We start from the raw sequence: 57671 nt of genomic DNA on the forward strand, positions 1-57671 counted from the left end.
TGAAAAAAAGAGGCTGAATTGGGGATAGACTTGGGGGGTACTAGCACAAATGTTGCTTTTTTTGATGATGAGTACGGTTGTCGGCGGAATCATTGGGGGTGGGACGAACCGCTTAGCGATCGCCATGTTATTTCGCCCTTATCACGCCGTACAGATCGGTTCGTGGCAGCTCCCGCTCACCCCGGGTCTCATCCCGAAACGGCGGCAAGAGTTAGCGTATCAATTAGGGCGAACGGTGCGGGAATACCTCATTAACGGTGAGGCGATTCGCCGCGTGACGGGAAGTGCAAACGCAAAGGAGCAGTTGACGAAGTGGCTCGCGCGGGAGTGGGAGGCTTGCAAGGCGCAGCACCGGGTGAAACAGTGGGTGCTCTCGCTACTAGAGCAGGAAGAAGCGTCGTTAGACTTAGAGCAGGAAATGTGCCTTGGCGATCTCGTCACGAGTGAATGGCGCTTAGAAATTGAACAGTTGGGCACGGAATGGGCTCTGCAGCTCAACCGGGCGCTCATTCGCTTTTTGACGAGTGAGGAAGGCTCGTTGGCGCTCCGGGGCATATACAGCGAATGGACGCGTTCGCGCGGCTGGGTCGGGAAAGTAACGAGTACGCTGTTCGACGAACGGCGCGCCGCCGAAAAAGGGCAAGAGTGGCTCGTACAGGCACTCGCTTCACCGCAGGGGCTTACGCTGACGCGCGCGTTACTCGCCCACGGAACAGAGGCGCTCTACGAATTGAAGGTGCGCGATGTCGTCGCTTGGTGGACGCGCCACACCGCCGCTCCCTCGGCTGTGCGTACGGAGACGATCCACCGGTTGTTGGAGAGGACGGTGCCTTACATCTTGCAAACGATCGGCGCGCGGGCTGAGGAGTTACTCGAGTTGTTGCAGCTCGATCGGTTAGTGCGCGAGCAAGTGGAGACGTTTAGTCTGCCAATGTTGGAAGAAATGATTGTGCAAGTGGCGCGGCGCGAACTGCGAATGATTACGTGGATCGGCGTGCTCATCGGTTCCTTCATCGGTCTGTTGCAAGGGGTGTTCGTCTCGTTATTCGGGTGAGCGCGCGTTGCATGTAGCGTGAAGTGTGGAGTGTGTAGTGTGTAGTGTGAAGTGTGCATGGGCCGTTAGCGCTATAGTAGTAATAGTCGTAGTAGCCGTGGGCGACAGTAGCCTCTAGGCACCAGAACCCTTATACTAGAGGGGAAGGAGTGATGGTATGGGAAACGTGTACGATAAGGCACACGCGCTCGCGCGAGAACTGCGCCAGGCGCCGGAGGTTGTCCAATTGCGGGAGATTAGTCAGCAGATCGAAACTAATCCGGAGCAAAAAAAGTTGTTACTGGCGTTTCAGCAACAACAGTTTGCCCTACAGGCGAAACAGATGCAAGGAGAGAGCCCGAGCGAAGAAGACGTAAACAAACTGAACGAACAGGTAGCAAAATTGCAGCAAGAGCCGTTGTTAGTGCAGTACTTAGAGCTGATGCAGCGCCTTAGCGTCATAACGGCCGACATTCAGCAAATTATGAGCGAGCCACTGCAAGACATTTTTCACTTCGCGGAAGGAGACATGCCGGAATGAACATGACTTGGCACGGGCAAAGTTGTTTTGAAATTGAGCACGAAGGGACGCGGCTCATTATCGACCCGTTCTTAACCGGCAATCCGCTGGCCAAAAAAGCGGCGAAAGACGTCAAGGTCGATTATATTTTACTGACGCACGGCCACAACGATCACGTCGGCGACACGGTAGCGATTGCGAAACAGAACGACGCGACGGTGATCGCCACGTTCGAACTGGCGACGTACATGGAATGGCAAGGTGTGAAAGCACACGGCATGCAACACGGTGGCAGCTACCGATTTGATTTTGGCCGCGTCAAGATGACGCTAGCGTTTCACGGTTCCGCTTACCAGCCGGACGGTGAAGAGACATTCATTTATACTGGACAGCCAGCGGGATTGTTGTTGTTCCTCGGCGACAAAACAATTTACCATGCGGGTGACACCGCACTGTTCGGCGATATGAAATTACTCGGCGAATTTGAAAACGTCGATTTGGCGATGCTGCCGATCGGCGACAACTTTACGATGGGGCCAGACGACGCCGTCATTGCGGCCGAATGGGTCGGGGCTAAAGCTGTCGTTCCGATGCACTACAACACGTTTCCGGTGATCGAACAAGACCCGCACGCCTTCGTGTGCAAGCTAGAGGCGAAAGGGATTAAAGGCTTTGTTCCGGAAAGCGGCGTCGCTTTTCGCTTTTAACTCGTGTGTATAGAGGTGGCGTACATTAACAACTTGTAAAGTCTCTGTAATCTTACTGTAACATTCCCCTGTTATGCTATAAGCACGATGAAAAACCCCCTTAATCAGCGATGTGGTCACGGAAACCACATCTTTTTTCTTTTTCAGGACCTTTTTTAACCTCGAAGCCCAGCTCCAAAACTCCATAACTCCAAAACTGAAAAATTTTATAAGTTCCGAAGTTACCAAGTTCTAAAGCCCTTAGCTTCGAGGCGCGGTGGCATGCTGCATCACCGACAAGCTGCGTACATAGACGCGGCTCTATTGCACGTTCGATGGCAGGTTAACGATTGTGTACGAGAGCTAGAACGTTAGTTTAAAGTGAGCGACAGCAATTCGTCGCCAACCTCTACGCGACCGCCTATCGCGACAACTTCGATCTCCGCGACTGCGTCCATATTCGTGACGACGAGTGGCGTAATAATCGACGGGACACGCGGTTTAATTTGCTCCCAGTCGACCGTCATTAACTGCTCCCCAGCCTTTACCGTGTCACCCGCCGCTACTGCACACTGAAAGCCCGTGCCTTCCAAGTTGACCGTATCGATGCCGAGGTGGAGTAACAGATCAATCCCTTTCGCTTGTAAGCCGATGGCGTGCAACGTTGGAGCTACTTGGACAATTTTCCCGGCTGCCGGTGCACAAACGGACGCCGACTGTGGGGCGAGTGCAATGCCGTCTCCTAACATTTTTGATGAAAAAACGTCGTCCGGCACGTCGGTTAACGGAACGATTTCTCCAGAAAACGGTGCGAGTAACGTCAGTTTCTTCTTGTTGAAATTGAATAGTTTGAGCATGTGAACCTTCCTTTGCGTTCATTTTTAATGGGAATATAAAACATAAAAACCGAGAAAAAATAACGTGATTTTTTCTCGGTTTATGCCTGATCGAATCAGTGACACACCTCAAAGTGACAAGGTATCCACTTTTGATTAACCTAAGAGTAATACAGCTGGGGACATTTGTCAATAATCGTACGAATGTGCGATAGGCTTGACGGTTACGCGCGCCATTTAGTAGACTACAGGTAGTGGTTGAATTAAAAATGCATACATGACTTATTCGTGTGTTACTGTTCGGCAGGCATCAACGGATGGGAGAAGGAATTAACTTCCTTCCCTTCGTTGGTGCCTTTTTAATTTCAACCACAAAAAACGATTGGGAGGTTATGACATTGTCTAAGGAACAACGGTTGGCGCAGCAAATTTTAGACGTGCTAGGTGGAAAAGATAATATTGCCTCTGTCAACCACTGTATGACGCGGCTCCGAGTGATGCTCCGTGACGAGAGCAAAATGGACAAACAAAAACTGTCGGCGATCAGCGGTGTTATGGGTGTCGTCGACTCGGCCGGCGAATGGCAGATCATTCTCGGACCGGGGATCGTAACGAAAGTTACACAAGAAATCGCGCGAGTCACAGGATTGACAGCGGGAGAAGTACAAGATTTACAAGCACAAATTAAAGATAAAAACCGCACCCCGTTTAAACTGTTTTTACGTAAGCTGGCAAACATTTTCGTACCGCTCATTCCGGCCATCGTCGCCAGCGGGGTCATTGCGGGAGTCAACAACATCGTCATCCAGTCGGGGGCGGATCCAGAGCACATCTTGATCAAGTTACTTAATGTGATCGGTTGGGGCGTCTTCGGTTACTTGGCGGTGTTTGTCGGGATTAACACGGCAAAAGTGTTCGGCGGTACGCCGGCATTAGGGGGCGCCGCCGGGATCTTATTAATTAACCCGGCCATTGAAGGGCTAGTCATTCAGTTGGGCTCACTGCAGATCGACCTCGTTCCCGGTCGCGGCGGTCTGATCGGGGCGATGTTAGCGGCGTGGTTTATCGCCGTTATCGAAAAAAGGATACGCAAGTATGTGCCAGCGGCGATCGACATTATCGTCACGCCGACACTCGCTTTACTCGTCACTGGTTTTGCGACGTATTTTGTCCTACAGCCGCTCGGCGGCTGGGCCTCTGACGGTATCACTTACGGCTTACAGTGGCTCATTGATCAAGGGGGGGCCCTATCCGGAGCGATCTTAGCAGGGACGTTCCTACCCCTCGTCATGACGGGCTTACACCATGGCTTAGCGCCCATCCACGCGCAATTTTTAGACAGCACGGGGATGAACCCGCTGTTGCCAATTTTGGCGATGGCCGGGGCCGGGCAAGTCGGCGCTGCGTTCGCCATCTACTTCAGAACGCGCAACGAAAAACTGCGCAACGTCGTTAAAGGGGCGCTTCCGGTAGGTATTTTAGGAATTGGGGAACCACTTATTTTCGGGGTGACATTGCCGCTCGGGCGGCCATTTATTACGGCTTGTATCGGGGCGAGCTTCGGCGGCGCCTATCAAGCAGTTATGGCGACGGCGACGAGTGGATTCGGCGTTTCCGGACTGCCGCTGACGTTTTTAATGAAGACGCCGGCAATGATTCCGCACTACTTGATCGGGATATTCCTCGCTTACTTAGGCGGATTTGTCGTGACGTACTTTTTCGGCTACAAGGAAGAGATGGCGACCAACTTTGCGCCAGACGCCGATATGCCTAGCTTGACGAAAACATCTTAAGGAGGCGTGCACTGTGGCTTTGCTCGGACAATCGCTTTATCCTTCTCTCGGCGTCGCCGAAGCGGCGCAGCATTTGCAACAAGCGCAGCGGCAAGGCTGCCGCCACCTGTTTACGTCGCTGCACTTGCCTGAGGCGAGTGCAGACGACTGGGCGTCTTTACAACAATTGTTAAAGCAGGCGGCCGCACAAGGGATGCGAGTGACGGCCGACGTTAGTCCGCTCGCCTTTGAACGGTTTGGAGCGACGCCGGACAATATCGAACCTTTGCTTGCGCTCGGCATTCACGCGCTCCGGCTCGATTACGGCTTTACATTGCAAGAGATGCAGGCGATCGCGCGTCACGACGGCGTCTCCCTCGTCATTAACGCGAGCACCGTCAGCGAAAAACAGCTCGCGGAATGGCAGGAGAACGGTCTGCCGTTAGCGAATGTAACAGCCATCCACAACTTTTATCCGCGTCCGGAGACAGGGTTGTCGCTCGACTTTTACCGTAAAAAAAGCCGCTTGTGCCGCGCCTACGGCTTGCGCGTCGGGTCCTTTCTCCCAGCGCACCGGGTGCCGCGCGGCCCTGTCTTTGCCGGCTTGCCGTCGGTCGAAGCGCATCGCTATACACCTACAGCGGTGGCTGTTGCCGAACTGCTAGCAGACGGCTTGACCGATATCGTCTACTTCGGCGATCCGGCGCCGGGAAAATCCGAATGGGAAGCGGCGGCACAAGTCGCCGCGGGCGTCATTCCGTTGCGGGTGGAGTGGTCGGCAGACGTGCCACCTGCGGCGCGCCAGTTAATGGAACAGACGCACGTGCAACGTAGTGACGTGTCCGGATGCGTCGTCCGTTCCGAGACGAGTCGCACCTATGCACAAGCTAACGGCTTGCAGATTAAACCGTTTCATGCCGCAGCGCGTCCTAAAGGCACGGTGACGATCGACAACGAAACGTACGGTCGCTACGCGGGCGAGCTGCAAATCGCGCGGACGGACTTACCCGCCGACTCACGCGTCAACGTGGTGGGGCGAGTCGTTGCAGCCGATCGTCCACTGCTTTCCTTCATTGGGCCAAACACGTCCTTCGTGTTTGCTACTGAAGGCGAAGGAGATGCGTAGGTGCAGAGGTGCCGTGGTTTGCTTGGGGAAATGCGAACAGTAATTGGAGGAAAGCACAATGACAGACAACAACTGTGCGTCTCTCACGACGGAACAAAGAAATAAAGGGTCGGAAAATTTGGACCGACTGTCCACTATTGAAATTTTACAGTGCATGAACGATGAAGATCAAACTGTCCCTGCCGTTGTTGGCAAGAACCTAGACGTCATTGCGCAAGCAGTCGACCTCATTAGTGCGCAAATGGCGCAAGGCGGGCGACTATTTTATGTCGGTGCCGGTACGAGTGGGCGTCTCGGCATTTTGGACGCCTCTGAATGTCCGCCGACATTTGGTACGGCACCGGAACTCGTACAAGGAATCATCGCTGGCGGCGACCACGCCATCCGCGAGGCGATCGAAGGGGCCGAAGACGATACCGAGCTTGGGCGGGATGACTTGGCACAGCGTCGGCTACAGCCGGAAGACGTCGTCGTCGGGATTGCCGCCAGTGGGCGTACACCTTACGTCATCGGTGCCCTCACGTATGCGAAAACGGTCGGGGCAAAGACGATTGCCCTCAGTTGTAACTCCCCGTCGCGCATCGGTGCACTGGCGGACATCGCTATCGAGATCCCCGTCGGGCCGGAAGTTCTCACCGGTTCGACCCGTTTAAAAGCGGGTACAGCACAAAAACTCGTGCTTAACATGCTTACGACGGCGACGATGGTGAAACTGGGCAAGGTGTATGGCAACTTAATGGTCGATGTGCAAGCGACGAACGAAAAGTTGCGTACGCGCTCGCTCAACATCATCCGCGACGTTACTGGAGTCGACAAGGAAACAGCGACACGTACGTATCGCGCAGCCAGTGGCAACGTAAAGGTTGCGATCGTCATGCTATTAGCGGACGTAAGCGAGGAAGTCGCTACCAAGAGTTTAGATGCGAACGGCGGTCGCATCCGCCAAGCCCTGGAACAGCTGGCGCAAAGACGGAACTAACTTGCAGACGGTTTGGGCGGCGGGTACAATAAATAGAGACAATACGCATAAGGTTTTTTTACAGCGCACGGTAATATGTGCGCTGTTCCGTTGTATATATAGAGGTAGTACGAGCGTATATGAGAGGGCATCGTTATAAGACAGGAATTTTGTTCGCTTCTATGGAGATGGCACGAATGTGTACGCCTTGGACAGACAGGTTCGGCGACGTTGTCTCTCCGGGAGTCAGAACGTGGAAGTGCGGCAAGTGGGCAACTGGAAAGTGAGGATGGTGTACCGCGATGCTCCGGTCGAAGAACAAACAATTTACCGTTATTAAAGCGTTTAACAACAACGTCGTATTAGTGAAAGGCGCTAGAGGGAAGGAAATTATTTTAATCGGCAAAGGGCTCGGCTTTAACGTAAAGAAGGGGACGCGCATTGCCCCAGACAACGACGGGATCGAAAAGACCTTTTCCTTGGACGACCCGGTAAAAAGGGAGAACTTTAACCAAATGGCCGCCCAAGTGGACGCGCACATTTTGTTAGTCGCGGAAAAAATTATCGCCATGGCCGAGGAAACGCTTGGGCCAGTGAACGAACATATTCACATCGCGTTACCCGACCATCTAAACTTTACGCTACAGCGGCTATCTAACAACTTGGAAATTCGCAACCCGTTTCGGTATCAAGTGCAGACGTTGTACAGCGATGAATACGCCGTCGCCGTCAAAGGGGCAGCATTGATCGAACAAGAACTTGGGGTAGCCATTCCAGACGATGAAATCGCCTTTATCGCGCTGCATTTACACTCAGCGCTATACGAAGAAAAACCTTGGAAGACACTCGAGTTTACCACCCTGATCCACGAGATGGTGCAACACGTGCGGGAACAGCCTGGATTTGATCTTCCGGAGACGGGTGTCAACTACGTCCGCCTCGTGACGCACTTGAGCGCGGCGCTCAAGCGTATTAGCGAAGGGGAGTCTGTGCACAATCCGCTACTCCAAAACATTCGTCGCGATTTTCCCGACGCATACCGCTTGGCCGAGGAGCTAGCCCGGATTGCACACGGCGAACTTCATTTGCTTTTTCCGGACGACGAGGTCGGATTTCTCGCCCTTCACTTGCAGCGCTTAAAACAGTGAGGCAGGTCGTGAGGCGGGGAACTGGTGGGGAGCAACGAAGGTTTGTCCAGCGAACGGGGACAAGCTCGATCGAAATGAAGAGACACTAGCCGTTAAATTGCGGGGTGTCTTTTTTTTGTAAGTAAAATCCACCTGTATTAGTCAAACTTGCAGGGCAAGTAAATAATGAAGCTCGTGGACAAACGAGGCTTACTACCTCATTGAGATGTACGCGGCTCCTCGTGTACAATGAGAGAGGATTTAGCGGACAGGTGGTCTAAAGGAAGGCAACTGGCCGTTCGCGCACGTTCGCGACTGATCGCGTACGAGCTACTCGACGTCAAAGAGACGTTCTTCCATTCTTGTTAAGATTGTTATTGGCGCCGTAAGGACGTTGTACCGTACGGCGTGAGATTGTCTGGACGTCGGGGTTAGTCGACTGATGGAGGGAATTATTTTTATGACGGAACGTTATTCGCGCTTAGCGCTTTTTTCTCCTATAGGTAAAAAAGGGGTCGAACAGTTACGGCAGTCGGCGGTGCTCATCGTCGGTGCTGGTGCACTCGGATGTCCGAATGCCGAAATGTTGACTCGCGCCGGCGTCGGACTGATTCGCTTAGTCGACCGCGATTACGTCGACTGGTCCAATTTACAGCGGCAGCCGTTGTTCGACGAACAGGATGCGCGCGACGTGCAGCCGAAGGCGGTCGCTGCCGCCAAGCGTTTGTCTGCCATCAACAGCGATGTGCGTATTGAACCGCTCGTTACCGACGTAACGGCGGAAAACGTATTCGCACTGTTGGATGGCATCGACGTCGTCATCGACGCGACGGACAATTTTGAAACACGCTATTTACTAAACGACGCCGCCTGCGAGCGACGTCTGCCGTGGCTTTACGGGGCGTGCGTCGGCGCGTACGGGGCGTCGCTGACGATCGTCCCCGGGGAAACGCCGTGTCTCGCCTGCGTGTTCGGGGAGGATATCCCTGCGCAGCGGGAAACGTGCGACACGACGGGGGTGATCGCGCCAGCGCCACAAATGGTGGCATCGTATCAAGCGGCAGAAGCGTTAAAGCTCCTGACGCACAATAAGAAGCAGTTGCGGCAGACGCTCGTCTCTTTTGACTTGTGGAAAAACGAAAACGTGGAAATCAAGGTCGGTAAAAAGCGGCGCGCTAATTGTCCGGTGTGTGGCAAATCGCCTGTCTATCCTTACTTAAGTGAGCAAAAAGGGACGAGCGCCGCTGTTTTATGCGGGCGCGATACGGTCCAAATTCGCCTGCGCAACGTACGCGGCTGGGATTTGGCGACAGTTGCGCAGGCGGCCAAGAGCATCGATCCGGAAGCAGTGGCCAACCCACATCTCGTTTCTTTCCGCGCTGACGGATGCCGGCTTGTCGTCTTTCGGGATGGGCGCGTCCTCGTGCACGGGACGAAGGATGCTGCCACCGCACGCAAGTTGTGTGCGAAGTATTTGGGGATGTGACATATGATGGCCCATCTATTTTTGTACTACACGCGTCGCTGGCACTCCCCTCCCCCCCTTGAGAATCACATGTTGTCGGTAGTTAGGATGGGGGGATGCTAAGATGGACGGATGCTAATTAGAAGGCGCACTAATTAGACCATCTGGCGCTAACTGGACATAACCGCGGAAAATGCCGGTGTTTTTTGTTTTGAACGGCGGTATAGACAATGCTTGCAAGCCCTTTAGTAACGCACTGTTCGCTTGCACAAGTTGTCTTTGTTGTACAACTTGTAGTTTGTGCGTGTCGTGGTGGTATGTGTAAGGCTTTAAAACGTTGCACCACCAATCGTACCCGAGTGTTTCTTGTTCTTCTCGCGCCAAAATCGCCGTTTTTATAGCGCTCGCTTCGGCGTGCGAGAGACGAACCCCTTCCGCCCATTGCTGCAGTAAACCATCCAGCTCGCTATGATCGGTTGCTGTCCATTGCTCCAACTCGCTACAATCGGCGGCTACTGACTGCTGGGGAGGCTCTGTAAAGTTGCCGTATTCGTCTTCTTGCCGACAAGGCGACGGTTGGACACAGTTGTCAAAAGTAAGCTTTCCCAGTAAGTGTTTGTTCACGATCGCACCTCCTTGCTACGTCGTTCTGTCTTCTTGCGCGAATCAGAATATTATCATTAAGAGGATTGGTTGAGAGAATCGGCGGAAGTCGTCTGTTGTCGGGCCAAACAGTTGTCAATGACGTTGAAAGCGTTATGTGTGAAGACGTTCGGCGGGAGAAGTTACGCGTTTTGGACATGTCTTGTACGTAAAACGAGAGGGGGATGACAGTGGAAATAGTAATTAAACCGTTGACAGAATGTACGTTTGCCGAGGCTGTACATATTTGGAACAGGAGTTTTGAAGGTTATGTCGTAAATATGACTAAGACTGCTGACAGTTTTACTGCCCGCCTCGGGTTAGAAGGATTGTCTCCAGAGCTGTCGCTCGTCGCATACGTAGGAGATACACCTGCGGGGATCGTATTGAACGGTGTAAAAACGGTGGGAGGAAAGAAAATCGCCTGGAACGGTGGGACGGGTGTCGCGACTGCCTTTAGGGGACAAGGAATTGGAAGGGCTTTAATGGAGGCAGCTATGGCCCTCTATCGTCGAGAAAAGGTAGGCATCGCTACGTTAGAAGTGTTTGCGACGAACGAAACGGCCGTATCTCTTTATAAGCGCATCGGCTACGAAATCGTCGATCGGTTATTGTTTTTAGAGCACCGCGGACGACTGGCTGCGGATTCCTTTCCGGTGACCGAAAACAGTAACTACCGAGCGATTGAAGGGTCGGCTCAGGCAGCGCGCACGTTACCGTTTTATCGATACGTTGTCCCGTGGCAAACGCAATCGGCCAATATTCGCGACGGTCAATCGCTCGTCGTGCAAACCGCAGCAGGCGAGGTGCTCGGCTACGCATTATACAAGCGCGTGTACGACGACGAGGGACAATTGACGTCCATCCTCTTATACCAATGTCAGTTGCGCGAAGATGTAGCTGAACCGGAAATAGTGATTAATGTAATGTTACGTAAGGTGTTTACTCCTTTTGAGAAGGCGTGTAAGCGGACGACATTCAATTTCTTAGCGGGCAACGAGGCGGTCGTCCGCCAACTAGAGGTTGCCGGTTTCACGTTAGCTGCGACACAATGGTTTATGGTAAAGCAAATGGACGCATGACGATCGGTGGCGTAAATAACGACGTAAATAATAAAGATGAGGTTGATTGTCGTGGAACAACTAAAGCAGACGTTAGAGCAACTTATGGAAAAAGCGGGCGGGATGTGGGCGCTTGTCGTCGACGATTTGGACCGGCAGACGCAGTGGGCCCACAATGAGGAAGAACTTTTTTATGCGGCTAGTGTAATCAAAATACCGATTATGGCTGCCGTTTTTGCCGCTGCCGCACGGGGTAATCTGCGGTTAAGCGACCGCGTCACGCTCATGCGAGAAGACATCGTCGGCGGAGCAGGCGTGTTGCAGCACATGACGCCCGGCATTCAGCTACCGATTGTCGATTTGCTCACCCTAATGATCATTCAGAGTGACAATACGGCGACGAATGTGTTGATTGACGCCGTAGGGAAACCGTTCATTCGAGAAACGATGCGCGAACTAGGGATGTCGCGCAGTGAATTTCACCACAAATTAATGATAGTGCCAGCGAAGACCAAAGGTTACAACGTGATCACCGCCGCGGACATGTCATGTCTGTTGGCTAGGCTGGCTCACGGGAAATTTTTGTCAAGACACGCGTGTGAGCAAATGATCGCAATCCTCAAGAAACAGCAATTTCGCGACTGTTTGCCGGCGCACTTGCCCGAGCACAACCCGCCATATATCAGCGTACTACCGACGTGGGAGTTGGCGCACAAGACGGGTTGGGTGACGGGCATTCGCCACGACGTCGGTATTTTTTACGTTGGTAATCGCTGTATGACTGTCGCCCTATTGTCGCGAGATGTCGACGATTTCGTTGCACGGCAGACGATGGCGGCGGTAGGTAGGCACATTTATGAGTATTTGCGCACATACTCGTAGTGGTGGTTGTCGTTGACACGCCGCTCTAGCCGAAATCGCCCCTAGTAAAGGGGCGAAGCTAGATTTACTCGCGTATGAAGCTAGATTTACTCGTGTATAACGTTATTCAGGCAGACGGCTAATTTATTCGCCTAAAATGCTTTGTTTGTGTGGTAATACGAGTGTCTTCTGTTTGTCTGTGGTAGGCGGCGTCTCTTCCGACAAGGACGTGCACTCGAGAAAGGCGAAGTGTGGACAAGTGCGGCAAAACTGTTTGTCGATCCACTCGGTCGCGTAATCGATCGCTTCATACGAGTGGTCAAAAAAATTGTTCGCGCCGATGGCATCGTACAACCTCGACTTTTTTATTACTTCTAAAGGCTGTTCCTGAATGCCGGAAATGATGACCAACCCGCTATGTTTTTTAAAGTGCTTGACGACACTTGCCAAGTAACTTTCTCCGGTCGCATCGAGAAAGGGGACGCGACTCATCCGCAAGATAAGCACTTTCGGTTTCAAGTTGATCGTTTCCATGACTCGTTTTTCGAACAGTTGGGCTACCCCGAAAAACAAAGGTCCTTCAACGGTGAAAATGCTAATTTGCGGGCAGGTACGCCCCAAGTCTTGTGGGTCGGAAACCATCTTGCGATGCTGCGACGTATGATCGGGCGCGATCGTCTGTACTTCTTGGACGTCACTCATATTTTTGACGAACAAAATAAAGGCGAGCACGAAGCCGACTTGTACAGCGAGCGTAAGGTTCGTGAACACTGTGAGCAAAAAGGTCGTCACGAGCACGAGCCGGTCGCCGCGCGTCGTTTTCAGGACGTGCATAAATTCTTGCCGTCCACTCATGTTCCACGCGACGAGCATGAGGACGGGTGCCATACTCGCTAACGGAATGTGGGCGGCGTAAGGTGCTAAGAGCAACACGATGACGAGCACGACGACACTGTGAATGACGCCGGAGAAAGCAGTGACAGCGCCGGACTTAATGTTTGTTGCCGTGCGGGCAATGGCTCCCGTCGCCGGAATGCCCCCGAAGAGCGGGACGGCCATGTTAGCCAGTCCTTGTCCAATCAGTTCCCGGTTACTGTTGTGTTTTGTGTTCGTCATGCCGTCGGCGACGACACAAGATAGTAGTGACTCAATTGCCCCGAGGGCGGCAATAATTAACGCCGGTTGGAACATTTGTTGTATGCGCTCCCAAGTGATTTCCGGCAACTGGGGAACGGGTAGGTTGTTCGGGATCCCGCCGAACTGTGAACCAATCGTCGCCACTTTACCGTTGAAGAACAGCACCGCGACGAGTGTCGAGACGACGAGGGCGACCAAGGATCCCGGTATTTTCGGAAACAGGCGCGGTGTCAATAAGATGACGGCGAAGGAAATGAGGGCGACGATTAACGCGTATGGGTTAAATGCCGCGACGTTTGCGGCAATTTCCCGCATGTTGTCGATGAATAATTCGTGTTTTTTCAAATTTTCCAATCCCAAAAAATTGCCGATCTGCCCGGCAAAAATGATGACCGCGATCCCAGAAGTAAAGCCGATCGTCACCGAGCGCGGAATAAATTTAATGTACGATCCGAGTCGAAACAGACCCATTAACAGTAAGAAAACTCCAGCCATCAATCCGGCGATAAGCAAGTTTTCATAGCCGTACTGCATCGTAATACCGAGCAAGATCGGGATAAAAGCACCCGTCGGTCCGGCAATTTGAAACCTTGAGCCGCCGAATAGCGACACGAGCACACCTGCGACGATCGTCGTATAGAGCCCGTATTCCGGTTTTACGCCAACAGCTATGGCAAACGCCATCCCGAGCGGAATGGCGATAATGCCGACGACTGCGCCGGCAATAAGGTCTTTTTTTAACGACGACCAACTGTAACCTTTAAGTGAAGCTAAGGAAGACGTATCCCGCATTGATCCCATCCTTAAGTCGTGTTATGCGATCAACCTCTCGGGTACGCTGACGGGGTTAGCTGACGGGTTCGGGACTGAGAGTTTCCCGGCTCACGTTTGCGAGCTTCACCCCTGGAGCGGTCGGCGCTCCGTTGGATCCCCCGTTCTCCAAATAGGAAATTAAGCGTTTCAAAATTCTCGCATTGCAAACAGCTACTTTACACTCTAACATTTTCCTGACTAGTTGTAAAGTAAACCGTTTTTATTTACGCTTTGTAAAGAGGGAGGTGGAAAGAAATTGCAGCTACACGAAGATTTCAAAACGCAAATAAAACGCGCGTTCGGCGAACGAGGGCGTCGGTGGTTGGATCACTTGCCACACCTTTTGCACGCTTGCCAACAAAAATGGCAATTGCGGAATAGCCACCCCGCTCCTAGACTGTCTTACAACTTCGTCTGTTTTGCGGAATCGCCTGCGTTCGGTGAGGTCGTACTCAAAATCGGAGTACCACATTCCGAGTTGTATACGGAAATGAGGGCTCTGTCCTTCTTCGACGGTCGTCGCATGTGTAAGCTGTATGACACTAGTGAGGCGCTCGGTGCGTTACTGATCGAACGCATCCGTCCCGGAACAGATTTGACAGCATTGGCGAGCAACAGTGAGCGCATCGCCATCGCTGCAGAGGTGATTTCCACGTTATATGTGCCTTCGCCAACCGATTGCGTGCTACCGACTTACGGCGAATGGCTGGAAGGAGCATTTCAGAGGGCTCGGGAAGAAAATGTGGTCGGAGAACAGATGCTTCATTTTATAGCTACCGCCGAAAGGTTGTTTCAAGAAATAGCGGCGCCGCATCGTCCGCAAGTGCTGTTGCACGGTGATTTGCACCACTACAACATACTGCAGGATGAAGGTGGAAGCTGGAAAGCGATCGACCCGAAAGGAGTTGTTGGGGTGCCCTGTCTGGAGCCGGCGCGGTTTATGGAGAACCAGTTGGACATGGTCAGCGCCGCGGACAAGGCAAATTGTCTCCAGGAAATGATCGCTGTGTTCAGTCATAAGTTCGGCGAATCGCAGCGGACGATGGCTAGCTGTTTGTTTGTCGATGCGGTGCTCAGTACGTGTTGGCACTTTGAAGATCGTACAGATGGTGCAAGAGGAGGAGAAGGAGTAGGGGATAAGTCACTCGATGCCCCTACGGAACGTGAGGAACATGAGGAACGTGAGGAACGTGAAAAACTTAACGCAGCCATCGATCAATGCGCCCTTATTCTCGACTTTTTGCAGTCTTGCTGATAGACGTCCCTAGCAGTGGCACCGTCTGCGAAATGTTGAATAGTCCAGACGATTAACACTCACGCCTATGTCAATGATTATATTTATGGTAATATTTTACGAGATACCCCTAAGTGAGGAGTGGCAGTGACATGTTCACATCCTACAGTAAACTAGCGACAGAAGTATACGATATTGACAAGCCTGTCGGCCATTCTTTCGGCGATATAGAATTTTATCGGGAACGGTTACGGGAATGTACCGGGCGCATTCTCGAACCGGCGGTCGGCTCGGGACGGCTCTTGATCCCGCTGCTAGAGGCCGGATTAACGGTGGACGGCATGGACAATTCCCCGGAGATGCTCGCTTCGTGCCGCGCGCGTTGTCAGGAAAGGCGATTAGCGCCTCTGCTGTACAAAGAAAACATGCAGGACTTCTCGTTGCCTCACAAATACGAGGCGATTATCGTTCCAGCGGGGTCGTTCATGTTGCTGGAAAAACGAGACGACTCGCTAGCGGCGCTGCAATGTTTTTACGACCATTTGCTTCCCGGCGGTCGACTACTGCTCGATCTTGAACTACAGACTGATTTCGATATGCACGCGAGTTCGACGAAAACGTGGCAGACACCCGATGGCGCTGTCATTACGATGGAAGCGAGACTAGTGGAAGTTGACTTTCTTAATCAATATACGGTGACGTATCTGAAGTATGAAAAATGGCGCGATGGCCAACTCGTTCAAACCGAACTTCAACGCTTCCCACTGCGCTGGTATGGCGTTGAGGAGTTTAAGTTAGTGCTTGAGCACATTGGATTTACAGATATTGTTATTTCCTCTAACTACGAATTTGGTCGCGCTCCGAAAAGCGCCAGCGACTGTTTGACGTTTGAAGCGTACCGAAGGTAGAGGCTGCTGCGATCGCCAGCCAACAGGTTCCGCCTGGAGCTTCTAGGCGCATTGGCTGTCGTTAGCCGAGGCGTTCGCTAGATAAAAAAAGATGCGGTCCTGCGTGAATCTATGGCATAATAGCTAAAAAGCGAAACTTATGGCGAAGGAGAATGGCCAGTGCCGATTAAAGTACCCGAGAACTTGCCAGCTACAAAAACGCTAGCCGCGGAAAACATCTTTATTATGGACGAACAGCGAGCGGTGAGCCAAGATATCCGTCCGCTGAAGATCGTTATTTTAAATTTAATGCCGTTAAAGACGGTTACAGAAACGCAGCTGTTGCGCCTCTTAGCGAATACACCGCTACAAGTAGAGGTTACGTTTCTGCACACAGCGACGTATACGCCAAAAAATACGCCAAGTTCCCATTTGAATGCTTTTTACAAGACGTTTGCGGAAGTGAGGCAGCACAAGTTTGACGGGATGGTCGTAACGGGGGCGCCGGTCGAACACTTGCCGTTCGAAGACGTCGATTATTGGCCGGAATTCGCGGAAATGATGGATTGGAAAGACGAGCACGTGACGTCGACGCTGCACATATGCTGGGGGGCGCAAGCTGGTCTCTATCACCGCTTTCGGATCCCGAAGTACCCGCTAGAGAAAAAGTTGTTCGGCGTGTTTGCGCATACAGTGGCGACAAAAAACACTAAATTGCTGCGTGGGTTCGACGATGTGATGTACATTCCCCACTCGCGCTACACGGAAGTGAGACGCGCGGACATCGAACGAGTCGATGAGTTGGAAATTCTCGTCGCATCAGAAGAAGCGGGTGTGGCGATTGTCCGCACGAAAGACCGGCGGCAAATATATGCGTTCGGGCATTCGGAATACGACCAGATGACGCTGCGCGACGAATATGAACGTGATGTGGAGAAGGGGATTCCGATCCAGCTCCCCGCAAACTATTTCCCTGGAAATGACGTGGAAAAACCGCCCGTCGTCAGTTGGCGGGCACATGCGCATTTGCTGTTCGCAAATTGGTTGAACTATTACGTATATCAAGAGACTCCGTACGAGTTGTAGTAAGCTTTAGCCGACGGGTGGATCGCCGCACGGCAAGAGTGAAGGCGATTAATTATCTTTTCGGATATTGGTCACCCCATATCGGTACGTCGGTATGACCGCATGGTGTACGGAGGTGAACCGTGTAGGCAGTGCAGCTGGGGCAATGGGCGTCACTGTTGTTACGTCTATTGCCAAGCGTTTAGTCGCGTTGTGATCGTGTGGTGAACCCCGTGAACAGACGTTAAACTCGTTAGGTAAACTTGTCAGCCTACCAGGACGAAGGCTGACAAGTGCTACGTTTTTTTGCCGTTAAGCGATCGTCAAGACGGGGTGTGCCGCTGCGAGGTCGACGAAGCGAGCCATGTTCGATATTTCTCCGACGACTAATTCGTTTTCGAGCGCATAGTAATCGACACACGTTTTACAGGCGTAGATCGGGACTCCTTGCGCATAGAGCTCTTGCATATGCAGTGAGGCGAGGGACTGATTCGTTAAGGTAAACACGCCGCGGTTCATGCAGAAAATAGCAGCCGGTAGCGTGTCTTCTTGTTTTAACAATGTTAAAAATGATTCGAGGACTGTTTCTCCGAGTTGGCGGTCGCCGTTTCCGAACGTATCTGTACTAAGTAAAACTACTTTATTTTCCATGAAAAGTCACCTTCCGCGTTTTTTGTGTTTAGTGACGCTGTTTAATTGTATCAAAAAGGCTTGTTTGCGATAAGAATACAGCAAGTGCTGCGGCGATCGACACATCAAATGTGACAATAGAGAGGCGTAGTAAGGTGACTGTTTGCCCTATCTGCTCTTGGTGAGCCATTCAGCTTTAGTGGGCCGGTAATGTAGCTGGTGAGCGGTCCATTTGATACAATCGACAGAAGACGTTATGCCACATAGACGTCGTTCCACATAATTGTAACTCTTCGAACGTCCACGGACCTTTAGTTTGCCGACGAGTGATCCGCCGTCGGAACAATACGGAACATATTGATGAATGGGGGAGCACCGATGAATAATCAGTTAAACAAAGCGAGCGGTGTGCCGCTCTATTATCAATTAAAACAGTGGATCGTCGACCGAATCGAAGAAGGTCGCTGGAAAGCAGGCAGTATGTTACCTTCGGAAAGGGAATTGAGCGCGCAGTTTCACATTAGCCGCGTGACCGTTAGACAAGCGCTTTCAGGGTTAGTATCGGAAGGGATTTTAACGCGCGAACATGGCAAAGGCACTTTTGTCGCCGAACGAAAAATCGTGCAAGGGCAACGGCTACTCAGTTTTAGCGAAGATATGCGCACGCGAGGGATGGCCCCCGGAGCTACTGTGATCGACGTATGTGTTCACTACGAAGTGCCGCTGGAGATTCGGACGATCCTCTGTGGGGAAGAGGAAGGGGGACCGATTTTATCAGTCGAACGCCTACGGTTAGCAGATCGGCAACCGATGTGCATCGAAAAAAGTCATTTGCCGTTAAACCGGTTTCCGGGGTTAGAAACGGTCGATTTAACGAATAAGTCACTGTACCGCACGTTAACAGAAACGTACGGGATACGCCTAGCGAAGGCGAAACAGACCGTTGAAGTGGCGCTGCCTAGCGAGCGAGAAGCGGCGTTGCTGGAAATCGGGTGCGACGTACCGGTGTTTTGCTTTAAACATATTACGTACGACCACCAAGGGCAGCCTTTCGAGTATGCGCTATCCGTATACCGCGGCGATCGATATCAGTTGCACACGGACGTGCTTCGTTAACGAAGCATGTTTGCCTCGCCGAGGCAATTTTCGTGGCTACGTGAAATAGCGGTTGACAAAAGAAGGCTAACGCGGCTAAACTGGTATTAACCAGTTAATATTGGTTAATACCAGTAAACGAAGAATGAGGTGCTAACATGTCAGTGACGCGCGCATTTGGTCAACATGTGACGACAATTTTGAAAAAAACGTTAAACGAGCAGCATGAACACATTGTAGAAGCAGCACACTTAGTGAAGGAGTCAATCAAACAAGGTGGTCGGTTTTACGTTTTTGGCAGTGGGCACTCGCACATGATTGCCGAGGAATTGTACAATCGCGCGGGAGGCTTGGCACTCGTGTCGGCGATTTTGGAGCCTGCCTTAATGCTCCACGAAGCACCGAATAAGAGTACTTACCTCGAGCGGTTGGGCGGCTACGCAGAAGTTATGCTAAACATTAATGGAGTCACTGCTAAAGACACGTTAATGATCGTGTCGAATTCCGGTAGAAATCCGGTAATTGTTGAAATGGCACTCCGGGCGAAAGAGATGGGGCTAAATGTTATTGCGATGACGAGTCTCGCCCATGCAAAAAATGTGACTTCGCGCCATCATTCGGGCAAGCGGTTGTTCGAGATCGCCGATGTCGTCCTCGACAACGGGGCGTTATTTGGAGATGCTGCCTTTCCGTTAGCGGGATTGGAGACACCGGTTGGGGCGACGTCGAGCGTTACCGGTATTGCTCTCGCACAGTCGCTCATCGTCACCACAGTAGACGCCTTGATTAAAGACGGGATTAAGCCGCCTGTCTTTCGCAGTAGCAATGTCGACGGTGCGGATGCGTATAATGACCAGCTCTTTGCCAAATATGTAAAATAGGTTGACGCAATGGGGGATCGCGGTGAAAACAGCAGTTGTTTTAGCAGCGGGAACAGGTAAAAAAATGTGGCCGTACAGCGATTATTGGCCGAAGGCGGCACTTCCAATCGGCGGGCGGCCCAACGTGGAGCGGCTCGTGCAGCAGCTACAGACGCTCGACTTCGAACGAATCATCGTTGCTGTGGACTATTTGGAGCGACGGCTGCGGTACGTATTGGAAGGGATTCGCGGTGTGGACATTGTGTCTGTGTCTCGTCCAAATGGGACAGCCGACACGTTGGAACAAGTGATCGGCGCGGTTGCCGACGAAAATCTGCTCGTCGTATACGGCGACATCGTTTTGACGCAACAAACGTTGACCGAGTTTGTGCAGCGGTATCGAAAAGAAGGCTGCGATGCGTTACTTCTGGCGACGCCGCTCGCAGGTGAACGAGCACAAGATTGGTTTTGTGCGCGCAGTACAGCGACAGGAAAAGTAGCGCACATTTACGGTCATCCGCGACCGCATTACGTCGATCACCGCTTACTCGGTGTTTACGCGGTTCGGACGGAAAACGTGTGCCGTGCGTTGCGCAAAAATCCCGGGACGATGCTGGACGTCAGTGTCGGTGTGATGCCTCCGCTCGAAGCGGAACTGGAACAGTCGTTACAATTACTCGTGGAAGCAGGCGACGATGTCCAGCTTCATACGGCCGCGAGCGGCGCCGTCGACCTCGACAAACCGTGGCACCTATTAGAGGCGAACCAATTAATCGCCTTGGACGAAGTGGCGACTCTAACCGAAAGCGACATTCCGGCGACGGCGACAATTCACCCGACGGCGGAAATCGCGGGAAACGTCGTGTTAGGCGAAGGGGTGACGATCGGGCGCAACGTATACATTAAAGGTAATGCGGTGATCGGAGCGGGGACAGTGATCGACAACGGGGCGGTTATTGGCGAAAATGTCGTCATCGGCAAACATTGTTCCGTAGAAAATTATTGTCACATTGGAGCATGCAGCTGTATCGGCGGCCGCAGTCGCGTCGGGCACTGTGCCGAATTTCAAGGCGTGATGTTCCCTAACGTCAGTTTCATTCATTACGGCGAAGTGTTCGGGGTGGTCGGGACGTCTACCGATATCGCCGCCGGTGTGACGGTTGGGATCGCCCGGTTCGACGATTCGGCGCAGCGACAAGTCGTTAACGGCAGAGTAGAAACCCCTACATCATTCGGCAATGCGGTGTACATTGGCGATTACACGCGCACCGGCATCGCCAGTCAGTTTATGCCTGGGGTAAAAATAGGTAGTAACTGTGCCATCGGTCCCGCCGTCGTCGTACAAAAGGACGTTCCTTCGCAAACACTCCTCTACGCGGAACAGACCGTCGTGCAAAAACCGTGGGGGTCGGAACGGTACGGGTGGTAGCCGGGATCGCGGGAGACAACAGTGGTCCCTGTGCAAGGTGACTATATACGAAAACACACCTGTGCGAAACGAACGATAAAAACGTTAATTTCGCACAGGTCACACCCTTCATGAGGCACGGCGCGCCGCTTGAATACCTTTCTAAATATGTGACGCGTATAGCCACGTGTATGCTAAAATAAAACTTGTAAGCGCATGCGCGGTGTCGACGCATTGCAATCGTAAGCGGGCGAGAAAGGGGTGAAGCCATGCCTGCTGTGACAGTTTTTTGGTTATTCGTTCCGACGACGACGATTGTCTTATTATCTTTAATCACACTTATTCGCCATAAAAGGAGGGAGCGCTAATGTCTATATCGACGCCAACATTGGTCGTTTTTATTGTTTATTTATTGGGGATGTTGGCAATTGGCGCGTGGACGTACAAAAAGACGGATACGATTGCCGACTTTTTTTTAGGCGGACGGCAAATGAATAGCTGGGTCACGGCGATGAGTGCGCAAGCATCCGATATGAGCGGTTGGTTACTACTCGCGATGCCCGGCGCGATTTACGTGACGGGAATTAACGGTTTGTGGATGGGGATTGGACTAGCTGTCGGCACGTATTTAAACTGGCAGTTCGTCGCCACGCGTTTACGCAGGTACACCGAAATTAACCATTCCATTACCATATCCGCTTATTTGGAAAACCGCTTTCGCGACAAATCAAAGTTGCTGCGGGTCATTTCTGCAGTGATGACGCTTACGTTCTTCCTGTTTTACACCGCTTCCGGATTTCTCGGTAGTGCCAAGTTATTTGAAGCGACGTTTAACATGAATTTTGACGTTGCATTGTTCGCTGGCGCGCTCGTCGTCGTCGGATATACGTTTTTAGGTGGCTTTTTAGCTGTCAGTTTGACCGACTTTGTGCAAGGTGTACTCATGTTTTTGACCCTTTTAATTATCCCGTTCGTTTTGTTCGGAATGCTCGGTGGTTTCGGAAGTGCGATGGACGCGGTGGCGCAGGTGAATCCGGATTTGTTGGACATAACGAAAACGGTTAAGTTGACGGAAGGCGGGGAGTGGATAACAAAGTCCGCTGCCATCAGTACGATCGGAACAATTTCTTTGCTCGCGTGGGGTGTCGGCTACTTTGGGCAACCGCACATTTTGGTGCGTTTTATGGGCATTCGCTCGGCACGCGACATTCCGGCAGCGCGGTTTATCGGTGTAACGTGGGTCGTGTTGTCCTTGCTCGGCGCCGGTTTTGTCGGTTTACTTGGCATCGCTTATTTCTCGACTCCACTTGCAGACAGTGAAACCGTCCTCATCCAGCTCGCGCAAACGCTGCTCAATCCGTGGGTCGCGGGTATCGTCATAGCTGCCATTTTTGCCGCGATTATGAGCACCGTCGATTCACAGTTGTTAGTCAGTTCGAGTGCGCTAGCGGAAGACTTTTATAAGTCGATTATCCGCAAAAACGCGAGTGACGCGGAGCTCGTCTGGGTGAGTCGCCTAACTGTACTCGCGATTACGATCGCTGCTGTCCTTTTAGCGCGAAACGCGAAAGAAAGCGTGATGGGGATGGTCTCTTACGCTTGGGCCGGTTTTGGTAGCGCCTTCGGTCCGGTCATCTTGCTGTCGCTCTTTTGGAAAAGGATGACGCGCAACGGCGCGTTAGCGGGGATGATTACGGGCGGGGTAACGGTCATCTTGTGGCAGAATGTTAAAGTTTTGGAGAGCACCGGTTTGTATGAACTCGTACCCGGATTTATATTAGGCTTAGTCGCGATCGTCGTCGTCAGTTTGCTCGATAAGAAACCGGCAGAGGAAATTATGCAGGAATTCGAGCGAGCGAAACGCCCGTTGCCGAATGAGTGATTTTTATTTTCTGTAGAAAAAGTCGAGCGTGTTCCGATAGCGCCTCAAATCGTCTCAAGTAACTCTCGATATTTTTTCTTACTAGCTGGTTTTGGCAAAGCGGCCATGTATCCGTTTACCGACAATACGAGACCGGAGCTGCTTACGCGGACAGCCCACGCGTAACAAAAACCGATGGCGAAGCCGATGCTACTACCGAAGAGATGGTCGTCGAACATCAAATACGCGCCACCCTCAGCTAATCTTATCGGCCACGCACCAATGCGGCGCTGTGCTCGTAACTATAGGGAAGACGGTCAGTTATCGGCGCGTTTTACGGGGGGGATCGTTTATGAGTTATAGTTACGTGTCTCATCTGTCTTGCTCGTCGTGCAAAGAGGTGTACGATGCCCAGGAGAGGCAGCAGTTGTGCCACTGCGGCAGTCCACTGCTCGTCACCTATCGGCTAGATGATTTGCAGCGACAACTAACGAGGGAGGCGTTCGAGGGGCGTGCGTCCAATATGTGGCGCTATCACGAATTGTTGCCGGTGCAGGAGGAGCGGTGCGTCATTTCGTTCGCCGAAGGGATGACGCCGCTCTTTGCGGTCTCGCGTATCGGAAACGACATGGGGATCACTCAATTATACGTGAAAGACGAGAGTGCGCTGCCGAGCGGCACGTTTAAGGCACGCGGTGCCGCGGTCGGTGTATCGAAGGCGCGTGAACTGGGCATCCGTTCGTTTATTATACCGACGAACGGGAATGCCGGTGCCGCTTGGGCATTGTATGCGGCGCGGGCGGGTATGAAAGCACACGTCGTCATCTCGGGCGATGCGCCGGATATCGCCAAGAGGGAGTGCGCCGTCTCCGGCGCCGATGTGTATGTCGTGGACGGATTAATTAACGAGGCGGGACAGATCGCGGCAGCCGCGGCGAAACAATTTAACTTGTATGATGTGTCGACGCTGAAAGAACCGTACCGCGTCGAAGGGAAGAAGACGATGGGACTAGAAATCGCCGAACAGTTTCAGTGGGGCGCGCCCGAGGTCATTGTATATCCGACGGGCGGCGGGGTCGGTTTGCTTGGCATTTTTAAGGCGATGACGGAGCTGAAAGCACTCGGTTGGCTAGAAGGAAACGTACCGCGCTTAGTCGCCGTGCAGGCGGCAGGCTGTGCACCGATTGCACGCGCCTGGACGGCAGGTGTGACAGACGTGGTGCCGTGGGAACAGGCATACACGATCGCCTTCGGCATTAACGTGCCGCAACCGCGCGGTGCCTCGCTCGTGCTCGAGGCACTCAAAGAAACGAACGGTTGCGCGGTCACCGTCACCGATGAGGCGATTGTTAACGAGCAGCGGCAAGTGGCGGCGATGGAAGGGGTGTTTCTCTGTCCGGAAGGGGCAGCCGCGTTCGCGGCCGCACGTCAATTGCGAGCGAGTGGGTGGATTGACCATAATGAACGGGTCGTCGTGTTGAACACGGGAGCAGGGCTGAAATATCCACACACCGTACCTGCACAGTTTGCGCAATTACAGCGGGGGGAGCGCATTCGGGGCGTGTAGCTGGTGTATAGGCGTTCCCAAGGGGCAGTTTCATGTGCTTTAACTCTCCGATTCCAAACTCAACGCCGCGGCACTTTTAAAAAGGCATGCGATGTACGGGTCGCAGCACGGGCACCGCATCATTGACGATCGCATCGTGAAATGTGTCATCAGGGGAGAATTATCTTGATTCTCCCTTCCCTACCTTTTCGGTTGGGGACACCTGTTTCGCCAATTTTCGGACGACAGCCACCGTCAACGCCGAAAAAAATCGACAAAATTCGCACAAAAGGGCGCGACTTAGCAGGAAAAGTCCAAGCCGGAGGCGAATAAGGTACTTATGAAAGCCCTGCAGTGAGAGCCTCGCAGCCAGCCCCGTCCACCACGATCCCTTTAACATTGTAGGCGGCGCGAGCTTTCTTGCAGCTGTTCTCGCAATTGTCGTATAACATAAGGGAGAGATAAGAAGTGAGGATCAATTTATTAACACAAATATTGGTCGCCTTTGTAATCGCTGTCATTCTAGGGGCATTCGTCGGGGAACCGATGGTCGTCGTCAAGCCGCTCGGTGACTTATTTCTCAATTTAATTAAATTTATTATCGTGCCACTTGTGCTCTCGTCGCTCGTCGTCGGAGTCGCTAGTACCGGTAGCCCGAAGACACTCGGTCGGATCGGGGGCAAGACGGTTGCTTACTATTTAGCGACGACACTAGTAGCAGTCGTCATTGGGCTCGCCCTCGGTTTTTTGTTTGCCCCGGGAGCGGGAGTCGACATTCAGGTTAGCGGAGAAAAGTTTGAGCAACCGGAGACGAAAGGAGTCGTTGAGACGTTACTGGCGATCGTGCCGACAAACCCGTTTGCCGCCTTAGCTGAAGGGAACATCTTGCAAATTATTTTTCTAGCTATTTTCGTCGGGGTGGCAATGACGCTTGTCGGGGAGAAGGCAGGGTCGGTGCACCGCTTTTTCGACAGTCTAGCCGAAGTGATGTACAAAATTACGGGGATCGTCATGCACTTTGCACCGGTTGGCGTCTTCGGACTCATTGCGCCGGTCGTCGCCGAGCACGGGTTATCCGTGCTGTTGCCGCTTATAAAGGTGATTCTCGCTGTCGCCGTCGGCTGTATGTTACACGCCTGCGTCATTTATTCGTTAGCTGTCAAAAGCATGGCCAACATGAGTCCGCTACGCTTTTTTAAAGCGATTTCTCCCGCTGCCACAATCGCTTTTAGTACAGCGAGCAGCTCGGGAACGCTGCCGGTCACGCTGAAGAACACACAAGAAAACTTAGGCGTTTCGAATAAAATTGCGAGCTTTGTGTTACCGCTCGGGGCGACGGTCAATATGGATGGCACCGCCATTTACCAAGGGGTGGCGGTGTTGTTTATCGCGGAGTATTACGGAAGTGAGTTGACGTTTGCCGGTTTGATCACCGTCGTGCTGACGGCAGTGTTGGCGTCGATCGGAACGGCCGGTGTGCCGGGGGCCGGTTTAATCATGCTTACCTTGGTGTTAAGTTCGGTGAATTTGCCGCTCGAGGGGATTGCGCTCATCGCCGGGATCGACCGCATTCTCGACATGTTCCGTACGTGTGTGAACGTCGTCGGAGATGCTTCGGCGGCCGTCGTCGTCGCCGCGTCGGAAAAAGAGCTTACGACACCACAGCAAGACACGGCGACTGTAGCCGTGTAGACCTAGTATGCGCATATCTCGCCGGGCTTGGCCATACAATGGTAGCAATATGGAGGGGGAGGTATGCTCGCCATGCAATTTTTGCGACATAAACGATTGACATTACTCATTTTCAGCCTGGCGATCCTACTATACGCTGTGCCACGGTTGCCGCTTACGTGGGATGGATCTGCTGCTAGTTGGTTTGCCTTTTCGTGGCTCGGCTTTGCTTTACTCGTCGTCGCTGCCCATTTTCGGTCGGCGTTAGGTGTCGACCGCGAGGAAGAAAAGGCAATGGGGCGGGTTAAGCGGCTAAAGGATTGGCAACGAGAACAGCGGTTGCGCGGGAGTAACGACCGTTACCCGCGCGCCTATGAAGGGTATGGGAGCAAAAGGCAGGAAACAGAGCGGGAAATAGACCGCGAACAACGCCGCCGTAAAATGACGTTGTAGGCGAATGCAAGCGTGAATTAGGCTATAATGGAATAAACGCAGTTTTTGGGAAAGGGAAATTCACTGTGTCGACGAAACACGAACAAATAATGAAACATATTCAAGATTTAAAAGTCGGTTCCAAAATATCCGTGCGCGGCATCGCCCACAAGCTCGGGGTGAGCGAAGGGACAGCGTACCGAGCGATTAAGGCTGCCGAAACGGATGGGTACGTCAGTACGATCGAGCGCGTCGGTACGGTGCGCATTCAGCGCAAAGAGCGGGGCAACTTAGAGCACTTGACGTTCGCGGAAGTGGTGCGCATCGTTGACGGTCAAGTGTTAGGCGGGCGGAACGGCCTGCACAAAACGTTAAATAAATTTGTGATCGGCGCGATGAAGTTAGAGGCGATGATGAAGTACGTCGAACCGGATAGCCTGCTCATCGTCGGCAATCGGGACAAGGTACATCGCATGTCCCTCGAGCACGGTGCAGCGGTGCTCATTACGGGAGGATTCGATGCGCAGGACGAGGTGAAGCGATTAGCGGACAAACTTGAGTTGCCGATTATTTCTAGTCGCTACGACTCGTATACAGTGGCCTCACTCATTAACCGGGCCTTGTACGATCGCCTTATCAAGAAGGACATTATCCTCATCGCCGATTTGCTCGATCCAGAAAAGCCATCCTATACCTTAAAGGCTCGCGACACGATAAGTAACTGGTATGAAAAAGTAGCGGAGACGGGGCACACACGCTATCCAGTCACTGACGATGCACACAAAGTGGTCGGGATGGTGACAGCGAAAGACGTCGTCGGGTACGACGCGGACGATGCGGTGGAAAAGGCGATGACTACCCATCCGATTACCGTTTCCGCGGATACCCCGGTCGCTTCCGCCGCCCATCAAATGGTGTGGGAAGGGATCGAATTGATGCCTGTCGTCGACGCCGATCACGTGTTACTGGGCGTCATTAGTCGGCACGACGTCATCAAGGCACTGCACTGGATTAATCGCATGCCACAAGGCGGCGATACGATTGAAGAACACATCGTAAAAGAAATGACCGAGGCGACAGAAGGTGCCGATCGCGATTCGTATCGCATTCGCATTACGCCACAAATGACGAACCAGTTCGGTATGCTCAGCACTGGGGTGTTGACGACGCTCGTGACGGAGGCAGCAAAACGCTGCGTAAAAAAACACCGCGATTCCGACGTTCTTCCAGACAATATGACGATTTATTTCCTGAAGACAGTACAACTCGACACTGTCCTGACTCTCGCCCCGGAAATGATCGAGATTAGCCGTAAATTTGCAAAAGTAGAAGTAAATGTCGCTACGGAACAAATACTTGTCGGTAAAGTTTTTGTGACACTACAGATCATGTGAGCGTCTGTGAGCGAGTATTATGGCGCATGTATAAGTAATCGTACGAACGAATGGTGGATCGTACGGCAGACGCGGCTCGTAAATGGCCAAGGCGGTTTGTTTGCTGCTTAACACGTTTGCTCCCCTTGGCTGTATAACATATACTTGTTAGGTAAGTTAATTGCTCGACGAATGGTTAACAAGCTGACAATTCTTTGTGCGGTTTGGCTTTGCATGCGATTGTACGGATGAAAAGATAGTTAAACAATAAATAGCGTGCTACTGTAACCCGTCGCAAGACTCGTTTGGACGGGATTTTACCGTTATTCCGCCTAAATCTATAGGAAAACCCCAAGAAAAAAATCAGTTCTTCTAAGATCAAAATGCGTAAACTTCCTTCTTAATTTCGATCGTTGCACCGACCTAACGGTCATCGAATGAGAGAGATTTAACAGCTTGTTATTGCGATTGGTTCGAGTAATAACGGAGGGTATGCATGGACAAAATTGTCGTCAACAACCTTACTAAAATTTTCGGCCAATCGCCGGAAAAGGGAATGGGACTATTAAAAAAAGGTTTAAACAAAGAGGAAATCTTTGCGCGCACTGGTTTGACTGTCGGGGTGCAAGCAGCGAGCTTTTCCGTGCAAGCGGGAGAGATTTTCGTCATTATGGGTCTGTCCGGGAGTGGGAAATCCACACTCGTTCGTTTACTCAACCGGCTCATCGAACCGACGGCTGGCGAAGTGCTAATCGACGGTGAAGATTTGACGAAGATGAACGCGGAACGGCTGCGAGATGTGCGCCGCTCGAAGATGAGCATGGTGTTCCAACGGTTCGCCCTCTTTCCGCATCGCACCGTACAACAAAATGTCGAGTACGGGCTCGAGGTACAAGGCGTAGACAAACAAGAGCGGGCTAAAAAAGCGAAAGAGGCGCTAGAAATGGTCGGCTTAGCTTCGTACCGCGACCAGTATCCCGATCAGCTAAGCGGCGGGATGCAGCAGCGCGTCGGCTTGGCGCGTGCGCTAGCGAACGACCCAGACGTGTTGCTCATGGACGAGGCGTTTAGTGCGCTCGATCCACTGATCAAAAAAGAAATGCAAGATGAATTGCTCGAATTACAGTCAGAGATGCAGAAGACGATCATTTTCATTACGCACGACTTGGACGAAGCGCTGCGCATCGGTGACCGGATTGCTTTAATGAAGGACGGCGCCATCGTGCAAGTGGGCACGCCGGAGGACATTCTCACCGATCCGAAAAATGACTACGTACGGCGATTTGTAGAAGACGTGAACCGGGCAAAAGTGCTCAAAGCAGAACACGTGATGAAGCGGGCAGAAAAAGTGACCGTCGGCAAAGACGGGCCGCGCGTCGCGCTCAACCGGATGCAAGCGCGCGGGTATTCCTCTCTGTTTGCCGTCGACCGCAAAAACGATCTACTCGGTGTGCTCACAGCCGAAGGGGCACAAAAAGCGATGAAAGAGGACAAGGCGTTAGAAGACGTCATCGTCCGCGACGTCGTGAAAGTGGACCCCGAAACGCCGCTCGAAGATATCGTATCGCAAATGGCAGAAACGGCCCATCCAGTTGCCGTCGTGAACGAAGCGGGGCGCCTGCGCGGGGCAATTGTCCGCGGCAGTGTCATTGGCGCGCTAGCGGGAAAAGAGGTGAATGGGGATGAGTGATTTCCTCCCGAAAATCCCGCTCGACGAGTGGATGGAAGAGTTCGTCGCTTGGCTGCAAACGAACTTCCAGTCGTTCTTTGATTTCTTTAGCAACGTCGTCGAACCGACCGTCGACTTTTTTGTCGATGCGCTCAACATACTCCCGTCGTTGTATACAATTGCCATTTTAGCGCTCCTCGCCTGGTGGTTGAGTAATTGGCGTATCGCGCTGTTTACGTTTGTCGGTTTTTTACTCATCGATAATTTAGGTTACTGGCACAACAGCACACAGACGATTGCACTCGTGCTGGCGGCGACAGCGCTCTCGATCATCTTTGGCGTGCCCCTCGGCATTTTATGCGGGAAAAACGATATGGCTAAAAAAATCGTCACCCCCATCTTAGACTTTATGCAGACGATGCCGGCGTTCGTCTACTTAGTACCGGCGGTCATCTTCTTTAGTTTAGGGGCAGTACCCGGTGTCATCGCCTCCGTCATTTTCGCTATGCCCCCAACAATCCGCATGACGAACTTGGGCATTCGCCAAGTGCCGGAGGAACTCGTCGAAGCGTCGGACGCGTTCGGTTCAACGCCGATGCAAAAACTGTTTAAAGTACAGTTGCCGTTAGCGAAGACGACAATTATGGCTGGTATCAACCAGACGATTATGTTAGCTCTTTCGATGGTCGTCATCGCCTCGATGATCGGGGCGAAAGGTTTAGGTGTCGACGTGTTACAAGCGGTGCAGCGCATTGAAGTCGGTACGGGCTTTGAAGCGGGTCTCGCCATCGTCATCATCGCGGTCGTGTTTGACCGCGTGACGCAAAACGTCGGCAGTCGTAAGCAAAAAAATGGGAATGGGAGATGATATGCTTTGCGTAAATCGTTAATCGTTAGTTTAGTGCTACTACTAGCAGTCGGAATGGTGTTATCTGCGTGTAGCAGCTCCAGCGACAACGCGACGCCGGAAGGGGAAAAAGACGCAGGTAAAGTAGAAGGAAAGAAAGACGACAAAGCGGCAAAAGGTGACGGCGGCGAAGAAGGAGGAAACGTGAAACTCGTCTACGTCAACTGGGATTCGGAAACGGCCAGTACGAACGTGATCAAAAAAGTACTCGAAGACGAAGGGTTTAATGTCGAGATTACCGCTGTCGACAACGCGCCGATGTGGGCCGCGGTCGCTGACGGCAGTGCGGACGGAATGGTCGCCGCGTGGTTGCCCGCGACACATAAAGGACCTTTTGCCAAATACGGTGACCAAGTCGTCGATTTAGGTGTCAACCTAGAAGGAGCGAAAATCGGGCTTGTCGTTCCGGAATACGTCGACATTAAATCGATCGAAGAGATGAACAAGCACAAGGATAAATTTAACAAAAAAATTGTCGGGATCGAGCCGGGTGCCGGCGTGATGGAAGCAACGGAAAATGCGATTAAAGATTACAACCTCGAGCTAGAGTTACAGCAAAGTTCGAGTGCTGCGATGACGGCTGAACTGACGCGAGCGATCGGAAAAAAAGAGTGGATCGCCGTAACCGGCTGGACCCCGCACTGGAAATTTGCTAAGTATGACCTAAAGTATTTGGAAGATCCGAAAGGCATTTTTGGCGACACTGAAAGCATTCATACGATCGTGCGCAAAGGGCTAAAAGAAGAAATGCCGCGCGTCTATGAAATTCTAGACAACTTCAGCTGGACGGTAGAAGATATGGAAGCAGTCATGTTGAAGATCGAAGAAGGCGAGTCTCCGGAAAAAGCAGCGGAGGCATGGGTGAAAGATAACCCAGACAAAGTGAAAGAGTGGACCGGGAAGTAAAAATACAGGTCGTTCAATAAAGACAGACCGATAGTTTGACTGCAATGGTGACTAGGGAAATCGTACCCGTCACTGCGATGAAGGATGAGTATGACGAAGAAGGTGAGCGTACATGCGTACGTGTCGCCTTCTTTTTTTGTGGCGAAGGTCTTGAAATTGATCCGATTACTAGAAACGGGAAGGTTAAAGTGCACGGAGAGAAGGAATTTACGTGGGGCATTTCCAAAAGCGAGGAAGTCATCATCGATCAAGAGCAGGAAGGGCTATTTAAAGAACGTCAAGTTTTAATTGCTTTTGATCCAGAAGTGAAAAAGTGGTTCGTAAAAGAAGTATCGAATTGGTCTTCGAGCGGTATGCTTTTAGATACTTTTGCTTGTACTAGAGAAAAAAATGTGTCCAAAAGGTGAAACCTCTTGCCGTCTATATCGTATAGATGTGTAACAGCAAGCGCGGTGTAGCTTGCTGTTACGACAAATACTTGCGGAAGGCGCGGTAGTTGCGAAAACCGGCGAACAAGTTGAACAAGCCTAGTAAACCGATAAAAGTTGCGGCGATGACGCGCGGGGTAGACACGTTGACAGTGAACAGTTGCAATGCCGTAATCGAAAGAAACATCACGCCCATATGCATATTCATTTTAGCCTGCAGCGCCTCGCGCGCCCCTTTTTCCGCGCGGCGCGAACGCGAACTGTTTAGAAACGTACCGACCGCTGTAATCGTAATGATGGCTAGCAGTATGTAAGGCATCGTGTGCACGTAAAAAAACCTCCTACAATGTGGGTGTACAAAATCGTGTCGATAAGTTTTACTAGTCAAAGCCTGTAACGGCCACTCTCTCTAGTGTATCGGTTTCTATGCCGCCGTGCTAGTCATACGGAGAATTAGCAACATATGTGACTTTTAAACGCGCTTTTATATGTGGCTTTTGTCGGCAATTTTGTAAGCTACGCACATGCGTTTGGAAATAATTGCGACTGGATGCAGGTATCGCGCAAGTTTTGTCGAATAGTCGATTAGTAGTGGAGTAGTGGGACATGGCTGAATAATTGAAAGGGGAGATTGTATTGCATTGCACAAAATGTGGGAAGGAACTAAAGAACAACCCGAAGTTTTGCTATTACTGTGGTCATGACTTGCGACCGCAAGAAGGTGGGGAGGAGTCGGAGCAGGCTGCATCGCACGATCCGCACGCATCAACCCAACCGGATGGTAGTAGTATTCCGGTAGGAAATGAGTCCGTCAATGATCCAGTAGGTGCACCTCAGCAGCTAAACATCCCCGACTGGGTGACGGGGCCACAACAGCAAGAAACGGCATCGGCTGCCCAAGGGGGCCAATCGTACGGAGGGCAAATGCCACAGCAACCGTACAGTGGGCAAGAAGTACAGCAGCCGTACGGTGGGCAAGAGGTACAGCAATCGTACAGTGGGCAAAATACGCAGCAGCCGCACGGTGGACACAAGGTGCAGCAACCGTACGGTGCGCAAGCAATGCCCCAGCAAGGTGGGACCCAACAACAGTTTCAAGGACAAGCGCCGGGAAAGCAACAGCAGGGGCAAAATGCTTATTTGGAGAAAGGAAAGCAACTGTCGCAGAACTTCTTTGAGTTCTTTTTAGAGATGATTAAAGCTCCGGCGAAAGGGTTAGCGATAAAAAGCGATCAATATGTGAATGGTTACATATTGATGGGCATCGTAGCGCTTTTCTACCCGTTCGGTATGTTTTTTCGGCAAGTGCACAAGGAGGCCGACGCAGGCGAAGCATTCGTCGACTTTCTGATAAACTTTTTGTACTTTGCGATTTTGCTCGTGGCGACCGCGGGAATTATCTTCGGTTTAGCAAAGCTGATGAAAGCGAACGTTAGTTTCCACGACGCCGTTGCGCGCTTTGGCGCCATGTTGACCGTTCCAGTCGCTCTATATACACTTTATTTGCTGTTTCACATTGTCGGGTTAGCTAAGGTGAATACGTTTATCGCACCGTTGGCCAGTTTTTCGATCGTCATTGCGATTGCTCTTGTCGTTTATTCCTACAAACAAGAGGGGCAAGGTGGATTGGATCCGCTTTTCGCTTTGCTTATCATGTATGTCGCACACACTATTATTAATTCGATCTCATCGGAAAAATTTTATATTCAAATCCTCGGTACAGTGTTCAGTTCGTATTCGGGCGTGGACATTGACAGCATTTTGGATTTCGATTTTTAAAGTTGATACAGCGCGAACGATTAAAGATACAACGCGCCTCTTAACTAATCACTAGTAAACGCCGATCCATCGGATCGGCGTTTATTTGGTGCAACGAACAACGAAGCCCTGACTCTCCTCGCAACACTAAGTCGCGCACTATGCCCGCAACATTCAGTAGCCACTGTCCTTTACGATACCGCACACGCTTTACCACGTTACTGTTTGTCGTCATTGCGCTTAAGTGGCGGCGCTCCGTCGGCTACTTCTTGCACGTAGAACCAGATGCGCACGCGGGAACTAATCGCTACCGCTTCGAACTGTAACTCGTACGTTTTTTGATCTAACTTGACAGGGTGGTGGTTGATCGTCTCGCGAAAAAAATGTGGCAGCCCCGCGTAGCGGCTCACTGGCTCGCCGATGATGTTCATTTGTTTCAACCATTGGTATACTTCAGCGTTTATTTTTTCCCGCGTCACTTTATTCAAGTGTTGCTCCTTTTGCTCCAATAGCTGCAAGTCGATCGCTTGCACGATTTCTTCGCGCTGTTCGTGGGACAGTTGCTCGCGCAGCTGCTCGACTTCGTTCGTCACTTTCGTCAGCTCGTTACCGCGCCGTTCCAGTTCACCGTACAAATTGTCGATTTGATGGCCGAGTAGGATGAGCATCGTCGCGGCGCCAAACGAAGCGCCAAGCAGCATGAGGGCGATATATTTAGAGAGGCGGTGCCGCCAAGACGGCTGTCGATCGCTGTTCAAGACACATCCCCCCGGATGAGCCACATGACGAGTTTATACCCGAGGTGCGCCCCGGCAAACGCACTGAGCAGTAAGAACAGTTGCTGGGCGACGACGTCGAGGTCGCCGTGACGAATATTCACCTCTACTGTGCGTAAGACGTCGACCGTTCCGCCAAGTGCGGCGACGATCGCCCACACTTTTAGTTGCCCGACAATATGTTCAATCGTCCCCATTGGCGTTAGTCCGGAAGAAAGGCCGAGCAGCGAGCCGATGCCGCCCATGAGTGAACCGCCGACGACGACGCCAAAAGCGACAAAAAAGTCGAGAATAATCGCAGACCAAAAAGGCACTTCACGCCCACCTCCGAACGTAAGCTCCCTGTAAACGAACCCGTAAGGCCGGTAAGTTCCTAGTAAACGAACCCGTAAGCCGCCGCCTTCACACACCTTGAGGATTGGCCTCCTCGCTATAGCTGATGGGTATTGCTGGCTGCACCTTCCAAGCTAACCACGCGTTGCGACGCGACACTAAGCGATACTTGATTCATTTTTTTGCAATCCTTGCTTTGGTTGGTCATTTCGCGTTACTTGGCGCTTCGCTGTACTTTGTTTAGTAATCTAGCTTAACAACCTGTCTCTTTTTTTAGCTTATGAGGGCGAAAAAATGATTATGAGCAACTATGAGCAACGACGTCGAAAGAAAGGGGCAACAGTGCGTTCGAACACGGGATGACAAGTAGGCATGAGGGTAAGCGATGCGTAAACGCTGGCAGCATTAAGCGCGAATGTCGGTGAACCGTCGGGGGATGATTCGAGGGTGTGTTCGGTTTATAATATAAAGTAACATCGTATGTCGGAGAACATTTACACGGCGTACAGCAAGGCGAAGGGGGATGGAATTGTTGACATCATTTGTTCATTTACACGTGCATACGCCGTTTAGTTTATTAGACGGTGCCGCGCCCATTCCCCGACTCGTCACGCAGGCAAAAAAACTCGGGATGGACTATTTAGCGCTTACGGATCACGGGGTGCTGCACGGTGTCGTGCCGTTTTACCGCCTGTGTGAAAAAGTCGGCATTCAGCCGATCATCGGTTGTGAAGTGTATGTCGCTAAAGGGCGCATGAGTGACCGAGTGCCACCGAAAACGGAAAAAATTCACCACCTCGTGCTGCTCGCGGAAAACGCGATCGGTTATCGTAACTTATTGCAGTTGTCTTCGGAGGCTCACCTGCGCGGTTTTTACTACAAGCCCCGCGTCGACAAACAAATACTGCGCCAATATAGTGAAGGGCTCATCGCACTCAGCAGTTGTTTAGCCGGGGAAGTGAATCATGCCCTGCTAAACGGGGAGGTTGCGCGAGGGCGAGAGCTCGCTGAGGAGTACCGTGACATTTTTGGATCGGACAACTTTTTTTTGGAATTGCAAGACCATGGGCTCCCAGAGCAAAAAGTCGTAAATCGGCGTCTGATCGCCTTAAGCGAACAGACGGGGATCCCCCTCGTCGCCACGAACGATGTCCACTACGTCGACCGAGCGGATCGTGCCGCCCACGACTGTCTCTTGTGCATCGGGACAGGTGCCAAGTTAAGTGATCGGGAGCGGCTTAGATTTGCGAGTGATCAGTACTATTTGAAGTCGGGTGCGGAGATGGCGAGCTTGTTTCGCCACGTGCCTGAGGCGCTTGCAAACACCGTACGCATCGCACGCCGCTGTCAGTTGACGCTCGACTTTGACCAAATTGTGTTGCCGGCTTTCCCGTTACCGCAAGGACGGACGGCAGCGGGTACGCTTAAGGAGCTCGCTTACCGCGGGGCAGAGCGCCGCTACGGCGAAGTGGACGACGCGGTGAAAAGTCGCTTAGACCACGAGTTGCGCGTCATCGACGAGATGGGGTTTAACGACTATTTTCTCATCGTGTGGGACTTTGTTCGCTATGCACACGAACGCGGCATTGCCACTGGTCCGGGACGCGGTTCCGCCGCCGGCAGTTTGGTTTCATACTGTTTACGGATTACGGACATTGATCCGTTAAAATACAATTTGCTGTTTGAGCGGTTTCTCAATCCGGGGCGCCGCACGATGCCAGACATCGATATCGACTTTAACTACGAGCGACGCGACGAGGTCATTCAATACGTCATCGATAAATACGGCGCAGATCGCGTCGCACAAATTGCCACCTTCGGTACGTTGGCACCGCGGGCGGCGGTGCGCGATGTCGGACGGGTGATGGGGCTCGCGTACAAGCAAGTCGATCAAGTGGCGAAATGTATCCCGAACGCTCCGGGGATGACGATGGAGAAGGCGTTTGCGGCGAGTCCAGACTTAAAGGCACTCGTGGCACGCGGGTCGGAGGAAGAGGCGCTCATTGGGCGCGCGCGGCAGTTGGAAGGCTTTCCGCGACACGTCTCCACGCATGCGGCGGGGGTCGTCATCGCGCCTGAATCGCTCACGCGCTATGTGCCGCTCATGCGCGGTAGCGACGGTGACCATGTACTCACGCAATATCCGATGGAAGACTTGGAAGCGATCGGGCTACTAAAGATGGATTTTCTCGGATTACGCAATTTGACCGTGATCGAGCGGACCATCGCTTCGATCGAAGCACATACGGGAGAGCGCGTGTCATTCGCGGCGATCGGCGACGATGACCGCCAGACGTACGACATGCTAGCCCGCGGCGACACGACGGGCGTCTTCCAGTTGGAATCGGCGGGGATGCGCCGCGTGTTGCGCGAGTTGCAGCCGACGCGCTTTGAAGACGTCATTGCCGTCCTAGCGCTGTACCGCCCGGGGCCGATGGAACATATCGGAGAGTATATCGAGGCACGGCACGGACGGCGTGAAGTGACGTATTTACATCCCGACTTAGAACCGATCTTGAACGATACGTTTGGCATTATCGTCTATCAGGAACAAATTATGCAAATCGCAGCCAAGATGGCTGGCTTTTCGCTGGAGGAAGCGGACTTGTTGCGCCGTGCCGTCGGCAAAAAGAAGCACGATGTGCTAGCGGAACAGCGCGAGCGCTTCGTGCGCGGCTGCGTGAGCCAGCAGTATGACGCCGCGCTCGGCCACCAGCTGTACGACTTGATCGTCCGCTTTGCCGATTACGGGTTTAACCGCGCCCATGCGGCGGCTTATGCAGTGCTCGCTTACCAGACGGCGTACTTGAAGGCGCACTATCCGCACCATTTTATGGCTGCTTTACTAACGACGGTGATGGGTAGTCACACGAAGTTAGCGGAGTACATCGACGACTGCCGTCAGCTGGGGATCGACGTCTTACCGCCAGACGTCAATGCGAGCGACGCCCATTTCACCGTCGAAGGTGGCGCGATTCGCTTTGGGCTCGCCGCGGTAAAAAACGTAGGTGCCCAAGCGATTGCCCATATTGTCGAGACGCGGCAAACGTACGGTACGTACCGCGACTTGTTTCATTTGTGCGAGCGCATCGACACGCGACTCGTCAATAAGCGTATGTTAGAATCGCTTGTTCTCGCGGGGGCGACTGCTTCGCTACCTGGGCATCGGGCACAGCATTTGAGCAATTTAGACGTGGCGGTGGACCGAGGAGCGCGCCTATACGCGGAGCGGACGAGTCGGCAAATGAGTTTATTCGTTAGCGAAGCGGGTGCCGGACGGGATCAGCCGCCCGCACTGCGCGACACGCAGCCGTTTTCACGGCGGAAGGAGCTACAGTTAGAACGGGAACTATTAGGTCTTTACTTGAGCGGGCACCCGTTAGAAGCGTACCGGCAGCTACTCGAGCGGGCGAATGTGACGGCGATTAGTCGGTTAGGCCGTTTGCCTGAGCAAGCCCACGTGCGCGTTGCGGGGCTCGTTAGCGCAGTGAAGGGGATTACGACGAAAAAAGGGGAGCCGATGGCGTTTGTGACGCTAGAAGATGTGACCCAGTCAGTCGACGTCGTCGTTTTTCCTCGTGTGTATGACGCGCAGCGGGAGGCGTGGCAAGTGGACGAGCTACTCCTCGTCAGCGGCCGGGTCAACCACCGCGGCGATGGTGTAGGTGTCATCGCCGCGGATGCTCGCCGTCTGCCTGCGACAGCGACGTCGGCCCCAGAATCGCCGGAGCCACCTATGCCAACGTCGCCGGAGTCATCTATGCCAGCATCTCCGGAGTCACTCTCGCCAGCGCCGCTACCGTCACGGGCTGCTACCGTAAACGCAAAGGTAACCGCGTCGGCAGGACAAGGGAGCTCCCCGGCAGCGCAGCCGGAAGCAACTTCTCCAACGGTACGGACGCCGCCCCAGACGGCGCGGACGACTACCGCGCAGGAACAGGCGCCAAAACAACCCGCGTCGCAGGACGCCACCCCAACGCCGCCGGGTACTGCCTCGCCGACACAGCTGTTTGTACGCATTCCGGCCGACAGTGCGCCCGATCTACTGCAGCGGCTTAAACATCTCATCAGCCGTTTTCCCGGGACGACTCCGGTACTGCTATACTATGCGGATAGTAAGCGAGTACGCGTCCTACCTCCAGACAAATTCGGAGTCGATTGGACAGAGTGCCGCCGTGACTTGGAGGCGCTGTGTGGCGAAGAAAACGTGAGGGCAGTCGAGCGCTGATTGCTCCTTATGAAAATGTTGGTCAGGCGCCTTCCTTCTGTTATAATGTAGGCATGTCAGTGGTCTAACCACCACTGTATTATGCGTATCCGTGGCCTGACCAACGCCGCGTTACGTGAAGGTTAAAGGAGAGTGAAGCGGTTGTCGTCGTTACGTGAAGAAGCTCTACGGATACATAAGGAAAACCGTGGGAAGTTAGCTGTGCAATCGAAGGTACCTGTGACGAATGCGCACGACCTAAGTTTAGCCTACTCCCCGGGGGTAGCTGAACCTTGCAAAGAAATTTACAGCGATCCCGATCGCGTCTTTGATTATACGGCGAAAGGGAATATGGTGGCTGTCGTCTCCGACGGCACAGCTGTGTTAGGGTTGGGAAACATTGGCCCGGAAGCAGCTTTGCCTGTCATGGAAGGAAAAGCTGTGTTATTCAAAGCGTTTGCGGGGGTAGACGCCATCCCGCTTTGTCTTAAGACGACCGATATCGAAAAAGTGGTCGAAACGGTTAAACTGTTAGAACCGACCTTCGGCGGAGTCAACCTAGAGGACATCGCCGCACCGAATTGTTTTATTATTGAAGAACGATTAAATAAGGAAACGAACATCCCGATCTTTCACGACGATCAGCACGGTACAGCGATCGTGACGTTAGCTGGGTTAATCAACGCGCTAAAAGTCGTCGGGCGGGACGTGGGCGATATTCGCGTCGTAGCTAACGGAGCCGGTGCCGCTGGAGTGGCGATTGTTAAATTGCTCCTAAGCGTCGGCGTACGTGACGTGATCATGTGCGATAGCCGCGGCGCGATTTACGAAGGGCGCCCGCACGGAATGAACTGGGTGAAAGAAGAATTGGCGAAAGTGACGAACAAGGACCGCGTGCAAGGGGACCTGCCGGAAGTTATTCGCGGCGCCGACGTCTTTATCGGCGTCTCCGTCGAAGGAGCGGTGACGCCGGAGATGGTGCGTTCGATGAACAGCGATCCAATTATTTTTGCCATGGCGAATCCGTCGCCAGAAATAATGCCAGAAGCGGCGCACGCGGCCGGGGCGAAAGTCGTCGGCACTGGACGGTCCGACTTTCCGAACCAAGTAAACAACGTGCTCGCCTTTCCGGGCATCTTTCGCGGTGCGCTCGACGTACGGGCGACACACATTAACGAACAGATGAAAATAACTGCCGCCTACGCAATCGCGGACTTAATCGACGATCGCGAACGCCGGGCCGATTACGTCATTCCGGCGCCGTTCGACAAACGCGTCGCTCCTGCCGTAGCAGCTGCTGTCGCGGAAGCGGCGATGGCGAGCGGGGTCGCCCGCGTGCACGTCGATCCGGCTGAAGTGCGTCAGCGGACCGCACAGCTGTTCAAGTAAACGATTGCCGCTGTACGTCGCGCGGGATCAGCTAACGTGTGCTTACGAAGTATGGCAGGCGCATTTTCTATCACATCATACGTTATATAACTTGGTTTAGTTGGAATTTTCAGCTTTACCTAATACTCGTTTGAACACTTTTTATAAACTAATTCGCGCCAGCGGCAACGATTATCTGCAGCTGCGCCCGTCGTTTTTTGTCGTACAGTATGTGAAGGAAGTGTGAAGGAAGCCGTTTAGCGAGGTGTGACAGTGTTAAAGAACATATTTACTAAAAAACGAAAGTATGCGACGATCCCGTCGGAACAAGCGAAACGGGACATTCCGGAAGGTATTTTGTCCAAATGTAAAAAATGCGGCACTATGACGTACGTGAAGGAATTAGAGAAAAACGCGAAAGTGTGTCCAAAGTGCGGCTACCATTACCCGTTGACAGCGCAGGAGCGCCTTCGCTACATCCTCGACGACGGCCGCTTCTTCGAATACGATACCGACTTACGCTCTGTCGATCCGCTCGATTTCCCGGATTACGAACGCAAAGTTGCCGGGGACATGCAGAAGACGAACCTTTCCGAAGCGGTCGTTACCGGCGAAGGGACGATCGGCGGCTTTCCGGTAGCGATCGGCGTGATGGATTGGCGCTTCCGCATGGGTAGCATGGGATCAGTTGTCGGGGAAAAAATTACGCGGACGATCGAGCGGGCCGGAGAAAAGCAGTATCCGCTCATTCTGTTTTCGGCGTCGGGTGGCGCACGCATGCAAGAAGGGATTTTATCGCTCATGCAAATGGCGAAAACGTCAGCCGCACTTGAGCGCTTCTCCCGCACAGGTGGTTTATATATTTCCGTTTTAACCGATCCTACGACAGGGGGCGTCTCTGCTAGCTTCGCGACGCTCGGCGATATTAACTTAGCCGAACCAGGTGCGCTGATCGGCTTTACCGGGCCGCGCGTCATCGAGCAGACGATTCGACAAAAGCTGCCGGAGGACTTCCAAACAGCCGAGTTTCTACTCGCACACGGGCAACTTGACCTCGTTACACATCGCCATCAGTTGCGAGAGACGCTTACGCAACTTCTGGATCTACACCTGACGAAGGGGGCGGAAGCATGGCCAGCCCACTAAAGTTTGAACTTCCTCTAATTGAATTACAAAAAAAGATCGAGGAGTTGACCGCGTACGCCGCGGGGAATCGCACACCTGATCTAAGTGAAGAGATTGCGAGGTTGCAAGAGCGGTACGACCACTTAGAACGTGAGATATACGACAATTTGACGCCGTGGCAAAAAGTTCAGATCGTCCGCCACGCGGAACGGCCGACTTCATTGGACTATATTCGATACATTTTTACTGACTTTGTCGAGTTGCACGGCGACCGCATGTTTGGCGACGATTTGGCCATTGTCGGCGGAATCGGTAAATTGGAAGGGCTCCCGGTCACCGTCATCGGTCACCAAAAAGGGCAAGATACGAAAGACAACATCAGGCGTAACTTTGGGATGCCGCATCCGGAAGGCTATCGGAAGGCGCTGCGCTTAATGCAGCAGGCGGACAAGTTTGAACGGCCGATTATTACGTTGATCGACACGCCCGGCGCCTATCCCGGCAAAGGGGCGGAAGAGCGAAACCAGAGCGCGGCAATTGCCGAAAACATTCGCGCGATGGCTGGCTTTAACGTGCCGATCGTCTGTGTCGTCACCGGGGAAGGTTCAAGTGGCGGCGCACTCGGCATCGGAGTCGGCGATGCGATCATGCTCCTCGAACACGCGTATTACTCCGTGATCGCCCCGGAATCGGCGGCTTCGATCTTGTGGAAAGATGTGACGAAAGCAGAACAAGCCGCGGAATCACTTAAAATAAGTGCGGAACACGTGGTAAACTTAGGAGTAGGGGATCGCATTATTTCCGAAGTACGCGGCGGGGCACACAAAGACCCACAGCGACAAGCCACATTCATAAAAGAAGCATTACTGGAGGCCCTCCCCCGCTTGCTCGCCGAAGACGCGGATCAATTACGCGAAAAACGATACGAGAAGTTTAAAAAAATGGGTAAAATATCGGTATTAGCTTGAACGGTTGGCCTTAATAGCAACCGTGGCGCTATGACGTGAACGTATCAAAGAAACGTCCTTAAGGGCGGAACAGTCCTTAAGGACTAAATCGTGTCCCGGAGGGACGAAAAGTGTCCATGAGGGGGAAATATCCGTTCGAGGAGGTAATAAACGATGAAGCGCATTGCCGTATTGACAAGTGGCGGGGACGCGCCAGGTATGAACGCGGCTGTACGCGCCGTCGTACGTAAGGCTGTTTATTGCGGATGCGACGTTTGGGGTATTTATCGCGGGTACCACGGGCTGATGAACGACAACTTTAAGCAGATGGATTTAGGATCGGTCGGCGACATCATTCACCGCGGCGGCACGATGCTGTACAGTGCCCGATCCGACGAGTACCGTACGAAGGAAGGACAAGACCGTGCGTACGCGAACTTGGCCAAACGAGGGATCGACGGCCTCGTCGTCATTGGGGGCGACGGCTCGTTTCGCGGCGCGTTGCATCTCGCGGATCGCGGGATGAAAGTGATCGGCGTGCCGGGAACGATCGACAACGACATCGCCTGCACCGACTTTACGATCGGCTTCGACACGGCTGTCAATACAGCGATCGAGGCGATCGATAAAATACGCGATACCGCGACTTCTCACGAGCGTACGTACGTCATCGAAGTGATGGGACGAGACGCTGGTGATATCGCACTGTGGGCTGGTCTGTCAGGTGGTGCGGAATCGATCTTAATTCCGGAGCAGGCGTTTGAGATGGACGAGCTCGTCGAGCGCTTAAAACGTGGCCATAAGCGCGGGAAGAAACATAGCATAATACTCGTTGCCGAAGGGGTAGGTAGCGGATTTACGATCGGCGAAAAAATTAAAGAAATGACTGGCTTTGAGACGCGGGTCACCGTGCTCGGCCACTTGCAGCGCGGTGGGTCGCCGACCGCACTAGACCGCGTATTGGCCAGTCGTATGGGCGCTAAGGCCGTCGACTTACTGTTAGAGGGCCAAGAGCGGAAGATGGTTGGCATTCGCGGCAAAGAGATCGTCAGTGTCGATATTGAGGAAGCGATCAACCACAAACATAACATCGATCTCTCGATGTACGAATTAGCCGGCGTTTTGGCGATATAAGTTAACGTACGAGGAGGAGACAGTGTGCGTAAAACAAAAATCGTATGCACGATCGGCCCTGCGAGCGAGGATTTAAACGTACTTAAACAATTGCTGCAAGCAGGCTGTAACGTTTGCCGATTGAATTTTTCCCACGGGAACCACGAGGAACACGCGCAGCGGATCGCCCGCATCAGGCAGGCAGCTCGCGAGACGGGTAAAACGGTCGCTATTTTATTAGATACGAAAGGCCCGGAAATTCGGACAGGCGACTTGCAAGAACCGGCCGTCGAACTGGAAAGCGGCAAGCAAATCGTGTTGACGACGGAACAAATTTTAGGTGACGCCGCACGCGTCAGCGTGTCGTACGAAGGGCTGGCTGGCGACCTGACAGTCGGTGCGACGGTGTTAATTGACGACGGACTCATCGAGCTCGAAGTGCGGGAGATTAACGGTACCGAAATAACGTGTAAAATTTTAAACGGTGGAACGTTAAAAAGCCGCAAAGGAGTCAACGTCCCCGGGGTGAGTGTCCAACTGCCGGGCATTACCGAGAAAGATGCCGCAGATATTTTGTTCGGTATTGAGCAAGGCGTCGACTTCATCGCCGCGTCGTTCGTGCGTAAAGCGAGTGACGTGCTTGAAATCCGCAAGTTGTTGGAAGAACACGGTGCCGACATCGACATCATCTCTAAAATCGAAAACCACGAAGGAGTCGCGAATTTAGAGGAAATCCTCGAAGTGTCTGACGGCTTAATGGTCGCACGCGGCGATTTAGGCGTCGAAATACCGGCCGAAGAAGTCCCGCTCGTGCAAAAAGATATGATTACGCTGTGCAACAAGTTCAACAAACCGGTCATTACAGCGACGCAAATGCTCGATTCGATGGAGCGCAACCCGCGCCCGACGCGCGCCGAAGCGAGTGACGTCGCGAACGCCATTTTTGACGGGACCGATGCGGTCATGTTGTCGGGGGAAACCGCGGCGGGGAAATATCCAATCCAAGCGGTGGAAACGATGGCGCGCATCGCTACACGTACGGAAGAAGGGTTGCAGTACAGTCACTTTTTACGGCGGTGGCAAGAAGAGAAACACGTGACGATCACCGATTCGATTAGTCAGGCGATCGTGACCGTTTCCCACGATTTAGACTGTACGGCAATCATTACCTCGACGGAAAGTGGCTATACGGCGCGCATGGTTTCGAAGTATCGCCCGCACGCAGACATTGTCGCGGTTACGCCGCACGAAAGGGTCAAACGGAAACTGACGCTCGTCTGGGGCGTCACGCCGTTGCAAGGGGATGCGGTTCGCTCGACAGATAACATGTTTACGAACGCGGTAGATGCGTCGGTGAAACACGGTTACATCGCACACGGCGATCTCGTCGTCATTACCGGGGGCGTGCCCGTCGGTCGCTCCGGAACGACGAACTTAATGAAAGTACACGTCGTCGGCGACGTCACGTTAAAGGGGCAAGGGATCGGACAACAAATCGTGACGGGGAACGTCGTCGTCGCGAATACGTTGGACGACTACCGCAAAAAGGCAACGAAGGGCGCGATCATCGTGACGACCGCGACCGACCGCGATATGATGGCGTGGTTTGAAGAGGCGGCAGCCGTCATTGCCGAGGAAGGCGGCTTAACGTCCCACGCGGCGATCGTCGGGCTGAACTTAGGCATTCCGGTCATCGTCGACGTCGAGCGGGCGACAAGTGTTCTGCAAGACGGCATGGTTGTCACGGTCGATGCAGCGCGCGGACATATTTATTCTGGACGGGCAAAAATTTTATAGTAAAATATACCGTATACGAGCCCGTGCCATTTGCGCGCGTCTAGCTCGTATACGGTTTTTTCTAAGGTGAATACGATCGTCGATCACGAGTTATATCACTCGCAGTTTAGGAAAAATTAACCGGCGAAGTCTTCTCCGCCGCCGTTTGCGCTTGCTTAGTTTCATAGTAGATCCCTCCTTAGTCGCTAAACGTAAGCTTCGGGAGCGGCGTGCTGGAACACCGGAGTGGGTGAACAGATAGGTGGAACTCCGGCGTGCAATGGCGAAACAGTGTGCGATGCTTGGTAATAGACGCTGTAGGCGGATGGGTCGTAAACGTATCGTCTGTAGGTCGTGCGGACGGGGCTGTACACAGCTGTGCACGAGAGGGCTTGGCAAAGAACCGTCCGCAGCAGGTCGCGTGAACGGAGCGATCGTAAACGGGTTGACGATAAAAAGCGCGTATACACTTGAAGGAAGTCGACAAAAAGACTACACTTTAACTAATGAACAGTGCGTTCACTTGTATTATACCTCTGGCGATCAGCTTTATGTGCGCGTTTGGATGCGCTTTATGGACGAGCTGTGAAGGATATGTAAAAGATGTGTCTAAAAAATCGTATCGCGATCGAACGGATGATTGTGTGTAACGAATCGTGAGGTGTCTAATTAAAAGTGAGCGAAGTTTCTTTAACAGAAGTACGCGTGCGTTACCAAGAAACCGATCAGATGGGTGTCGTTTACCACAGCAACTACTTCGTCTGGTTTGAAGTCGGGCGCACGGCACTCATACGTGAGCGGGGATCGTCTTACCGCGAGTTAGAAGAAAAGGGGATAGTCCTGCCGGTTATTGAGGCAAACTGTCAGTATAAAGCGCCCGCGCGTTTTGAGGACGTCATTCGCATTGAAACGTCGGTCGGTGAACTGACGCCAGCTAAAGTTCGTTTCGACTACCGCGTCGTCCGCGACGACGGAAAACTGCTAGCAGTCGGTCACACGTTGCACATGTGGGTCGACCAAGCGATGAAGCCTTTCAATTTTAAGCGCAAATGGCCGCACATTTACGCCCTGTTAGCGGGCGAAGATCCCGCAGAACAACAATGGAGACAGCGTTAAGCTGGGTAGTCACTCAGTGACAAAAGAGGTGTAGCGCGTGTTTTTTCGTATCGCCGTCATTTCGTTGATCGTCATTCCGATTATCGAAATATGGGGGATTTTGCAAGTCGGTAAGTGGATCGGGCCGTTGCCGACTATTCTCACTCTAATCGCCACGAGTGTGCTCGGCGGGTACCTCGCCAAGCGACAAGGAACCGAAGTGATTCGCTTAGCGCAGCTGCAGATCGGACGCGGGCAGTTGCCGGGGGAAGCTATTTTGGACGGTGCATGCATTTTGGCGGGCGGAGTGTTGCTTTTGACCCCAGGATTCTTCACTGACATCGTCGGGTTTTTCCTCGTCATCCCGTTTACGCGTGGCCTTCTCAAGCTGTGGCTGCGAAACTGGTTGGACAAACTAATTCGCGACGGAAAAGTGATTACCATTCGCCGTTACTAGGACAACATTGACACCGTTCAACGCTCGCTACAGCGATACATTGCCACTATGGCGATGACTTTCACCGCTACACCGATACCGTTCGCCAGCGGTATTGTTTGCCGTTTGGTCGTCAGGCTCGTATCGCGTCTTGCGGCTATGTCTTTTTATCGCCGGCAATGTAGGCGAACGTGTCGTGGAAGACTCGTGCCCGATAAAGGGCGTTTAAGATGACCATCGCCGTCGGGCCGATGATCAGGCCGAGGACGCCAAACAGTTGTAGGCCAACGAAAATGGCGAGGAGTGTGACGAGGGGGTCGAGCCCGATGTTGGAGGCGTATACTTTAGGCTCCAGCAGTTGCCGTACGACGATGATGACCGTGTATAGTACGGACAGACCGATGGCGAGTGAATAGTTACCGGCGATGAACAAGTAGATGACCCACGGGATCATGACCGCGCCGACGCCGATGTAAGGGAGCAAATCGACGAACCCGATAATGAGAGCTAACGTGAGGGCGTAGTTCACCTGTAGCACCATGAGCCCGACGAGCACGATAATCGCCGTCAACGTTACGAGTGTCAACTGGGCGCGGACGAAGCCGACAAGCGCCTTTTTTAAATCGGTGATGACAGCACCACCGCTATCTTGGACGACATTCGGCAATAACCGCCGCCCGTGCGCGTGAAGTTTTGGCCAGTTTTTACTAATAAAAAAACTGCCCAAACTGATGACGACGAGCACGGTGAGAATAAACGGTAAATTGCCCAAGAAGCTGCCCAAAAAGGAAATAAAGGCGGTGATCAAGCCAGTTATGAATTCGGCGAGCGACTGTAAACTTTTTTGCACACTGTCGGCAATCGGAACGGCTTGGGTGCCTCCGGTCAAGTGTTGCAACTGCTTGAGTGAGTGCTCAATCGCTTGTTCCAGTTGGGTGAAAGCGGAGGCGCGGTTGCTGAACCAATCGGCGACACTTGCGCTGAACGTGTTAATGTTCGCTTGAATAAACTGCACGAGGCGCGTCGATTCGTTAACGATGCGAATGACGGCTACCGTAATGAGGGCTGACAGGGCACCTAAAAAAAACAACAGCGACAGCGTTGTTCCGCCCCAGCGAGGAATGTGGCAGCGCTTTTCCAAAAAGCGGACAAACGGTTCAATCGCCAGTGCGATGAGCCATGCGATGATAAACGGGTAAATTAACGGGATCGTGTAGCGTAACAGAACGAAACTGCCGCCTACGACAAGTAGGACGAGCAGCGTCCGCCAGATGATGCCGAGCGTCTGAAAAAGTTGCTCCAATCTGTCGGGATTCAAGGCACTGACCCTCCTTAAACGGATGCTTCTTTTGATTTAGGGTGCCGTTACACGATGCATAAGATATGTGTTGAAAAGTATGTGTGTAGAGATTTGGCCAACGCTTTTTGCGAAGCCATTGTTTGCTTGTATGGGCGCGATTCGGTGAGGAATACTATCATTGTACCGTTTTATCAGCAAGTATACAAATTGTTTTGCATCGAAAAATTAATGTGGCAAGTTAACACGACTGGTATAAACCATTCACAAAAAGTTAAAAAAGGCTTATAATATATTGTGGCGATTCAAGTAACGACGAAACAGAACGCATTGTAGGACAACCTCTGATCAAAGGAGAGATATTATGACTGCCACTAAAGGACTTGAAGGTGTTGTCGCCGTTACATCGGGTATAAGCTCCATTATTGACGGTGTACTTACATATCGGGGGATTAACATTGACAGTTTAGCTGAACACGCTTCGTTTGAAGAAGTGCTGTACTTGTTGTGGCACGGCGAACTGCCGAACCGCGCCCAGCTCGACGACTTGCGCACGCAGTTAATCGAAAATGCCGATATTCCAGCAGAAATGGTCACCCAAATAAAGTCTTACCCCAAATCGGCCAATCCGATGGCCGTTCTCAGAAGCTTAGTGTCCGCCTTAGCGCTATACGACGATGAAGCAGAAGATTTGTCCCGCGACGCTAATTTCCGCAAAGCGCTGCGCGTCACCGCGAAAATGCCGACACTCGTCACCGCCTTCAACCACTATCGCCACGGTCGCGAGTATGTGAAACCGAAAGCAGGTTATACGTTTGCACAAAACTTTTTGTACATGTTAAACGGCCAGGAGCCGAGTTCTACAGCCGTTGAAGCCATTGATAAAGCGCTCGTGCTGCACGCCGATCACGAGTTAAATGCTTCCACATTCGCCTCGCGCGTCACGACCGCTACCTTGTCTGATCTTTACTCCGCGATTACGACAGCGATCGGCACACTGAAAGGACCGCTGCACGGGGGCGCTAACGAACAAGTGATGGTGCTGTTAGAAGAAATCGGATCGATCGATCGCGCCGAAGAAGTGATTAAAGCAAAATTAGCAGCGAAGGAAAAGATTATGGGCTTCGGGCACCGCGTGTACAAAGATGGCGACCCGCGGGCGAAGCATTTGCAAAAAATGTCAAAGCAACTCGCCGAACTAACTGAAAACCCGACGTGGTACGATATGTCGACGAAGGTCGAGCAAATCGTCACTGGGGAAAAAGGGCTTAAACCGAATGTCGACTTTTATTCCGCGTCCGTCTACACGTACTTAGGCATTGAACGCGATTTATTTACGCCAATTTTTGCTATTAGCCGCGTATCTGGCTGGACGGCGCACGTACTCGAGCAGTACGACAACAACCGCCTCATTCGCCCCCGTGCCGAGTATGTCGGACACGGCAACCGGCCGTACGTGCCGCTAAACGAGCGTCCATAACCACTCCCGCTCTTCGGTAGGGGACACTAGCGAATCAGCCTGTAGGGCAACACCATTTCGTAAGGAAATTATGTGCGTTAATTGCTAGGAGGAGACGAATGGCTGCTAACTTTAAGAAATACGACTTGCCGACTGAAGGACAACCGATTACGATCGAGGACGGTAAACTGAACGTGCCCGATCAGCCGATCATTCCGTTTATCGAAGGGGACGGTACAGGGCCGGACATTTGGGCCGCCACTTCGCGCGTGTTAGACAGTGCCGTTGAAAAAGCGTACGGCGGGAAAAAGAAGCTCGCTTGGTACGAAATTTATGCTGGTGAAAAAGCGTATCACACGTTCGGCGAGTGGTTGCCCGAAGATACGCTGGAAGCGATCCGCGAATACATTGTCGCCATTAAAGGCCCGCTCACGACGCCGATCGGCGGCGGCTTTCGCAGCCTAAACGTGACGCTGCGGCAGGAGTTAGACTTGTACGCCTGCGTGCGCCCTGTGCGCTGGTTCCAAGGCGTACCCTCCCCAGTCACCCGTCCACAAGATACGGATATGGTCATTTTCCGGGAAAACACGGAAGACGTCTACTCCGGCATCGAGTGGGAAGCGAACTCGGCGGAAGCGAACAAAGTCATCGACTTTTTAAAAACCGAATTAAAGGCGAACATTCGCGACGCTTCCGGGATCGGCATTAAACCGATTAGCGAATTCGGCACGAAGCGGTTAGTGGCGAAAGCGATCGAACACGCCATCCAAAACAACCGTAAGAGCGTAACCCTCGTACACAAAGGGAACATTATGAAATTCACCGAAGGTGCGTTTAAACAGTGGGGCTACGAAGTCGCGAAAGAACGGTTCGGCGACGTGACGATTACGGAAGACGAGCTGTGGAATAAGTACGACGGCAAGCAACCGGAAGGTACGGTCGTCATTAAAGACCGGATCGCCGACATTATGTTCCAGTTGGCTATGCTTCGTCCGAAAGAATTTGACGTGCTCGCGACGATGAACTTGAACGGCGACTACTTGTCCGATGCGCTCGCGGCTCAAGTCGGCGGCATCGGCATCGCCCCCGGGGCGAACATCGCCGACCACTTGGCGCTGTTCGAAGCGACGCACGGCACTGCGCCGAAATATGCGGGACAAGATAAAGTAAACCCTGGCTCGCTCATCCTGTCCGGCGTGCTCATGTTGGAATACCTCGGTTGGCAAGAAGCAGCTAAGCTCATTTACGACTCAATGGACCGCACGATTGCGGACAAGTTTGTGACATACGACTTCGCGCGGCAAATGGACGGCGCGACGGAATTGAAGTGCTCGCAGTTCGCAGACAAACTCATCGAAAATCTATAGTGTGAGGGGGATAACAATGGCTTTTAGTCGTCGTAAAATATCAGTCGTCGGCGCTGGATTCACGGGAGCGACAACAGCGTTAATGCTCGCGCAAAAAGAACTCGGGGACGTCGTGTTAGTCGACATCCCGCAGCTGGAAAACCCGACGAAAGGGAAAGCGCTGGACATGTTAGAATCGTGCCCGGTGCAAGGGGTTGACGTCCGCATTACCGGAACGAGCGATTACAAGCACACGGCCAATTCCGACCTCGTCATCATCACTGCCGGTGTAGCCCGCAAGCCGGGTATGTCGCGCGACGACTTAGTAAACACGAACGCAGGCATTATGAAGCAGGTCACGAAATCGGTCGTCGAACATTCGCCAGACACGTACATTTTAGTGTTGTCTAACCCGGCCGACGCGATGACGTACACCGCGTTCAAGGAGTCCGGCTTCCCGAAAAACCGCGTGTTCGGGCAATCGGGCGTGTTAGATACGGCGCGCTTCCGCACGTTCGTCGCCGAAGCGTTGAACGTGTCGGTCGAAGACGTGAACGGTTTCGTCTTAGGCGGACACGGCGACGACATGGTACCGATGTTGCGCTACTCGTACGCCGGCGGCATCCCGCTGGAAAAATTGCTCTCCAAAGAGGAGTTGGACGCGATTGTCGAGCGCACGCGTAAAGGTGGCGGCGAAATCGTCAACTTGCTCGGCAACGGCAGTGCGTACTACGCGCCTGCAGCTTCGCTCGTAGAAATGGCTGAGGCGCTGTTGAAAGACAAAAAGCGCATTTTACCGGCCATCGCCTACTTGGAAGGCGAATACGGCTTTGAGGACATGTACCTCGGCGTACCGACGGTCATCGGCGGCAACGGCATCGAGAAAGTGCTGGAACTCGATTTAACCGACGAAGAGCGCGACTTGCTCGCTAAGTCGGCCGAATCGGTTCAAAAAGTGCTCGCCATCGTGAAGTGAGTAGCGGAAAAAAGGCTTGAAAAGGACGTTTTTCATTTTCATTACTTCCTTCACGGCGCCCTTGTAACTAATTTACGTTGCAAGGGTTTTTCTTTTTGCGGTCGGATGTGGTAAGATGAATTTGAAATTTTACATCTGAATGCGCTCGACAGGATTTCATACGCACCAATCGTAGACCGAGAACAGCAGCGGAAATTTTGATCTGTTAGTTGCCATATACAATCTGCTACTCACCTGCTACGGTGCTGCATGCTCGATCGATCAGTGAATGAAACGGGGAGGAGACCTACTGCATGGACAAGCGGGTGTTAGTCGTCGACGATGAGCCAGCCATTGTGAAACTGGTCGCTTATAATCTAGAAAAAGCGGGCTACACCGTCGATACAGCCGATGACGGGCAAACCGCGCTCGAAAAAGTTGCCGTGAACAAACCGGATCTCGTCGTGTTGGACTGGATGCTGCCCGAGCTCGACGGGTTAGAAGTGTGTAAACGGCTGCGGCAAGGTGGAATGAACGTACCGATCATCATGTTGACCGCGAAAGACGATGAGTTTGATAAAGTGCTTGGCCTCGAAATAGGTGCGGACGACTATTTGACGAAACCGTTTAGCCCACGGGAGCTCGTAGCGCGCGTGAAGGCGATCTTTCGCCTGCTGGCACAAAAAGGTGAGGGACTAGGGGCGGCACACGTACAAGACACGCCGAACGAGCAGCTCGCCTTCGGGCCGCTCATCCTCGACTTAGAAGGGTATGAATGCTACTTGCGCGATGAACGGCTCGAATTGACCCCGAAGGAATTCGAGTTACTCGTCTATTTGGCGACGCACCGCGGGAAAGTCCTGTCGCGCGACCAACTGCTTAACGCAGTGTGGAACTACGATTTTGTCGGCGACACGCGCATTGTCGACGTGCACGTGAGCCACTTGCGCGAGAAGATCGAAACGAACACGCGCAAGCCGGAATTTATTAAAACGGTGCGCGGCATCGGCTATAAGTTCGAAGGACCCCCGGCACAATGAAAAAGTTCCGCAACCGTCTCACCGTCGCTTTTTTGCTGTTAATCGGGCTGGCAGTTGGCGTACTCGGCGTGCTTGGGAACCAACTCATCGGCGACGCCTATACAGGCGCCTTGTCGGAACGGTTGACGCAAGAAGTGCGCTTGCTTACGAAGACTGTTGCTTGGACGGAAGACGTGAAGTCGATGACGGAGCAGGCAGTGCATGTCGGCACCGCACTCGACGCCCGCGTGACGTTCGTGCGCGCCGACGGAACGGTACTCGGCGATTCACACCACAATCCGCGGGACATGGGTAACCACAGGGACCGTCCGGAGATTCGCCAAGCCTTAAACAGCAAGGCACACGAAGGAAAAGCAGTGCGCTACAGTGCGACGATTGCGAACGAACAGATGTACATCGCTCTACCGATCGTAAGAGGCGGTGGGACTGTCGGTGTCGTGCGCGCCTCGCTAGCGTTAGCGAGCATTCACGAAGCGAGCCGGCAGTTCGTCTATGCCCTCGCTATGGGATTGCTCGTGTTGACAGCAGCAGCGGCACTGTTAAGTATGTGGTTCGCCCGCGGCATCACCCGCCCTCTAGAAGCGATGACGCGCCTCGCGCGCAAAATTACGCAAGGTGATTTTAGCCGCGCCGGCGCGCACGATGGGGTGGAAGTGAACCGCCGCGACGAACTCGGTGAACTGGCGCGCGCAATCGAGCACTTATCGTTTAGTTTGCAGCGGCAGTTGGAGACGATCCGCGCCAGTGAACAGCGACTAAAGAGCGTCATTGAAACGATGCCGAGCGGCCTCTTGCTGATCGAAGTAAAAGAAGGCGTTTCTTGGGAGGTTGAGAACGGCACATTTGAGAAAAAAAGAGCAAACAACAGTGCATCCGGGGAAATAACGCGTCGTGCACTAGGGGAAGTCGCACGTGAAACACGTGGTACACCCGAAGAAATAACGCGTCATGCAGCTAAGGAAATAGACAGTATCGGCACCAGTTCCGGGAAAAAAGCGGGTTATGCATCCCAGGCAGACGAACGACACGGTACTTTCAAAATCGTTCTCACGAATCCGGCGATCGAGCAGCTATTGCGCCTTTCTGCGGACGATGTCGTCGGTAAGTCGTATACCGCTCTCGCCCCTTACTTCGATTTGCGACCGCAGCTGGCGGCGTGCATCCGCACCGGAGCGAGCGTACGCGAGGAAATTCACTTATTCGCCCCGGAAGAACGCATTTTGGAAGCGAGTCTATCACCGCTGAAAGACGAAGCGGGGCACATCGACGGCGTCGTCGCCGTCCTGCACGACTTGACGGCGGTGCGGCGGTTGGAGCAGTTGCGCCGCGACTTTGTCGCCAACGTCTCCCACGAATTAAAGACGCCAGTAACGTCGGTCATTGGCTTTGCGGAAACGCTGTTGGACGGGGCGATGGACGATGCGGAGACGTGCCGCAGCTTTTTGCAAATCATTCACGAGGAGAGCTTGCGCTTGTACCGCTTGATCGGCGACATTCTCGATTTGTCCAAAATCGAGTCGCGGGAGTTGTCGCTCAAGGTAGAGACGTGTGACATGAGTGCGCTCATCCGCTCCAGTGCGCAGTCGCTACAAGGGCAAATGGAACAGGCAGGGCTGACGCTCTCGCTATCGCTACCGGAAGAGCTCGTGGTAGAAGCGGATAAAGACCGTATGCGGCAAATCGTCGTCAATTTAGTCAGTAATGCCATCGCGTATACGCCAGAGGGCGGCGAGGTTAAAGTGGCGTTGACGCCAGCGCCGGAAGGGGTGACAGCGGCGGAGGAGGCAACAGTAGCGAACCGTGTAAAGGCCGCGAAGCGTGCGACAGTAGCGGACGATGCAACAGCAGCGAACCGTGTAAGGGCTGCCAATAGTGCAACAGCCGCGGGCGGTGTAAGGGATGCCAATAGTGCAACAGTAGGGAATAATGCAACAGACGCGAATGGTGCAACAGCCGCGGACGGTGTAGCGGCAGCGGACGGTGTAGCGGAAAAGGGTGCTGAAACGTTAGCAAACGGTGAAACGGCAGTAAACAGTGCACTGTGGCAGCTCACTGTATCAGACACGGGAGTAGGCATTCCGCCCGAGCACTTGCCGCGCATTTTTGAACGTTTTTACCGCGTCGATAAAGCGCGCTCCCGCGCCCTGGGAGGGACTGGCTTAGGCCTCGCTATCGTGAAACATTTAGTCGAGGTACAAAAAGGGACCATCGATGTCGAAAGCACTGTCGGCATCGGCACGACGTTCCGGCTGACGTTCCCACGCACCTTCCCGCGGAAGAAATAACGAACCGCCCACACTTACTGAACCTACGGCTCACGCGTGATCAACGGGTGCGGGGGGCTGTTGAAAATGGTGACACAGCCACTATTGTTCATCCTGTGGCGTGTCACCGACCTCGCTGATTTGAGTGAAATCGTACATATGCATCGTATGACCCCCCGGGTTCTCCTTCTTCGTTCGTCATTGGTGGATCGTGGACAATATTTCCATCGCTTATGTGTAATCGTGTTTGCCTCTAAAAACTTTATAAGTTACCCTATAAAGTAAGTTAATAAAAATGTAGATTGTAAATAGCGTAAAAAGGACGAAAACAGCATGCTTAAAAAATTCGATTGTAAAGCTACGTACCAACCAATTTCCTACATAATAAATGAAAAAACTTGAGCCAACCACTGTGATAACCAAGTGGACGGAGATAGCTAGTGCTCTTTTTGTTCCGTGTATTCCCATAAATGTGTTACTTGTATTATGCACTGAAAAAAAGACACAGAACACGACTACCGATAAAACCGAATAAAAATCATAAAAGTTCATAGTTCCCTCCTTAACGCATGGCTGGGCCTGGGCGACATCACTTTCCACCCTTTTGTCTGTGATCAATCGTATCACCAATCATTCTTGTCACAATCTTATGCAATAAATGAGCACTAAAAGCGACTGCCAGTATCACGAAAGGTAAGTATATGACTAATTTGAGAGGGTAAGAAAGACCACTTACTATCCAATTTCCTAAATAGCAAATTAAACTACTTATGCCGATCACAGTCGTAGCCATAAAAAGGACAATCATTACTCCTTTCCAACCATGTATTTTTTTTAATATATTAACACCCTCGATCGAATCAAAGTAAATAAATAGCACGAATAATAGAAAAGTGAATTGGAATTCTAAATAAGACATAAGCACCTCCGTATAATTAACAAAATAAAAAAGGTAGGTTTAATTTCCGTCAACGCTTAGGCGGGTCTTTGACAATAGGTACCAATTTGTTCTACACTCTGATTAAGGCGAATCGTGATGATGCGAATCTTTAGGTGTGACTTTCCCATCCTTACTTATGTCGAATCTTACTCTTCTTTCATAATCAACACCATCCTCGCTTATGTATATGACAACATGTTTTGTCTCAGCTTCGAGAAATCACTATGTAACAACTACAGTACTTGTTTGGAAGACGTGAGTGCTTGATCAGTTTTTCTCAGCTCTTCAATCGCTTTATTGTTGCATTTACATTATCGCTTAATAACTGCCTGTACGCCTCCAACACATCCCCATAAGCGATTTTTACCTTAACGGCATGGCTGGGCGGCGGCTATTTTCCTTTCCGCTGTATGCTGCCAATCATACCATCAGTAATAGACTCCAATGCTTTGTGGTACACTTTTAAAAAACACTTAAGTATAAATGCGAAATAGGAAAAATAAACAATAATACGTGAAAGGGTGAATATAAAGAAATTAGCTAGCCAATCACCTCCGTAATATATAGCATACGTGGCACAGAAGGTCGTGAGTAGCGTAAGGAGTACAATGGCTACCTTGTTTTTCAAGGAGATCTTTTTGAAATGACCACTTTTGATTACCGAACGGGAAAAAGCAATAAGGTTCAGTGCTAATATGGCTTGGAAATGATATGTAGCCAGTATTCCGTCGGAAATCAACTTCTGCTCCGGGTGAAGGTGTTCAATTTGAACTATGATACTAGTAAATATTACAATCTCAATAACAGTATTTATGTAAGATCTCTCTTTCTTGTAATTCCTTATTAGGAAATAAACTACAATCATAATGATAAGTTCAATTGTACCCACTGTTATCCTCCCAGAATCATTTCTATTGGTCGATCTCAGCTTGCAATATGCAATTTGGGGATCGAGAAATTTCTAGGCGTTCGAGGTCAGCTGTTTTTTGATTCAGTTCGGCCTGCATGGAAAAGATTGCCTCTTGGGCATTCCCAATTTGGTTATTTAACTTGTCGATCGTTGACATAGACATAGACACCACCTCTAAGTATGCAGAATTATCCGCGTCACACATTTTGATGAATTGGGCAAAACGTCCAATTGCTATTATTATAGGCTGTTATCTTTATTGGAGTCAATACTCAGAACAACGAGAATGATTCGCCGCACACATTTACAATCTCTTAACAATGCGTTAACGCTAGCACAAAACGTCTCCCTTATAGTGAGAATTGTAGCTTACGAGCTAACACTTTACACTTGCGACCATTTAAGGGGGACTCATTAGTGAAAGCTAAGAGAGTATGGCTCATTTTTGCGGTTTGCGTGTTGGCATTCGGCGTTTTAGCGGCGTGTGGCCAAGCGGACAGTTCGGACGCGGGGTCTG

Annotated in this window: 49 protein-coding genes, 2 pseudogenes and 1 riboswitch (1 of these 52 only partly in view); of the genes and pseudogenes, 41 read left to right on the top strand and 10 right to left on the bottom strand. The window is 52.3% G+C overall.

The window, feature by feature from the left end:
- Positions 1-49: 49 nt before the first annotated feature.
- From BN1247_RS00410 to BN1247_RS00420, 3 genes are all read left to right on the top strand, one after another.
- On the top strand, positions 50-1054 hold the full coding sequence (locus BN1247_RS00410; RefSeq protein ID WP_054948592.1) for a DUF445 family protein: 1005 nt from the start codon (positions 50-52) through the stop codon (positions 1052-1054).
- Between the two features lie 157 nt (positions 1055-1211).
- Entirely contained in the window at positions 1212-1574 is a 363-nt protein-coding gene (locus BN1247_RS00415) for a YlbF family regulator (protein ID WP_054948593.1), read from the top strand.
- On the top strand, positions 1571-2260 hold the full coding sequence (locus BN1247_RS00420) for a metal-dependent hydrolase (protein ID WP_054948594.1): 690 nt from the start codon (positions 1571-1573) through the stop codon (positions 2258-2260). Before BN1247_RS00415 ends, BN1247_RS00420 begins: the two co-directional genes overlap by 4 nt.
- A 350-nt stretch (positions 2261-2610) precedes the next feature.
- Here the strand turns inward: BN1247_RS00420 and BN1247_RS00425 are convergent, their stop codons facing one another.
- Complete coding sequence (locus tag BN1247_RS00425) at positions 2611-3096, bottom strand: PTS sugar transporter subunit IIA (RefSeq protein ID WP_054948595.1); 486 nt, start codon at positions 3094-3096, stop codon at positions 2611-2613.
- Positions 3097-3473: 377 nt separating this feature from the next.
- Here BN1247_RS00425 and BN1247_RS00430 point away from each other — a divergent pair, with 377 nt between their 5' ends.
- The 5 genes from BN1247_RS00430 to BN1247_RS00450 all read left to right on the top strand — a co-directional run bounded on the left by BN1247_RS00430 (position 3474) and on the right by BN1247_RS00450 (position 9544).
- A complete protein-coding gene (locus BN1247_RS00430; protein WP_054948596.1) occupies positions 3474-4868 on the top strand; it encodes a PTS transporter subunit EIIC in 1395 nt (464 codons plus the stop codon).
- A gap of 13 nt (positions 4869-4881) precedes the next feature.
- Entirely contained in the window at positions 4882-5973 is a 1092-nt protein-coding gene (locus BN1247_RS00435; RefSeq protein ID WP_054948597.1) for a MupG family TIM beta-alpha barrel fold protein, read from the top strand.
- A 58-nt stretch (positions 5974-6031) separates the two neighbouring features.
- Positions 6032-6952 (top strand): N-acetylmuramic acid 6-phosphate etherase, encoded by a 921-nt coding sequence (gene murQ, locus BN1247_RS00440; protein ID WP_054948598.1) that lies wholly within the window; start codon positions 6032-6034, stop codon positions 6950-6952.
- Positions 6953-7233: 281 nt separating this feature from the next.
- Positions 7234-8079 carry a PRD domain-containing protein gene (locus BN1247_RS00445; protein ID WP_054948599.1) on the top strand — a complete coding sequence of 282 codons (846 nt, stop codon included), beginning with the start codon at positions 7234-7236 and terminating at the stop codon, positions 8077-8079.
- A 439-nt stretch (positions 8080-8518) separates the two neighbouring features.
- A complete protein-coding gene (locus BN1247_RS00450) occupies positions 8519-9544 on the top strand; it encodes a ThiF family adenylyltransferase (protein ID WP_054948600.1) in 1026 nt (341 codons plus the stop codon).
- A 114-nt stretch (positions 9545-9658) separates the two neighbouring features.
- Here the strand turns inward: BN1247_RS00450 and BN1247_RS00455 are convergent, their stop codons facing one another.
- Entirely contained in the window at positions 9659-10147 is a 489-nt protein-coding gene (locus BN1247_RS00455; RefSeq protein ID WP_054948601.1) for a hypothetical protein, read from the bottom strand.
- Between the two features lie 209 nt (positions 10148-10356).
- On the opposite strand from BN1247_RS00455, the gene BN1247_RS00460 reads away from it, so the two are divergent.
- Both BN1247_RS00460 and BN1247_RS00465 read left to right on the top strand, forming a co-directional pair.
- Positions 10357-11247, top strand: a complete 891-nt coding sequence (locus tag BN1247_RS00460; RefSeq protein ID WP_187119681.1) for a GNAT family N-acetyltransferase — start codon at positions 10357-10359, stop codon at positions 11245-11247.
- A 51-nt stretch (positions 11248-11298) separates the two neighbouring features.
- Positions 11299-12108: a serine hydrolase gene (locus BN1247_RS00465; protein WP_231633047.1), complete on the top strand. Its 810-nt coding sequence runs from the start codon at positions 11299-11301 to the stop codon at positions 12106-12108.
- A gap of 123 nt (positions 12109-12231) precedes the next feature.
- Here BN1247_RS00465 and BN1247_RS00470 read toward each other — a convergent pair whose 3' ends face one another.
- Positions 12232-14016 (bottom strand): SulP family inorganic anion transporter, encoded by a 1785-nt coding sequence (locus BN1247_RS00470; protein ID WP_054948604.1) that lies wholly within the window; start codon positions 14014-14016, stop codon positions 12232-12234.
- A gap of 29 nt (positions 14017-14045) precedes the next feature.
- A riboswitch (cyclic di-AMP (ydaO/yuaA leader) is annotated at positions 14046-14192 on the bottom strand.
- 101 nt (positions 14193-14293) lie between these two features.
- On the opposite strand from BN1247_RS00470, the gene BN1247_RS00475 reads away from it, so the two are divergent.
- From BN1247_RS00475 to metA, 3 genes are all read left to right on the top strand, one after another.
- Positions 14294-15292, top strand: a complete 999-nt coding sequence (locus tag BN1247_RS00475; protein WP_054948605.1) for an aminoglycoside phosphotransferase family protein — start codon at positions 14294-14296, stop codon at positions 15290-15292.
- 131 nt (positions 15293-15423) lie between these two features.
- Entirely contained in the window at positions 15424-16179 is a 756-nt protein-coding gene (locus BN1247_RS00480; RefSeq protein ID WP_054948606.1) for a class I SAM-dependent methyltransferase, read from the top strand.
- 159 nt (positions 16180-16338) lie between these two features.
- Positions 16339-17244: a homoserine O-acetyltransferase MetA gene (gene metA, locus BN1247_RS00485; RefSeq protein ID WP_054948607.1), complete on the top strand. Its 906-nt coding sequence runs from the start codon at positions 16339-16341 to the stop codon at positions 17242-17244.
- A 291-nt stretch (positions 17245-17535) separates the two neighbouring features.
- On the opposite strand, the gene BN1247_RS00490 is transcribed toward metA, so the two are convergent.
- Positions 17536-17874, bottom strand: coding sequence for a DsrE family protein (locus BN1247_RS00490; protein WP_054948608.1), 339 nt, complete (start codon positions 17872-17874; stop codon positions 17536-17538).
- Between the two features lie 357 nt (positions 17875-18231).
- Between BN1247_RS00490 and BN1247_RS00495 the strand changes: the two genes are divergently transcribed.
- The 4 genes from BN1247_RS00495 to putP all read left to right on the top strand — a co-directional run bounded on the left by BN1247_RS00495 (position 18232) and on the right by putP (position 23098).
- On the top strand, positions 18232-18969 hold the full coding sequence (locus BN1247_RS00495; RefSeq protein WP_054948609.1) for a GntR family transcriptional regulator: 738 nt from the start codon (positions 18232-18234) through the stop codon (positions 18967-18969).
- A gap of 137 nt (positions 18970-19106) precedes the next feature.
- The gene (locus BN1247_RS00500; RefSeq protein ID WP_054948610.1) at positions 19107-19829 is read left to right on the top strand and encodes an SIS domain-containing protein; all 723 of its coding nucleotides are present in this window, start codon (positions 19107-19109) and stop codon (positions 19827-19829) included.
- Between the two features lie 22 nt (positions 19830-19851).
- Positions 19852-21237 carry an NTP transferase domain-containing protein gene (locus BN1247_RS00505; protein WP_054948611.1) on the top strand — a complete coding sequence of 462 codons (1386 nt, stop codon included), beginning with the start codon at positions 19852-19854 and terminating at the stop codon, positions 21235-21237.
- Positions 21238-21583: 346 nt separating this feature from the next.
- Positions 21584-23098: a sodium/proline symporter PutP gene (gene putP, locus BN1247_RS00510; RefSeq protein WP_054948612.1), complete on the top strand. Its 1515-nt coding sequence runs from the start codon at positions 21584-21586 to the stop codon at positions 23096-23098.
- 44 nt (positions 23099-23142) lie between these two features.
- Here the strand turns inward: putP and BN1247_RS17520 are convergent, their stop codons facing one another.
- Positions 23143-23316: a hypothetical protein gene (locus BN1247_RS17520; RefSeq protein ID WP_157360838.1), complete on the bottom strand. Its 174-nt coding sequence runs from the start codon at positions 23314-23316 to the stop codon at positions 23143-23145.
- A 113-nt stretch (positions 23317-23429) separates the two neighbouring features.
- Here BN1247_RS17520 and BN1247_RS00515 point away from each other — a divergent pair, with 113 nt between their 5' ends.
- The 8 genes from BN1247_RS00515 to BN1247_RS00550 all read left to right on the top strand — a co-directional run bounded on the left by BN1247_RS00515 (position 23430) and on the right by BN1247_RS00550 (position 31988).
- Positions 23430-24644: a threonine synthase gene (locus BN1247_RS00515; RefSeq protein WP_054948613.1), complete on the top strand. Its 1215-nt coding sequence runs from the start codon at positions 23430-23432 to the stop codon at positions 24642-24644.
- Positions 24645-25091: 447 nt separating this feature from the next.
- Entirely contained in the window at positions 25092-26315 is a 1224-nt protein-coding gene (locus BN1247_RS00520) for a dicarboxylate/amino acid:cation symporter (RefSeq protein WP_054948614.1), read from the top strand.
- Between the two features lie 63 nt (positions 26316-26378).
- Positions 26379-26747, top strand: coding sequence for an SUR7/PalI family protein (locus tag BN1247_RS00525; RefSeq protein WP_054948615.1), 369 nt, complete (start codon positions 26379-26381; stop codon positions 26745-26747).
- Between the two features lie 65 nt (positions 26748-26812).
- Positions 26813-28120, top strand: a complete 1308-nt coding sequence (locus tag BN1247_RS00530) for a DRTGG domain-containing protein (RefSeq protein WP_231633055.1) — start codon at positions 26813-26815, stop codon at positions 28118-28120.
- A 475-nt stretch (positions 28121-28595) separates the two neighbouring features.
- Positions 28596-29789, top strand: coding sequence for a quaternary amine ABC transporter ATP-binding protein (locus BN1247_RS00535; RefSeq protein ID WP_054948616.1), 1194 nt, complete (start codon positions 28596-28598; stop codon positions 29787-29789).
- Positions 29776-30636, top strand: a complete 861-nt coding sequence (locus tag BN1247_RS00540; protein ID WP_390622016.1) for an ABC transporter permease — start codon at positions 29776-29778, stop codon at positions 30634-30636. The genes BN1247_RS00535 and BN1247_RS00540 overlap by 14 nt, the downstream gene beginning before the upstream one ends.
- A gap of 6 nt (positions 30637-30642) precedes the next feature.
- A complete protein-coding gene (locus BN1247_RS00545; protein ID WP_231633057.1) occupies positions 30643-31581 on the top strand; it encodes a glycine betaine ABC transporter substrate-binding protein in 939 nt (312 codons plus the stop codon).
- Between the two features lie 77 nt (positions 31582-31658).
- Positions 31659-31988, top strand: coding sequence for a TcaA 3rd/4th domain-containing protein (locus BN1247_RS00550; protein WP_054948618.1), 330 nt, complete (start codon positions 31659-31661; stop codon positions 31986-31988).
- Between the two features lie 58 nt (positions 31989-32046).
- Here BN1247_RS00550 and BN1247_RS00555 read toward each other — a convergent pair whose 3' ends face one another.
- Positions 32047-32328: a YtpI family protein gene (locus tag BN1247_RS00555; RefSeq protein ID WP_074011022.1), complete on the bottom strand. Its 282-nt coding sequence runs from the start codon at positions 32326-32328 to the stop codon at positions 32047-32049.
- A gap of 317 nt (positions 32329-32645) precedes the next feature.
- Between BN1247_RS00555 and BN1247_RS00560 the strand changes: the two genes are divergently transcribed.
- The gene (locus BN1247_RS00560; protein WP_054948620.1) at positions 32646-33788 is read left to right on the top strand and encodes a hypothetical protein; all 1143 of its coding nucleotides are present in this window, start codon (positions 32646-32648) and stop codon (positions 33786-33788) included.
- A gap of 197 nt (positions 33789-33985) precedes the next feature.
- Here the strand turns inward: BN1247_RS00560 and BN1247_RS00565 are convergent, their stop codons facing one another.
- Complete coding sequence (locus BN1247_RS00565) at positions 33986-34525, bottom strand: sporulation membrane protein YtrI (protein ID WP_054948621.1); 540 nt, start codon at positions 34523-34525, stop codon at positions 33986-33988.
- Positions 34522-34857: a YtrH family sporulation protein gene (locus tag BN1247_RS00570; protein ID WP_054948655.1), complete on the bottom strand. Its 336-nt coding sequence runs from the start codon at positions 34855-34857 to the stop codon at positions 34522-34524. The genes BN1247_RS00565 and BN1247_RS00570 overlap by 4 nt, the downstream gene beginning before the upstream one ends.
- A 551-nt stretch (positions 34858-35408) precedes the next feature.
- Between BN1247_RS00570 and BN1247_RS00575 the strand changes: the two genes are divergently transcribed.
- From BN1247_RS00575 to BN1247_RS00610, 8 genes are all read left to right on the top strand, one after another.
- Positions 35409-39104, top strand: a complete 3696-nt coding sequence (locus BN1247_RS00575; RefSeq protein ID WP_147675144.1) for a DNA polymerase III subunit alpha — start codon at positions 35409-35411, stop codon at positions 39102-39104.
- 141 nt (positions 39105-39245) lie between these two features.
- Positions 39246-40472, top strand: a complete 1227-nt coding sequence (locus BN1247_RS00580; protein WP_054948623.1) for an NADP-dependent malic enzyme — start codon at positions 39246-39248, stop codon at positions 40470-40472.
- A gap of 252 nt (positions 40473-40724) precedes the next feature.
- Positions 40725-41597, top strand: a complete 873-nt coding sequence (gene accD / locus BN1247_RS00585) for an acetyl-CoA carboxylase, carboxyltransferase subunit beta (protein WP_054948656.1) — start codon at positions 40725-40727, stop codon at positions 41595-41597.
- Complete coding sequence (locus BN1247_RS00590) at positions 41582-42544, top strand: acetyl-CoA carboxylase carboxyltransferase subunit alpha (RefSeq protein WP_054948624.1); 963 nt, start codon at positions 41582-41584, stop codon at positions 42542-42544. Before accD ends, BN1247_RS00590 begins: the two co-directional genes overlap by 16 nt.
- Before the next feature lie 153 nt (positions 42545-42697).
- The gene (gene pfkA / locus BN1247_RS00595) at positions 42698-43657 is read left to right on the top strand and encodes a 6-phosphofructokinase (RefSeq protein WP_054948625.1); all 960 of its coding nucleotides are present in this window, start codon (positions 42698-42700) and stop codon (positions 43655-43657) included.
- Between the two features lie 24 nt (positions 43658-43681).
- Positions 43682-45433: a pyruvate kinase gene (gene pyk, locus BN1247_RS00600; protein ID WP_054948626.1), complete on the top strand. Its 1752-nt coding sequence runs from the start codon at positions 43682-43684 to the stop codon at positions 45431-45433.
- Positions 45434-46087: 654 nt separating this feature from the next.
- A complete protein-coding gene (locus tag BN1247_RS00605) occupies positions 46088-46528 on the top strand; it encodes an acyl-CoA thioesterase (RefSeq protein WP_074011016.1) in 441 nt (146 codons plus the stop codon).
- Between the two features lie 37 nt (positions 46529-46565).
- A complete protein-coding gene (locus tag BN1247_RS00610) occupies positions 46566-46964 on the top strand; it encodes an FxsA family protein (protein WP_054948627.1) in 399 nt (132 codons plus the stop codon).
- Between the two features lie 136 nt (positions 46965-47100).
- On the opposite strand, the gene ytvI is transcribed toward BN1247_RS00610, so the two are convergent.
- A complete protein-coding gene (ytvI, locus tag BN1247_RS00615) occupies positions 47101-48261 on the bottom strand; it encodes a sporulation integral membrane protein YtvI (RefSeq protein WP_054948628.1) in 1161 nt (386 codons plus the stop codon).
- Between the two features lie 343 nt (positions 48262-48604).
- On the opposite strand from ytvI, the gene BN1247_RS00625 reads away from it, so the two are divergent.
- The 6 genes and pseudogenes from BN1247_RS00625 to BN1247_RS18625 form a co-directional block, all read left to right on the top strand.
- Entirely contained in the window at positions 48605-49720 is a 1116-nt protein-coding gene (locus BN1247_RS00625; protein WP_054948630.1) for a citrate/2-methylcitrate synthase, read from the top strand.
- A 98-nt stretch (positions 49721-49818) separates the two neighbouring features.
- Positions 49819-51066, top strand: a complete 1248-nt coding sequence (gene icd, locus BN1247_RS00630; protein ID WP_054948631.1) for an isocitrate dehydrogenase (NADP(+)) — start codon at positions 49819-49821, stop codon at positions 51064-51066.
- Between the two features lie 16 nt (positions 51067-51082).
- Entirely contained in the window at positions 51083-52021 is a 939-nt protein-coding gene (mdh, locus tag BN1247_RS00635; protein WP_054948632.1) for a malate dehydrogenase, read from the top strand.
- Positions 52022-52314: 293 nt separating this feature from the next.
- Positions 52315-53040 (top strand): response regulator transcription factor, encoded by a 726-nt coding sequence (locus tag BN1247_RS00640; RefSeq protein ID WP_054948633.1) that lies wholly within the window; start codon positions 52315-52317, stop codon positions 53038-53040.
- Positions 53037-54299, top strand: a pseudogene (locus BN1247_RS18620) (HAMP domain-containing protein); the annotation flags it as partial. The gene BN1247_RS00640 and the pseudogene BN1247_RS18620, both read left to right, overlap by 4 nt.
- 39 nt (positions 54300-54338) lie before the next feature.
- Positions 54339-55325 (top strand): annotated as a pseudogene (locus BN1247_RS18625) (sensor histidine kinase); the annotation flags it as partial.
- A 1830-nt stretch (positions 55326-57155) separates the two neighbouring features.
- Here the strand turns inward: BN1247_RS18625 and BN1247_RS17525 are convergent.
- Positions 57156-57317: a hypothetical protein gene (locus BN1247_RS17525; RefSeq protein ID WP_157360839.1), complete on the bottom strand. Its 162-nt coding sequence runs from the start codon at positions 57315-57317 to the stop codon at positions 57156-57158.
- Positions 57318-57571: 254 nt separating this feature from the next.
- Between BN1247_RS17525 and BN1247_RS00665 the strand changes: the two genes are divergently transcribed.
- Positions 57572-57671, top strand: partial view of a phosphate ABC transporter substrate-binding protein gene (locus tag BN1247_RS00665; protein WP_054948638.1) — the 5' portion only. Its footprint extends 896 nt past the window's final position; only the first 100 of its 996 coding nucleotides appear in the window; its start codon is at positions 57572-57574; its stop codon lies off the right edge, out of view.

The organism is Numidum massiliense (assembly GCF_001375555.1).
Lineage (GTDB): Bacteria > Bacillota > Bacilli > Thermoactinomycetales > Novibacillaceae > Numidum > Numidum massiliense.

Excerpts from the sequence above, each read along its gene's own strand:
- BN1247_RS00640 (WP_054948633.1), top strand. The coding sequence starts at position 52,315 with ATGGACAAGCGGGTGTTAGTCGTCGACGATGAGCCAGCCATTGTGAAA.
- pfkA (WP_054948625.1), top strand. The coding sequence starts at position 42,698 with ATGAAGCGCATTGCCGTATTGACAAGTGGCGGGGACGCGCCAGGTATG.
- BN1247_RS00555 (WP_074011022.1), bottom strand. The coding sequence starts at position 32,328 with ATGCCTTACATACTGCTAGCCATCATTACGATTACAGCGGTCGGTACG.
- BN1247_RS00425 (WP_054948595.1), bottom strand. The coding sequence starts at position 3,096 with ATGCTCAAACTATTCAATTTCAACAAGAAGAAACTGACGTTACTCGCA.
- BN1247_RS00415 (WP_054948593.1), top strand. The coding sequence starts at position 1,212 with ATGGGAAACGTGTACGATAAGGCACACGCGCTCGCGCGAGAACTGCGC.
- BN1247_RS00445 (WP_054948599.1), top strand. The coding sequence starts at position 7,234 with ATGCTCCGGTCGAAGAACAAACAATTTACCGTTATTAAAGCGTTTAAC.
- BN1247_RS00550 (WP_054948618.1), top strand. The coding sequence starts at position 31,659 with ATGAAGGATGAGTATGACGAAGAAGGTGAGCGTACATGCGTACGTGTC.
- BN1247_RS00525 (WP_054948615.1), top strand. The coding sequence starts at position 26,379 with ATGCTCGCCATGCAATTTTTGCGACATAAACGATTGACATTACTCATT.
- BN1247_RS00420 (WP_054948594.1), top strand. The coding sequence starts at position 1,571 with ATGAACATGACTTGGCACGGGCAAAGTTGTTTTGAAATTGAGCACGAA.
- BN1247_RS00590 (WP_054948624.1), top strand. The coding sequence starts at position 41,582 with ATGGCCAGCCCACTAAAGTTTGAACTTCCTCTAATTGAATTACAAAAA.
- BN1247_RS00500 (WP_054948610.1), top strand. The coding sequence starts at position 19,107 with ATGTCAGTGACGCGCGCATTTGGTCAACATGTGACGACAATTTTGAAA.
- BN1247_RS00410 (WP_054948592.1), top strand. The coding sequence starts at position 50 with ATGTTGCTTTTTTTGATGATGAGTACGGTTGTCGGCGGAATCATTGGG.
- BN1247_RS17525 (WP_157360839.1), bottom strand. The coding sequence starts at position 57,317 with ATGTCTATGTCAACGATCGACAAGTTAAATAACCAAATTGGGAATGCC.
- BN1247_RS00535 (WP_054948616.1), top strand. The coding sequence starts at position 28,596 with ATGGACAAAATTGTCGTCAACAACCTTACTAAAATTTTCGGCCAATCG.
- BN1247_RS00480 (WP_054948606.1), top strand. The coding sequence starts at position 15,424 with ATGTTCACATCCTACAGTAAACTAGCGACAGAAGTATACGATATTGAC.
- BN1247_RS17520 (WP_157360838.1), bottom strand. The coding sequence starts at position 23,316 with ATGTTCGACGACCATCTCTTCGGTAGTAGCATCGGCTTCGCCATCGGT.
- putP (WP_054948612.1), top strand. The coding sequence starts at position 21,584 with ATGTCTATATCGACGCCAACATTGGTCGTTTTTATTGTTTATTTATTG.
- BN1247_RS00450 (WP_054948600.1), top strand. The coding sequence starts at position 8,519 with ATGACGGAACGTTATTCGCGCTTAGCGCTTTTTTCTCCTATAGGTAAA.
- BN1247_RS00470 (WP_054948604.1), bottom strand. The coding sequence starts at position 14,016 with ATGCGGGATACGTCTTCCTTAGCTTCACTTAAAGGTTACAGTTGGTCG.
- mdh (WP_054948632.1), top strand. The coding sequence starts at position 51,083 with ATGGCTTTTAGTCGTCGTAAAATATCAGTCGTCGGCGCTGGATTCACG.
- BN1247_RS00495 (WP_054948609.1), top strand. The coding sequence starts at position 18,232 with ATGAATAATCAGTTAAACAAAGCGAGCGGTGTGCCGCTCTATTATCAA.
- BN1247_RS00625 (WP_054948630.1), top strand. The coding sequence starts at position 48,605 with ATGACTGCCACTAAAGGACTTGAAGGTGTTGTCGCCGTTACATCGGGT.
- icd (WP_054948631.1), top strand. The coding sequence starts at position 49,819 with ATGGCTGCTAACTTTAAGAAATACGACTTGCCGACTGAAGGACAACCG.
- murQ (WP_054948598.1), top strand. The coding sequence starts at position 6,032 with ATGACAGACAACAACTGTGCGTCTCTCACGACGGAACAAAGAAATAAA.
- BN1247_RS00540 (WP_390622016.1), top strand. The coding sequence starts at position 29,776 with ATGGGGATGAGTGATTTCCTCCCGAAAATCCCGCTCGACGAGTGGATG.
- BN1247_RS00490 (WP_054948608.1), bottom strand. The coding sequence starts at position 17,874 with ATGGAAAATAAAGTAGTTTTACTTAGTACAGATACGTTCGGAAACGGC.
- BN1247_RS00515 (WP_054948613.1), top strand. The coding sequence starts at position 23,430 with ATGAGTTATAGTTACGTGTCTCATCTGTCTTGCTCGTCGTGCAAAGAG.